This is a genomic window from Parasediminibacterium schistidii (assembly GCF_046546515.1).
Taxonomy (GTDB): Bacteria; Bacteroidota; Bacteroidia; order Chitinophagales; family Chitinophagaceae; genus Parasediminibacterium.
The window spans coordinates 288,357-346,027 of the sequence record NZ_JBKHKJ010000001.1; the positions used below are offsets into that span (position 1 = coordinate 288,357).

At 39.5% G+C, this 57,671-nt stretch carries 44 protein-coding genes (2 of these 44 cut by a window edge); 25 read left to right on the forward strand and 19 right to left on the reverse strand.

Annotation, left to right across the window (positions count from 1 at the left end):
• Positions 1 to 1,811: the 3' portion of a T9SS type A sorting domain-containing protein gene (locus ACHFIY_RS01035; protein ID WP_410844176.1), read on the forward strand. The gene continues 484 nt to the left of window position 1, outside the view; the window shows 1,811 of its 2,295 coding nt (coding positions 485-2,295); the start codon falls outside the window, past its left edge; it ends in the stop codon at positions 1,809 to 1,811.
• A gap of 636 nt (positions 1,812 to 2,447) precedes the next feature.
• Here the strand turns inward: ACHFIY_RS01035 and ACHFIY_RS01040 are convergent.
• Positions 2,448 to 2,798, reverse strand: coding sequence for a cysteine-rich CWC family protein (locus tag ACHFIY_RS01040; protein ID WP_410844177.1), 351 nt, complete (start codon positions 2,796 to 2,798; stop codon positions 2,448 to 2,450).
• Positions 2,799 to 3,040: 242 nt separating this feature from the next.
• Here ACHFIY_RS01040 and ACHFIY_RS01045 point away from each other — a divergent pair, with 242 nt between their 5' ends.
• Positions 3,041 to 4,090 (forward strand): glycosyltransferase family 9 protein, encoded by a 1,050-nt coding sequence (locus ACHFIY_RS01045; RefSeq protein WP_410844178.1) that lies wholly within the window; start codon positions 3,041 to 3,043, stop codon positions 4,088 to 4,090.
• Here ACHFIY_RS01045 and ACHFIY_RS01050 read toward each other — a convergent pair.
• Positions 4,087 to 4,950, reverse strand: coding sequence for an aminotransferase class IV (locus ACHFIY_RS01050; RefSeq protein WP_410844179.1), 864 nt, complete (start codon positions 4,948 to 4,950; stop codon positions 4,087 to 4,089). The two genes, ACHFIY_RS01045 and ACHFIY_RS01050, sit on opposite strands and share 4 nt — an antisense overlap.
• Before the next feature lie 891 nt (positions 4,951 to 5,841).
• On the opposite strand from ACHFIY_RS01050, the gene ACHFIY_RS01055 reads away from it, so the two are divergent.
• The 3 genes from ACHFIY_RS01055 to ACHFIY_RS01065 all read left to right on the forward strand — a co-directional run bounded on the left by ACHFIY_RS01055 (position 5,842) and on the right by ACHFIY_RS01065 (position 7,722).
• On the forward strand, positions 5,842 to 6,747 hold the full coding sequence (locus tag ACHFIY_RS01055; protein WP_410844180.1) for a DUF72 domain-containing protein: 906 nt from the start codon (positions 5,842 to 5,844) through the stop codon (positions 6,745 to 6,747).
• 495 nt (positions 6,748 to 7,242) lie between these two features.
• On the forward strand, positions 7,243 to 7,452 hold the full coding sequence (locus ACHFIY_RS01060; RefSeq protein ID WP_410844181.1) for a hypothetical protein: 210 nt from the start codon (positions 7,243 to 7,245) through the stop codon (positions 7,450 to 7,452).
• 69 nt (positions 7,453 to 7,521) lie between these two features.
• A complete protein-coding gene (locus tag ACHFIY_RS01065) occupies positions 7,522 to 7,722 on the forward strand; it encodes a hypothetical protein (RefSeq protein ID WP_410844182.1) in 201 nt (66 codons plus the stop codon).
• A 179-nt stretch (positions 7,723 to 7,901) separates the two neighbouring features.
• Here ACHFIY_RS01065 and ACHFIY_RS01070 read toward each other — a convergent pair whose 3' ends face one another.
• Positions 7,902 to 8,312 carry a DUF805 domain-containing protein gene (locus ACHFIY_RS01070; RefSeq protein ID WP_410844183.1) on the reverse strand — a complete coding sequence of 137 codons (411 nt, stop codon included), beginning with the start codon at positions 8,310 to 8,312 and terminating at the stop codon, positions 7,902 to 7,904.
• 288 nt (positions 8,313 to 8,600) lie between these two features.
• On the reverse strand, positions 8,601 to 9,890 hold the full coding sequence (gene purD / locus ACHFIY_RS01075; RefSeq protein ID WP_410844184.1) for a phosphoribosylamine--glycine ligase: 1,290 nt from the start codon (positions 9,888 to 9,890) through the stop codon (positions 8,601 to 8,603).
• A 617-nt stretch (positions 9,891 to 10,507) separates the two neighbouring features.
• Here purD and fmt point away from each other — a divergent pair.
• Positions 10,508 to 11,497 carry a methionyl-tRNA formyltransferase gene (fmt, locus tag ACHFIY_RS01080; RefSeq protein ID WP_410844185.1) on the forward strand — a complete coding sequence of 330 codons (990 nt, stop codon included), beginning with the start codon at positions 10,508 to 10,510 and terminating at the stop codon, positions 11,495 to 11,497.
• A gap of 324 nt (positions 11,498 to 11,821) precedes the next feature.
• Here fmt and ACHFIY_RS01085 read toward each other — a convergent pair whose 3' ends face one another.
• A complete protein-coding gene (locus ACHFIY_RS01085; protein ID WP_410844186.1) occupies positions 11,822 to 12,859 on the reverse strand; it encodes an endonuclease/exonuclease/phosphatase family protein in 1,038 nt (345 codons plus the stop codon).
• Positions 12,860 to 12,998: 139 nt separating this feature from the next.
• Here ACHFIY_RS01085 and ACHFIY_RS01090 point away from each other — a divergent pair, with 139 nt between their 5' ends.
• The 3 genes from ACHFIY_RS01090 (at position 12,999) to gloA2 (ending at position 18,531) form a co-directional block, all read left to right on the forward strand.
• Positions 12,999 to 15,575 carry a TonB-dependent receptor gene (locus ACHFIY_RS01090; RefSeq protein WP_410844187.1) on the forward strand — a complete coding sequence of 859 codons (2,577 nt, stop codon included), beginning with the start codon at positions 12,999 to 13,001 and terminating at the stop codon, positions 15,573 to 15,575.
• A gap of 64 nt (positions 15,576 to 15,639) precedes the next feature.
• Positions 15,640 to 17,184, forward strand: a complete 1,545-nt coding sequence (locus ACHFIY_RS01095) for a DUF5689 domain-containing protein (RefSeq protein ID WP_410844188.1) — start codon at positions 15,640 to 15,642, stop codon at positions 17,182 to 17,184.
• A gap of 957 nt (positions 17,185 to 18,141) precedes the next feature.
• The gene (gene gloA2, locus ACHFIY_RS01100) at positions 18,142 to 18,531 is read left to right on the forward strand and encodes an SMU1112c/YaeR family gloxylase I-like metalloprotein (protein ID WP_410844189.1); all 390 of its coding nucleotides are present in this window, start codon (positions 18,142 to 18,144) and stop codon (positions 18,529 to 18,531) included.
• Between the two features lie 107 nt (positions 18,532 to 18,638).
• Here the strand turns inward: gloA2 and ACHFIY_RS01105 are convergent, their stop codons facing one another.
• The 6 genes from ACHFIY_RS01105 to gldA form a co-directional block, all read right to left on the reverse strand.
• Positions 18,639 to 18,872: a hypothetical protein gene (locus tag ACHFIY_RS01105; RefSeq protein WP_410844190.1), complete on the reverse strand. Its 234-nt coding sequence runs from the start codon at positions 18,870 to 18,872 to the stop codon at positions 18,639 to 18,641.
• Positions 18,873 to 18,967: 95 nt separating this feature from the next.
• Entirely contained in the window at positions 18,968 to 19,270 is a 303-nt protein-coding gene (locus ACHFIY_RS01110) for an FtsB family cell division protein (protein ID WP_410844191.1), read from the reverse strand.
• 141 nt (positions 19,271 to 19,411) lie between these two features.
• A complete protein-coding gene (gene eno / locus ACHFIY_RS01115) occupies positions 19,412 to 20,701 on the reverse strand; it encodes a phosphopyruvate hydratase (protein ID WP_410844192.1) in 1,290 nt (429 codons plus the stop codon).
• A 36-nt stretch (positions 20,702 to 20,737) separates the two neighbouring features.
• Positions 20,738 to 21,151 carry a PIN domain-containing protein gene (locus ACHFIY_RS01120; protein WP_410844193.1) on the reverse strand — a complete coding sequence of 138 codons (414 nt, stop codon included), beginning with the start codon at positions 21,149 to 21,151 and terminating at the stop codon, positions 20,738 to 20,740.
• Positions 21,152 to 21,153: 2 nt separating this feature from the next.
• A complete protein-coding gene (locus tag ACHFIY_RS01125; protein ID WP_410844194.1) occupies positions 21,154 to 21,378 on the reverse strand; it encodes a hypothetical protein in 225 nt (74 codons plus the stop codon).
• A gap of 32 nt (positions 21,379 to 21,410) precedes the next feature.
• Entirely contained in the window at positions 21,411 to 22,310 is a 900-nt protein-coding gene (gldA, locus tag ACHFIY_RS01130) for a gliding motility-associated ABC transporter ATP-binding subunit GldA (protein WP_410844195.1), read from the reverse strand.
• 489 nt (positions 22,311 to 22,799) lie between these two features.
• On the opposite strand from gldA, the gene ACHFIY_RS01135 reads away from it, so the two are divergent.
• On the forward strand, positions 22,800 to 24,077 hold the full coding sequence (locus ACHFIY_RS01135) for a M24 family metallopeptidase (RefSeq protein WP_410844196.1): 1,278 nt from the start codon (positions 22,800 to 22,802) through the stop codon (positions 24,075 to 24,077).
• An 86-nt stretch (positions 24,078 to 24,163) separates the two neighbouring features.
• On the opposite strand, the gene pyrG is transcribed toward ACHFIY_RS01135, so the two are convergent.
• Positions 24,164 to 25,813, reverse strand: coding sequence for a CTP synthase (gene pyrG / locus ACHFIY_RS01140; RefSeq protein ID WP_410844197.1), 1,650 nt, complete (start codon positions 25,811 to 25,813; stop codon positions 24,164 to 24,166).
• A 1,168-nt stretch (positions 25,814 to 26,981) separates the two neighbouring features.
• On the opposite strand from pyrG, the gene ACHFIY_RS01145 reads away from it, so the two are divergent.
• The 6 genes from ACHFIY_RS01145 to ACHFIY_RS01170 all read left to right on the forward strand — a co-directional run bounded on the left by ACHFIY_RS01145 (position 26,982) and on the right by ACHFIY_RS01170 (position 32,689).
• Positions 26,982 to 27,863: a dienelactone hydrolase family protein gene (locus ACHFIY_RS01145; protein ID WP_410844198.1), complete on the forward strand. Its 882-nt coding sequence runs from the start codon at positions 26,982 to 26,984 to the stop codon at positions 27,861 to 27,863.
• 289 nt (positions 27,864 to 28,152) lie between these two features.
• Entirely contained in the window at positions 28,153 to 29,043 is an 891-nt protein-coding gene (locus ACHFIY_RS01150; protein ID WP_410844199.1) for a ParA family protein, read from the forward strand.
• Positions 29,044 to 29,326: 283 nt separating this feature from the next.
• Entirely contained in the window at positions 29,327 to 30,247 is a 921-nt protein-coding gene (locus ACHFIY_RS01155) for a ParB/RepB/Spo0J family partition protein (RefSeq protein WP_410844200.1), read from the forward strand.
• A gap of 9 nt (positions 30,248 to 30,256) precedes the next feature.
• A complete protein-coding gene (locus tag ACHFIY_RS01160) occupies positions 30,257 to 30,931 on the forward strand; it encodes a DUF5683 domain-containing protein (protein ID WP_410844201.1) in 675 nt (224 codons plus the stop codon).
• Positions 30,932 to 31,122: 191 nt separating this feature from the next.
• The gene (gene dapB / locus ACHFIY_RS01165; RefSeq protein WP_410844202.1) at positions 31,123 to 31,839 is read left to right on the forward strand and encodes a 4-hydroxy-tetrahydrodipicolinate reductase; all 717 of its coding nucleotides are present in this window, start codon (positions 31,123 to 31,125) and stop codon (positions 31,837 to 31,839) included.
• Between the two features lie 589 nt (positions 31,840 to 32,428).
• Positions 32,429 to 32,689, forward strand: coding sequence for a hypothetical protein (locus ACHFIY_RS01170; protein ID WP_410844203.1), 261 nt, complete (start codon positions 32,429 to 32,431; stop codon positions 32,687 to 32,689).
• 159 nt (positions 32,690 to 32,848) lie between these two features.
• On the opposite strand, the gene ACHFIY_RS01175 is transcribed toward ACHFIY_RS01170, so the two are convergent.
• Entirely contained in the window at positions 32,849 to 33,952 is a 1,104-nt protein-coding gene (locus ACHFIY_RS01175) for a choice-of-anchor V domain-containing protein (protein WP_410844204.1), read from the reverse strand.
• Between the two features lie 1,280 nt (positions 33,953 to 35,232).
• On the opposite strand from ACHFIY_RS01175, the gene ACHFIY_RS01180 reads away from it, so the two are divergent.
• The 7 genes from ACHFIY_RS01180 to ACHFIY_RS01210 all read left to right on the forward strand — a co-directional run bounded on the left by ACHFIY_RS01180 (position 35,233) and on the right by ACHFIY_RS01210 (position 48,900).
• On the forward strand, positions 35,233 to 37,170 hold the full coding sequence (locus tag ACHFIY_RS01180) for a leucine-rich repeat domain-containing protein (protein ID WP_410844205.1): 1,938 nt from the start codon (positions 35,233 to 35,235) through the stop codon (positions 37,168 to 37,170).
• Positions 37,171 to 37,600: 430 nt separating this feature from the next.
• Complete coding sequence (locus ACHFIY_RS01185) at positions 37,601 to 39,814, forward strand: TonB-dependent receptor (RefSeq protein WP_410844206.1); 2,214 nt, start codon at positions 37,601 to 37,603, stop codon at positions 39,812 to 39,814.
• A 324-nt stretch (positions 39,815 to 40,138) separates the two neighbouring features.
• Positions 40,139 to 40,762 carry a hypothetical protein gene (locus ACHFIY_RS01190; protein WP_410844207.1) on the forward strand — a complete coding sequence of 208 codons (624 nt, stop codon included), beginning with the start codon at positions 40,139 to 40,141 and terminating at the stop codon, positions 40,760 to 40,762.
• 831 nt (positions 40,763 to 41,593) lie between these two features.
• Entirely contained in the window at positions 41,594 to 42,844 is a 1,251-nt protein-coding gene (locus tag ACHFIY_RS01195; RefSeq protein ID WP_410844208.1) for an IS1380 family transposase, read from the forward strand.
• A 186-nt stretch (positions 42,845 to 43,030) separates the two neighbouring features.
• Positions 43,031 to 45,046: an FG-GAP-like repeat-containing protein gene (locus tag ACHFIY_RS01200; RefSeq protein WP_410844209.1), complete on the forward strand. Its 2,016-nt coding sequence runs from the start codon at positions 43,031 to 43,033 to the stop codon at positions 45,044 to 45,046.
• Positions 45,047 to 45,160: 114 nt separating this feature from the next.
• A complete protein-coding gene (locus tag ACHFIY_RS01205; protein WP_410844210.1) occupies positions 45,161 to 45,319 on the forward strand; it encodes a hypothetical protein in 159 nt (52 codons plus the stop codon).
• Between the two features lie 722 nt (positions 45,320 to 46,041).
• Positions 46,042 to 48,900: a hypothetical protein gene (locus ACHFIY_RS01210; protein WP_410844211.1), complete on the forward strand. Its 2,859-nt coding sequence runs from the start codon at positions 46,042 to 46,044 to the stop codon at positions 48,898 to 48,900.
• Positions 48,901 to 49,104: 204 nt separating this feature from the next.
• On the opposite strand, the gene ACHFIY_RS01215 is transcribed toward ACHFIY_RS01210, so the two are convergent.
• The 6 genes from ACHFIY_RS01215 to ACHFIY_RS01240 all read right to left on the reverse strand — a co-directional run bounded on the left by ACHFIY_RS01215 (position 49,105) and on the right by ACHFIY_RS01240 (position 54,603).
• A complete protein-coding gene (locus ACHFIY_RS01215; protein WP_410844212.1) occupies positions 49,105 to 49,311 on the reverse strand; it encodes a hypothetical protein in 207 nt (68 codons plus the stop codon).
• Between the two features lie 232 nt (positions 49,312 to 49,543).
• Positions 49,544 to 51,532: a DNA topoisomerase (ATP-hydrolyzing) subunit B gene (gene gyrB / locus ACHFIY_RS01220; protein WP_410844213.1), complete on the reverse strand. Its 1,989-nt coding sequence runs from the start codon at positions 51,530 to 51,532 to the stop codon at positions 49,544 to 49,546.
• Between the two features lie 243 nt (positions 51,533 to 51,775).
• On the reverse strand, positions 51,776 to 52,183 hold the full coding sequence (locus tag ACHFIY_RS01225) for a hypothetical protein (RefSeq protein ID WP_410844214.1): 408 nt from the start codon (positions 52,181 to 52,183) through the stop codon (positions 51,776 to 51,778).
• A 245-nt stretch (positions 52,184 to 52,428) separates the two neighbouring features.
• The gene (locus ACHFIY_RS01230) at positions 52,429 to 52,896 is read right to left on the reverse strand and encodes a hypothetical protein (RefSeq protein WP_410844215.1); all 468 of its coding nucleotides are present in this window, start codon (positions 52,894 to 52,896) and stop codon (positions 52,429 to 52,431) included.
• A 2-nt stretch (positions 52,897 to 52,898) separates the two neighbouring features.
• A complete protein-coding gene (locus ACHFIY_RS01235) occupies positions 52,899 to 53,378 on the reverse strand; it encodes a hypothetical protein (RefSeq protein ID WP_410844216.1) in 480 nt (159 codons plus the stop codon).
• Between the two features lie 349 nt (positions 53,379 to 53,727).
• A complete protein-coding gene (locus ACHFIY_RS01240) occupies positions 53,728 to 54,603 on the reverse strand; it encodes a LysR substrate-binding domain-containing protein (protein WP_489685632.1) in 876 nt (291 codons plus the stop codon).
• Between the two features lie 98 nt (positions 54,604 to 54,701).
• Here ACHFIY_RS01240 and ACHFIY_RS01245 point away from each other — a divergent pair, with 98 nt between their 5' ends.
• Entirely contained in the window at positions 54,702 to 55,547 is an 846-nt protein-coding gene (locus tag ACHFIY_RS01245) for a Rid family hydrolase (protein WP_410844218.1), read from the forward strand.
• 1,306 nt (positions 55,548 to 56,853) lie between these two features.
• Positions 56,854 to 57,671, forward strand: partial view of a DNA polymerase IV gene (gene dinB / locus ACHFIY_RS01250; protein WP_410844219.1) — the 5' portion only. It continues 346 nt past the right edge of the window; the window shows 818 of its 1,164 coding nt (coding positions 1-818); its start codon is at positions 56,854 to 56,856; its stop codon lies beyond the right edge, outside the window.

Here is a 57,671-nt window from a genome sequence, read left to right on the forward strand (position 1 = left end):
GATGCTATGCAGGTGGAAGTGGCACAGTGTTGCCCAAGTTCAATGGCTCGGGCATAGCTATTACCGGAAAGATTTTGAACACACCTATTCCACACCACATAACCGTTCAATACTGCGATGTGTCTCAGTGTGCCTGTGCGGGCATTGGGTCTGTAATGGCTGATTATTTAACCTATCAGTTCAACACAGTGTATAACAATTGTTGGTATTCAATCTATGGCGGTAGTGGCATTTCTAACCTCAATGCCCAAAATGTATCGGGCTATCCAAGGGGGGCAAATGATTATACCATGGTTATCGCCAACAATATTGTGTATGGCAACCAATTAATTGTTCCTTGGTATAATAAAGGGGCTTGTGTGAACTATGATGGCAATGGGATTATTGTGGATACCGATAGCAATACGAATATTGTAGATACACCATTCAATGTTGCGCCTTATACAAACCCTTATACGGGTAAAACATTAATCACCAACAATGTGGTGCACAACAATGGTGGCCAAGGCATTCATATACTCCATAGTAACCGGGTGGACGTGATTAACAATACGGTTTTCTATAATAATAGGGCAAGTTATAGCAGCACGGGCGCAGAACTTTCTAACCAAGGATCTGGTTATGTGAATATGTATAGCAATATTGCTCAAGCAAGAACGGGTATCCTTCCAACAAGGAAAATTGAATCGCCTTCAAATTTTAATTACGATTTCAATTTAATTCCAAACAGTGGCAATTCAGATTTGACTAAGGGGTATTTTACAAACTATTTGCACGACATCACTGGCAACAACAGCCCGAACTTTGTGAGTGCGGTTGATTACCCCGCACCTGCTTTTGGCACTGCCCCGAACGATTACCCCACGGCAGCCTCTTTAACGCCTTATACTGGGAACCTGCAATTGCAAAACACCAGCCCTGCAATAGATGCAGGCAGTTATGTGAGCGGGCAGTTTGCACCAAAGGATTTACTAAACACTTATAATAGAGATGTAGATCCAGATATGGGGGCTTATGAATACCAAGGGAATGATGTTGCTGCTGTTGTAGGAACGGGAACTGGCGTGAATCGAAAATATTTTGACCTCACTTATCCCAACCAATTCACAGGTACAAGTACTTCAGGGATAGATAATTCTATTAACTTTTATTGGCCTACTGGCACATCGCCTATCGGTACCGATAATGCCTATTCAGCCCTGTGGTATGGCAGCATCCAAGCAAAATATTCTGGTACTTTTACGTTTACAACCTATTCCGATGATGGCATCAAACTATTTATAAAAAATACCACCACGCCAGTCATAGATAATTTCACGCCACCAACTGTACAAACGACTACTGGATCCGTTTATTTGCAAAAAGGGATAAAATATGCCTTGCAAGTACAGTATTATAACCAGTATAATGGGGGTAATGCCAAACTTTCTTGGACACACCACCGCTCTGCTGTAGAAGTAGTACCCACGCAATATTTATACACAACAGGTGGAAGTGCCACGCCTTATAGTACGGTATTGGTCAATAATTTAGTAGCCGAAAATTCATCGAAAGTTAATCCTATTGCAGTATATCCCAATCCTGTTAGGGATATAGTGAATATAAGTTTTACGGCAGATACGGAAGGCGATGCAACCATTGAGTTGTTAAATACCGCATCACAATTGGTAAAGCAAAAAAACTATAAAGCAATACAAGGGAATAATAAGGCGTTGGTGAATGTAAAAGGCTTAGTGCCAGGTATATATATCTTGAAAGTAAAAATTGCTCAAAACCCAGAATCAATAACTAGAGTAATAATTAGGGAGTAATAAGTACGATGTCGGGCTTAGGTTTAGCTAAAAACTAAAATCAGCTACTATATAATCTAGCTTCATGTCAGACAGGCCTGCAAAGCCCCCAAGGAGTGGTATATACTAGCGATGGGTATAGCCCATCGCCTAAGTTTTTTATACGCTTACTTTTATTTACCCATTAAACCCGGATTTTGCAGTTGAAATCTATTGCAAGACCCAACTACTTCAAACACAAACACTTGCTTGATTTTTTGGCCTCAACGTAGTGTACTATGTTTTCAGCCAAAAAATCGACTCAAGTGCTTGTGTTTATTGCATTTGAGCCTTTCATAACGAAGTCAACTGTAAAATCCGGGTTAAAAACAAATGCCCCATCCTAAACCAGATGGGGCATTAATACCTTAGTTATATGGTTGTTTGCTTAGGCTTGCACGTTACTTTTAGTCACCCTGCACATTCCCTAAAAGCAAATAGCCCTGTACTTGTTGATACGGGCATCACTTTATATGGCATTGATTAAAACTGGAGTTATAAGTATAGCAATTGGTGGAGAAATGCTAATTGATTCAATTTATACAGTAGCCTATGGCTATAAAATATAAAAAGGTGCAGGTTCTCCTTTGTGTAGCGAAAAAACACCTGGGTAACAAGCTATTTTTTAAACCCATAAACGCAATGCCTGCAACCATTGTTGCAGCAATAGCCCCTTAGGGTATGGTACAATGCCGTGAATACACAATTGTTTCCTTCTTTATAATAATGCAGGTCTTCTATCAGCATTTCTTTTTGGGTAGGGAATTGGTATGCCTTTGCTACTTGCATATCGTGGTTTATTTTGACAAGGCACTCGCTGCAAAGGCACTCGAAATAGGTATTAGATAAAAAATTGATTGCTTCTTGGTTTAGCTGCACCGTATTGCACTGGCAATTGGCTATATCACCCATTTTGCAGGTAAAAGCAGCACTACACTTGGGGCAATATTTTTCTTCGTGTTTATCCATCAGTAAAACTAAACAGCTAACTGCACAATACGGTTGGCTGTTTAGTAAAATATTCTTTGTTCAGTTAGGATTGCCATTTTTTTCATTATGCTTTTAGGTTGGGGTGAAATAGCTTCCGCTATATGGCTTAAGGCATGATATTGAATGGTAATAATAGAAAAGTTATTTGCAGGGATGTACTGAATTGAAAAATTAAGTAGTTGCTTCGTATTTATTTATATTGTTGCACTAAATCTCGTTCAATGCTTAAACGCAAATTAAAGTCATTTAGGCTTTCCCTTGGAAAATGGCTTATCGATTCCACTGGCAAAACAATAAAACTTGACACAAAAACATCCAAAAAAATCCTTTTTGTTCATTATGACGGGAAAATTGGAGATTATATTGTAAGCTCATTTGCCTATAACGAACTAAAAAATCAAGCGGAGTTATTTAAAATAGATATTGCCGGGGCAAAAGGAAACAAGGAAATAATTGAAGCCGATAGCAATATAAGCAAATTGTATATCCTTCAAAAAAACAGCTATTATCATATTGTAAAAACAGGCCTGTTACTAAAAAAAGAAAAATACGATGTTTTAATAAATCCAGCACCACAGCTTAGAAACAGGGATTTGCTATTTATAAGGCTAGTAAATTCACGCTTAAACATTGGGTATAAAAAAGAAAGTTATAAAATATTTGGGCTAAATTATTTATTGCCTGCTAGCCATGCAAGCAATATATATGCACAAATTTTAACACTTATAGGCATAGTGCCTACTAATACCCATTATATACTTCCCCAAAACCCTGCGAAAGAAAATGAAGCGTATGGGTTTGTAGAAAACATTTGCGGCAAAAAAATAATAGCCATCAATTTATTTGGTGCTTCCAGGAGCAGGAAGTTTACAAAAGAAACTGCACTTTTATTGCTTGATACAATCAAAACCGCATTTCCTGGGTATACGTATGTATTGCTTACCTATCCCGCCATAAACAGCATTGTTTCTGAAATAATCAATGAGGCAAACGACCCAGAGTTCTGCTCGTTCCAGCAAACTACTTCCATTTTTCATACCATTGCCATTATTCGCAAAGCAGCTTTGGTGGTTACGCCCGATACAGCAATTGTGCATATTTCAGATGCACTAGACAAGCCATTGCTTGCATTTTACTCTGATGAGGAAGACAATTTTGTCCGCTGGCACCCAGTTGGCGAAAAGGCAGTAGTAGTAAGGTATATAAGCAACATCAACAATGTTTCATTTAGCAAAGTGGAAAATGCACTAAAAAAAATAGCTGATGCCTAGGTGGTAAGAAGTAGCAACCTTTCTTTTATTAGTTTTTTGTGGATGTATGCGGCAATTTTGTTTTGATAGTTTTTGCTACCCAATTGTTTTACCCACCTAATGCCCGAAATGCTATTGGTTAAAAACAATTCATCAGCTTCCATCAAATCTGCTACGGTCAAGGGCACTTCAGCAGCCTCCACCCCAATAGAAGCAAGGTTTTCTAACAAATATCGCCGCATCACTCCATTGATGCCTCCTTCGTCTAGGCTAGGTGTTTTTGCTATACCATCCTTTACAATAAATACATTGGCAATGGTGGCATCGGCTACCCTATTGCATGGGTTTAGCAAAATGGCATCATTTAGCTGCTCTCGTTTTACCCATAATGCCGCCATAGCATAGCCTAAAAAATTATTGCTTTTGATGGCAGAGAAACGATCGCATACTTTTTTTGCATCTTCAAAAACACCTATAATTAACCCATTTTCGTTCAGGTTATTGATAGATGGGTTCAATGACCAAGTTTGTATGATATAATTGGGGGTGTGGTTTTGCGGATCGTACAAGCCCCCGTCGCCACGATAAATGGTTAGCCTTACCCTTGCTAGTGGATGGTGGTTGTTTTTGGTGGCCAGTGCCAAAACCTGCGCTTGCAAGTATGCGGGGGTAAAATGGGCAGGCACATCAAATTGCAACAAAGCTAGGGACGAAAACAACCGATCAAAATGGTAATTGCCCAGCAAAAGTTTGCCATTGCTTACTTTCATCGTTTCAAAACACCCATCGCCATACCTGAACGAACGGTTGCTGGGCGAAATAGCAGCATTGCTTTCCCTAAGTGTTTTCCCATTTTGAATAAGGTATGTGGTGGCTGGCATTTTGCAAAATTAGGGTTAAGGGGAGTGGGATAGGAAAAGAATTGGGTGCATTTCAAATCTTAGCTTTTTATTTATCGGAAACACACGTAATTGATGGAAATAGCCGAACAAACCCTTTAACCTCGCCCCACCCCTACCTCACCCCAACCCTTTCCAAAGGGAGGGGCAAGAACAAGGGAGAGAGAAGGAAAGAGGGGAAATTGAAGAACTACTCGCAGATTTGAAATGGGTTATTTTATTCTTTTTCCGTCATTTATTTTTTTTAGAGTCTATCTTTTTGCTTGTAACTCATTGTTATTCAACTATTTTTTGTTTTTTTAGCCTCGTTTTTCATGATAATTTAAGTGAATTTTATGATGATTTATTGATAATGGAGTAATAGTTTTATTGTAAGAAAATGATAATTTATTAATAAGAAACTGATAAGATTTTGATGGTGGATTATCATTTTGCAAAGTCATTGACCAGTTTGTCATGAGCTAAAGCTAAGATGGCCAGTTCCTGTTTTAATGTAAAGTTAGTATGGATATGTATAAAGCCCAACATGAAAATTCTATATGGGGGAAATATGCCCCCATTGGCGTCCAAAATTTCCCCCATATAGGATACTTGTTTCACTTCAAACACTAAGATGGTTACTAATGCAACATGTTCTAAGAAGTTTATTATTCAGCCTTTTGTAATGCCATCTAGCCTTTAAAAAAATAATGCCATTTTTTAATTCAAATCCCCTATAATTTCATAATATGTTTTTTCTCAAAACAAGAGATAATAAATCATGCTGCTGTTCATCGATTTTTTTTAATTCGCACTTTTCCTTAAAAATGGCTTAAATTTTGAGGATATAACGGTTTTTTGATTGCTTGTATAACATATTAAACGATTGCAATAATGGAATTTGGAAGGGTGCCAGCATATAGGCTGTATGATATTGATTTTACGTTGCCACCAGATCCTGCTTTTAATAACTTGGTGCTAACAGGCAATAAGGAAGATGCCCCTAAGGTATATCTCGGCTGCTCTAAGTGGGGTAGAAACGAATGGGTGGGCAAAATTTATCCGCCTCACACCAGTGAGAAAGAATTTCTGAGCTGTTATGGGCATCATTACAACAGTATTGAGCTGAATGCAACGCATTACAAAATTTATGGCGAGAAGTATATTCGTAAATGGGCAGAAAAAACAGCAGGAAAGGGTTTTATATATTGCCCAAAAATGTACCAAGGCGTTACACATGAGGGTAAATTAGCTGGCAAAAGCCGTTTGACAAATGAATTTCTCGATGCAGTTGCCGAGTTTAAAGAACAGCTTGGCCCTATTTTTATACAAGTAAGCGATTCGTTTGGCCCAAGCCGGAAAACCGAATTGTTCGATTATTTGGCAGCATTGCCTAGAGGCTTGCAATTTTTTTTAGAAGTGCGCCACCACGGTTGGTTTGACGATGCTGCAACAAGAAATGAGTTGTTTTCTTTTTTAAAACAGCAAAAGATTGGGGCTGTAATAACTGACACTAGCAGCCGCAGGGATTGTGCGCACATGCAACTTTCCATACCCAAAGCATTTATTCGCTATGTAGGCAATAGCCTGCACCCGACTGACTATAAACGGATAGATGAGTGGGTGGCTAGGATAAAACAATGGATAGCGCAAGGCATAGAAGAAATCTATTTTTTCATGCACATGCACGACGAAGCATTTTCGCCCGAGCTTACTGTATATATGGTTGACAAACTAAACGCAGCTTGTGGCTTAAAACTAAAAAAACCAGAATTTGTAAACCAAAATTTGCTTTTTTAGGTTTTAGGCAAACCCCTTTTGCAAAATGGCAGAAGAATAGCACTAGGTATTATTGCAATGGATAGTTGTATTTGCTAAAAAAGTTTTATGCAGACGTTTTATATGTCAATTTGTGCATGTCAAAATAGCACCAAGGGTACTTTTCTAAAATATTATTTAATTAACCTTAAAAAAAAAAAAGCCAATTTGCCGTATAAAATTAATTTATCATTAAAGATAATGACAAGATGTCTTTTATTATAGATAATATATATATTATGCCAAGTTGAGAATTCTTTAACAAAGTACGGTACAAAAAAAATTAACAAAATAAAAACTGCCGTTATGATAAAAAAGGAAATGCCTCGCCTCATTAGCATTTAAACGGCAGGCAATGGCACTTAAATAGAATGTATTAAATATTTTGTTATTTGAAACAATCCAAAAATCCTTTTTTAGGGTTGGCTTAGAAATTGATTTATTGAAACCATCTATAAACAATAAAAAAAATTAGAAATGAAATCTTTAGTAAAAACAGCTGGTTTTAAAACTTTATCAACTTTAGCTGTAATCGTGGCATCTCAAGTAGGCGTATTCGCTGCAAACACTAGCACAAACGCATCAAACGATTCTTTAAGTACAGGAAGCGCATTGGGTCTTACCGCTCTTTTGGTTGCAGCCATATTAATACCTGCCTCTAAAAGCACAAAAAGCGCTAGGGCTTAGTAAAAAGCCACATGGCAAATAATAAATTCTATCATCAATAATATCATTTAACAATATAAACAATAAAAAATGAAATCTTTAGGTTTTAAATCATTAGCAACATTGGCTTTAGTAGTAGCATCCCAAGCAGGAGCATTTGCAGCAAGTACTGGCACTGGCACAGAAAATGGATCTTTAAGCACAGGAAGCGCATTGGGGCTTACAGCTCTTTTGGTTGCAGCCATACTTATTCCTGCTTCAAAAGCAGCTAGGAGCGTAAGCATAAAATAATTGCTCGCAGCAATATGCCGCTTTTAGGCTAACAATTAAAAATTGTATCAAAGAGACCATGGGCATGGCCTCTTTTTTTATGCCCATTCTTTTCGCCACAACTTATTACCTGCTTTGGCTTTGGCTTTCTTTTTCTTACCCTTTGCACCGCAATGGCAAAGCCAAAACATCACCGGGTATCATTCTATATTGCTGCCTATCTGGTTTATCTCCTCGTACAGCTCGGGTTGTTTTGGGTCTTCCCCATATTTATTGGGGCCAGGCGTGCCTTCTGTAAAAAGCAGCACCAACAGCCAAATTGGGCCTATTAGAGGGATAAGCCAAATAAACGCATTCCCGCCGCTTTTGTTTACGTCGTGAAGCCGCCTGCACAATACTGCAAGCCAAGGGATGAATGAACCCAATATGCAAATTAAATTAGCAACCCCATAAGGATACTCTTTTTTAAAAACTGAACTTATGGTAACGTCTATAAATGAGGATGCAATAAGGGCTAGTACAGTAAACAAAATAAAATACCAATACTCGCTTCTTCGTGCCCGGCCATGGAACACGGCATATTTTTTTAAAGCTATTAAATACCATTTCATGGGCGGTTGCTTTGATGTTGTTTAAAAAGCCAATGTTTTTCGATAGCCGTACAAAGAAAAATACAATTACCTCAAGATTCATACCCCCACTCCTCTACAACCAAATCTCAAGACAAAGAGGCCTGTAAAGCCCCGACAGGGTGTAAGGTACTATCGATGGGTATAGCCCATAGAATAAAGCAAATTTGCTGCTAATACACAAATGGCATTAATAACTTAGATCGAAAGTTTTTTGTGAGATAAACATTAGTCGTTTATCTGGAAACTTTCTGTATGCCTCATAATTCACTACGAAAATTCGAATCCAATATCCCTCCTATAATACATCCCTTCAAAGTTGATTGTTCCTAACACATCAAGTGATTGCTGTACTGCTTTGCCAATGCTTTCGCCTTTTGAAGTAACAGCCAAAACCCTTCCACCATTGGTTACAATAGCTTTGCCTTCTTGTCTTGTACCAGCGTGAAAAAGCAAGCTACCAGGCACTTGCAATGGCTTATCTGCCCCGGTGATTGGTATATTCTTTTTATAATTGCCTGGATAGCCACCGCTTACGGCCATTACAGTAGCAAAATAGCCATCGGCAAAATTGATGTTAGTATCCTCCAGCGTGCCATTGTCCATTGCTGCAAACAGGCTTAGCAAATCTGTATCTAACCTAGGCAGCACTACTTCTGTTTCTGGGTCGCCCATGCGGCAGTTATATTCTATCACTTTGGCATTGCCGCCTTCGTTCATTAACCCAAAAAAGATAAAACCGTTGTACACCAATCCTTCTGCTAACAAGCCTTTTACTGTAGGTGCAATAATTTTTTCCTCTACCTGCTGCATAAAAGCTTCGGTAATAAAAGGTACTGGGGTTACACAGCCCATGCCACCTGTATTGAGGCCTGTGTCGCCCTCTCCAATGCGTTTGTAGTCTTTGGCGTGGCCAATTATTTTATAGTCAACCCCATTGGTCAGCACAAATACACTTACTTCTATGCCCGTAAGAAATTCTTCTATCACCACCTTAGTACTTGCTTCGCCAAACTGGCGGTTGATAAGCATTTGTTCAAACACTTGCAAAGCATCTTCATGCGTTTCGCTAATCACCACTCCCTTCCCTGCTGCCAGCCCATCTGCCTTTAATACAATGGGCAGCGTATGCTGTTGTATATATTGCTTGCCTGCTTCAAAACTATCTTTTGTAAACTCGGCATAAGCAGCAGTAGGTATGTCATGCCGCTGCATGAATTTTTTGGAGAATGCCTTGCTGCCTTCCAATTGTGCCGCTGCTTTTGATGGCCCCACTACAAAGCCCCGCCAGCCATCGATGGTTTTGGCTTTTTCCATAAAATCGTAAATGCCGTTTACCAATGGTTCCTCCGGCCCCACTACCAGCACATCTATTTTGTTTAGCAGGCAAAAAGACTTGATGCCCTCAAAATCGTGCGTACCCATATCTACTATAATAGCAACTTGTGCTATACCAGGATTGCCTGGGGCAACAAACAGTTTATTGCAATGGTGGCTTTGGGCTATTTTCCATGCCAAGGCATGTTCACGGCCGCCGCCGCCTAGTATCAGTACATTCATGGATGTTTTTTTCTTGGTGCGAATGTAAGTAGTTGGTATAAAATAATGGGCACTTCTATTATCCTGTGCTAATTCTTTTTTTAGGTGCTGCTAGTTGTAAAACTATTATTGTTTCAAACCCCGCTAGGGGTTGAACAATAGTAGCTACGGGTGCAACCCGTGGTGAACAATAGCAATTCTTGCTTAAACTTGAAAGGGGCTTAACCGTTTGCAGCATCATTCTTTAACCCGGATTTTGCAGTTGAAATCTATTGCAAGCCCCAACTACTTCAAACACAAGCATTTGCTTGAGTTTTTGGCCTTGACATAGTACACTATGTTTTCGACCAAAAATTCGGCTCAAATACTTGTCTTTATTGCTTTTAAGCCTTTCATAACGAAGTCAACTGCAAGATCCGGGTTTAAGCAATGAATGGTGCCGCCCCTATTGTTGGTATAGGCAAGTTCAACCCAATCGGGGTTGGTTGCGGTCTTGTATGCCTACCACGGGTTGCACCCATGGCTACTGTTGTTTAACCCTTTCAGGGTTTTAATAAAACCATCAGCACCTAAAAAAAAGAATAAGCCTGTGTTTGGTGAAAGTTATTTTAACAACATCACTAACCTAAATTTGCCCAATGGAATTATCAGCTTTGCGCATTGTTTTTTTAGGCACGCCCGATTTTGCAGTGGCATCTTTAGATGCTTTGGTACAGGCAGGCTGCAATATAGTAGGCGTGATAACTGCCCCCGACAAGCCCGCAGGGCGGGGCATGAAGCTAACCGAAAGCCCCGTTAAAAAATATGCTGTTAGCAAAGCCTTGTACATCATGCAGCCAGAAAAGCTAAAGAACCCTGTTTTTCTGGAGGAACTAAAAAGCCTTAAAGCAGATGTGCAGGTGGTTGTAGCCTTCCGTATGCTGCCAGTAGCCGTATGGGATATGCCGCCAATGGGTACTATAAACGTGCATGGTTCCTTGCTGCCACAATACAGGGGGGCAGCCCCCATTAACTGGGCGATTATCAATGGCGAAAAAGAAACAGGGGTTACCACATTCAAGCTGCAACACGCCATAGACACAGGCGATATACTGCTTCAAACAACCATACCAATAGGTGAAAACGAAACCGCAGGGCAACTGCACGACCGCATGATGCTGGTGGGGGCAGAAACACTGGCAAGCACGATGAAGGGCTTATTGGATGGTACTGCTGTGCCAGTAGGGCAGCAAAAGGTGAACGGTGAAGAGTCAACAGCTAACGTTCAACAGTTAACGGTTAACGGTTCTCATTCAGCAGTCAACGGAGAACTAAAACACGCCCCTAAAATATTTACGGAGACATGCCAAGTAAATTGGGCTGCTTCAACAGAAACCATCCATAATTTAATAAGGGGATTGAGCCCCTACCCTACTGCTTTTACTTTTATCAATGAAAAAAAGTTGAAGATATTTGCTGCCGCAAAAGAACTAGTACTTCACAACCATGAAAATGGAGAAGTATTTACCGACCATAAAACTTACCTGAAATATAGCTGTGCAGATGGGTATATACACATCACCGACTTGCAGCTTGAGGGGAAGAAAAGGATGCTGGTGGAAGAATTTTTGAGGGGGTTTAGGCTTTGATAATGTACTTAATTATAAATAACTAAAGAAAAAAATACAATGACAATGGCAAATTTTTGAGGCAGCATTAGCGACGAAACAGCTGCAAAGCTGCATAAAGAAACAACCAAAAGCCGTAATAGCTGGGAAAAACGCCTAAACAAACAATTAGAAGTTATGCCTCAGGTAAAGTTTGGTAGAATTCACCACAAAAGCAAGAAAACACAAAGCGACCCAAAGTTTTAAGGGAAATAAACAGGAATACAACGCTTATAATCCTCTTCTTTTCTCTTCGTGCTACTTTGAGCCTTCGTGCCTTTGTGGCAAAAAATACCTGCGTATCAATTATTTTGTTTTTTTTAGCAATACGATGTATGCCGGGAAATGGTCGCTGTAGCCTCCTCGGTACGTTAGCCCATTCCATGTACGCATGGGGTAACCCTTGTATGCCCCTGTTGTTTCTACCATAAACTCCTGGTTAAAAACATAAGGCTTCTGGAAGAAAAAACCGTCTTGCTGCTTGTTTAGCCATGGGTAAGTAACCATTATTTGGTCAAACAAAGCCCATGTGTCTTGATAGGCAATAGTGCCTATGCCCCTTTCGTACAAATCTACCCAAGGATTGAATATTTCACCAGGCTTTACATCTTCTGCTTTCCCCTTTGCTTTTAGCACTTTGGTAACGCTTGGGCTAATGGGGTCGTCGTTCAGGTCGCCCATCACAATAATTTTGGCATTGGAGTCTGTCTTGGCTATTTCCTGCACCTGCACTTTGCACACAGCCGCTGCGGCTATCCGACCCGGCTCGCTTTTTTCCACGCTGCCCAGCCTGCTGGGCCAGTGGTTTACCAATACATGCACGGTTTCGCCATCTAGTTTTCCTTTTACCCATAAAATATCCCTTGTGTGCCGCTCGTATTTAGAACGGCTAGGTAGTGTTACTACCAAGGGCTTGCTTTGCTCTGGGGTAAAATATTTTGGGTTATAAATCAAGCCCACGTCTATACCACGCTCGTCTTTGCTGTCGTAGTGTATGATGCTGTATTTCCTTTTCTCCAGCAGTGGATGGTGTATCAAGTCGCTCAACACGGTATCATTTTCTACTTCTGCTACGCCTAGCAGGGCGAGGCCATCCCTGCTGATGTCTGTGCCTACCTGCGAAATAACCGTTGCCAGCTTGCTTACCTTGTCCAGGTAAATGTCGCTAGTATATTTACGCTCGCCTTTGGGCGTAAATTCGTCGTCTTTTACCATTGGGTTGTGGACCGTGTCGTAAAAATTCTCGCAATTGTAAAAGCCTACAATGGCTACTTTGTAATTTTGCTTCTTTTGGGCAGGTGCTAAAATTGGCAAAATGAAAAAAAACAAAAAAAGTCTGCTCATTTTTATAGTTTTTGAAAAATAAATAGGATATTTTAACTAATTTATAGTTTCTAATATTAATAAATTGGTGCTTTCGGTATAAAAAGCAAAAATAATGCTAAACCTTATATACATTCGCAGCAAGAAACAAAGTTTATTTATGAAGAAATTGATGAGTTTGCTATTGTTGGTGGGGGCAACAACTATTGCCACGGCACAAACAATAAAAAAAATGCCCAAAGATTCTGCTGTTATTGGCAACAAGGACAGCGTGCTACAAGAAGAGTTAAAAGAAAACCTTTCTGATAACATCCCTGTTATTTCCTTGGACGACAACGATGTTGCAACAGGCAACTCGCAAAGTGTTTCTTCTGCCTTAACAGCTGGCAGGGACCCTTTTACTTCTGCAGCTTCTTTCAATTTTGGCGCAGCTAGGTTCAAGTTGCGCGGATACGATGCAGATAATTTTACTACGCGTATAAACGGCGCACCACTAGAAAATTTGGACAATGGGTTTTCTCCCTTTGGCCTTTGGGGTGGCTTGAACGACGTGATGCGGAACAAAGATGTTTCTAACGGCTTGAGGCCAAACACTTTTGCATTTGGCGGTTTAGGCAGCAGCACAAGCATAGATGCCCGTGCCAGCAAACAACGGCCACAAACAGAGTTTGGCTATACCTACGCAAACAGGAGCTATAGGCAACGCTGGTCGTTCACGCATAGCACAGGTGTAAGCAAAAAAGGCTGGGCTTTTACCATTAGTGGCAGCCGCCGCTATGCCGATGAAGGCTATGTTGAAGGCACTTACTACAATGGGTGGAGTTATTTTGTGGGCATTGATAAAAAGATTGGCCAAAACAGGACATTGTCCTTAACTATTTTTGGTAGCCCTACCGAGGCAGGTGGGCAAAGGGCTTCTACCAGTGAAATGGACTCTTTGGCAGGAAGCCATTATTACAACCCAACATGGGGCTATCAGGCTGGCAAAAAAAGGAATACCAACGTAACCAAAACAAACCAGCCATACTTTATTTTTACAGATGAAAAAAAGTTTAATAACAAAAGTACCCTTGTAAATGCAGCATCGTTTTCTTTTGGCGAAAGGGCAGCATCTTCTTTAGATTGGTATCAAGGCAATAGCCCAACACCCGATTATTATCGTAACCTGCCAAGCTATTATGATGAGCCATATATTGTAGCTGCAATGGGCCAAGCCATACAAGCCGATATAAACAAACGCCAGATAAACTGGCAAGCTATATATGACGGCAACCGTGGGCGGCTTGATACCATTACAAATGCTTATGCAAATGGTATGCTTGGGCAAACGGTGAAAGGCAGCCGATCGAACACTATTTTAGCCGAGAATGTAACTAATGTAAAAAAAGTAAACTTTAGTTCTACCTTTAATACCAAATTTGGCAACCACGTTGCTTTTACAGCAGGCGTAGTATTCCAAGCACAAAACGACCGCAACTACAAAAGGGTAAAAGACTTGCTGGGTGGCGATTTTTATGTTGACATCAATAAATTTGCTGTAGACCTTTATGACCCAACAGTAAGATTTCCTGACTTAAGCAAGCCAAACAATGTAGTGAAGGTAGGCGACCAGTATAGCTACGACTACAACGTACACATCAATAAAGCAGAAGCTTTTTCGCAAGGCGTATTCAAGTTTAAACAATTGGATTTCTTTGTTGCAGGGCAGGTTTCCAATACGCAGTTCTGGAGGGAAGGGAATACATTGTCTAGTATATACCCCAATAGTTCTTTTGGCAAATCGTATGTAAATAATTTCGATAACTTTGGTCTAAAAGGTGGTATTACTTACAAATTGAATGGTCGCAATTATTTCTATGTAAACGGGGAATATGCAACCAAAGCCCCAGACTTTAGGAGTGTATATATTTCACCTAGGACACGGGATCAAGAGCAAGACAATGTAAGAAGCGAAACAATTACTAGCGTAGAAGGCGGATACTTAATGAATGCTCCTTTCTTAAAGCTAAGGGTATCTGGCTACTATACCGAGTTTAAACACCAAATGGATGTAATGAGTTTCTTTAATGATGATGTATTTGCATTTACCAATTATGCATTGAGGAACATTGACAAGGTTAATTTTGGTGGCGAACTTGGTTTCGAAGCAAGGGTATTGCCGCACTTTACCGTAACTGGCGCAGCCGCAGTAGGCAGGTACTATTACAATAGCCGCCAAAATGCAACAGTAACCAACGACAATAGCGGGGCAGTAGTTGCACAGGACACCATTTACACGCAAAACTTCCGTATCAGCGGCACGCCACAAGAAGCCTATTCTTTAGGGCTAAACTACCGCTCGCCAAAATATTGGTATATTAGTTTAACAGGTAATTATTTTGACCAAATGTGGGCTAGCATCAACCCCATACGACGCACAAAAGACGCTGTATCAGATGCGGTACCTTATTCGGCAGCATGGTACGACATTGTAGGGCAGAAACGCTTGCCAGGCCAGTTTACGCTCGATTTATTTGCAGGTTATTCGTGGAAATTGCCACGGCATTGGCTACATAAGAATTCTTTCCTTAACTTTAACTTTAGTATAGACAACATACTTGACAATAAAAACCTCATTACAGGCGGTGGCGAGCAATTGAGGTTTGATTTTGCTAAGCTGAATGTCGATAAATTCCCACCTAAATATTATTACGCTTACGGTTTAAATTTTGCTGCCAGCGTAGCTCTCCGCTTTTAATAAAAGCAACCTTTTTAGTATTTATTCGTATCAACAATTATATAAACTATTTAAATAAATAACAATGACAAATAAAAGTTTAATTTGGTTTGGCTCTTTGCTAGTAATGCTTGTTTCAAGTATTGCCATTATCTCTTGTAACAAGAAGTTTGACGATCCCCCGGCTTCTTTATCAAATGCAGCTGTTATTAAAGACCCTACCCTCGAAACAAAAATAATTAGCATACAAGCATTAAGGGCAAGGCATAAGTTTAGTGGTTTAGAATATATTTCAGACAGCGTTGTTATTAAAGGGATTGTAACCGGAGACGATAGGACTGGGAATATATATAAAACCATATATATTCAAGACTCTAGCAAAGGAGCTATGGGCTGGGGCATTTCACTAAAATTAGATGGTGGCAGTTTATCTGTAGATTACCCGGTTGGCAGGTTAATCTACGTTAAGTGCAAGGGCTTGTACATTAGTGATTATAGCGGCAGCATTCAATTGGGTCTTCTTGATAATACTGTACCTGCCAATCCAAGTCTTGCGGGCATACCTAGTACTTTGTTTGATACTTATATTGTAAAAGGTAGCCTGAACAATCCTGTTCCTGTAAAAATAGTTACGATGAAACAAATCAATGACTTTGGAAAAGCAGCAGGCCTTAATCTTACAGTTGATTCTTTTCAAAGCTGTGTGATGCAAATACAAAATGCTCAATTTGGCAGTTTCGACTGGGGCTTGGTTTATGCTGACACCTCAGCAGCAAAAAAGGCTGTTAGCCGCAGCTTAAGTGATTGTAGCGGTGTTACAGGCACGGTGGTTTATACAAGCGGTTACGCTACTTTTGCTGGTGTGCCTACGCCAAGTGGCAATGGTACAATTGCAGGTATATATGTTCCATTCATTAGTAATGGCTTTAGTGTAAAGTACACACCAGAACTGGTAATTAGGGATACTGCTGATGTAAAATTCACTGGTATAAGATGCGACCCTACCCCTTCTAAAATAACTTCTATTGCTGATATAAAAGCGATGTACAATGGCAGCGATGTTACTTTGCCAAGCACTGCAATTACAGGGGTAGTAATTTCAGATGCAAGCAATAAAAATATCTCCACTGGAAATGTAATCATTCAGGATGCAACTGCAGGTATAGATTTATATTTTGGTACAGCCATTCCTTTAAATGTAGGTGATTCTGTAAAGGTAGATGTTTCAGGAGGCAAGCTTACCAGTTACAAAGGATTGATAGAAATTAGTTTGAGTTCTGGGGCGGGCGTTAATAAAATAACTGTTGGCAAAAAGGTTACACCTAAAATCATTACTTCGGCAGACTTTAATGCTCAAATGGCTAACCCTGTACCGCTTATTGAATGTACCCTAGTTACCATTTTAAATGCTACATCCCCATCTCCAGCAGATAACTATAATAATTCTGCTACAAATAGGGGCAATGTTACTTTAACGGATGCATTTGGCAAAGTAACCTTATTTACAAGCGCAGGAGCACTATTTTCATCCTATTTAATGTCAACTGCCCCAAAATCATACACAGGCTATGGCACTAACTTTAATGGTACTGCAGAATTAATTCTTCGCAATTTAAATGATGTGAAATAAAATAGCCATTTAATCACGAATATTTTAATACAATAAATAAAAAGGGCTGCCTCAAAAGGGCAGCCTTTTTTATTTTGTATATGCCACCTATTGCATTCCCAACATAGGCACAATATCTATTTATAACTGACCTTAAACAAACTTATACACAAAGTCAATTTTTTACAATGGTTGCAGAAACATTAATGTGATTTTCATCATCACCTAAAACCCTTGAAAAACATCCCATTTTTTTTAAAGATGCGTAACATTAGTAATTCAGGTTTTCCCCCACCATGGGGGCATTTTTGGGTACTCATGGTGGCATATTTCCCCCATATAGGATTGTTCTTTTGCACAAGTCCAAAATCAATCCCACCTTTGTAATATATGGCTCTTGTTGTCGTTGGTTCAATGCCTGCGGCTGCCATAGCCTTGATTCGCTGTCGGGGAGGCTCATTATTAACAGACAAAAAACATTTTTATGAACTACATCCATACTCAAAAAACACCCAAAAATCACTCACTTTTCCACGGAAATCACTCACAAATCACTCACATTTCACTCACAAAACACTCACATTTCACTCACAAATCACTCATCTTAAAAAACATAAAAGCACTGTATTTCAATGAGTTACGATGCAGGAATACCTGAAAATTAAATTCAGGCCGCAAAAAGCCAATAAAACCAAGCGGGCAATACCCCTGAAAATAGGTCCTTAAAAGGTTTCACAATGTCCCATCAATGTTGCAGATAATGCTACTAGGGGTCATCACCAGCACCTCAAAAAAAGAAGTAACCAAATTGGGATAATTAAAAGTTAAGCACAATAAAAATAATTTTTGTACTAAAAGCTATAATATTCAGGAACGCTACAATTGTTAATTGACAAACTTTGGATGAATTGAATAAAAAGTTAAAACAAATTGTTAGTAAAGTTGCGTAAGGTCAGTTTATAATATAAAACACAAACGATGATATCACTAAAAAGCCTGCACCATATAGCCATTATTTGCAGCAATTACGAACGCAGTAAACGGTTTTATACCGAGGTACTAGGCTTTGAGATAAAGCAAGAAGTATATAGGGCAGAAAGAGAAAGCTATAAGCTAGACTTGATGCTAAATGGCGTGTATGTAATAGAATTGTTTTCATTCCCATCGCCAGCAGCAAGGCCAACAAGGCCAGAAGCCACTGGGCTTAGGCATATTGCTTTTGGTGTACATAATATAGTGATAGCAGTGCAGCAGTTGCAAGAACTAGGCATTGGCCACGATCCAGTAAGGACAGACGAGTTTACAGGCAAGCAATTTACTTTTTTCCGAGACCCAGACGATTTGCCAATAGAGTTATATGAAATGTAAACCTTTTATTAAATGAGTTGCATGATTGAATACCTATATAGTACAAGTCTAAAATAGCAATTCCAGTCTTATTCCCTTTGTGCCACTTAGTGTCTTTGTGCAAAAAGCTATGTATCCTTTTTTTGCGTTTTACTGGCATATTGAAGGATGCTGTCAATGGTGCTTTGGCTTGGCGATTGCAGTTTTAAATTATTGATTTGCTTCATCGCCCTTTTAAGGGTTTTGATTTCTTGCTGCAGTTCAATGTCTTCTTTCTTTGCCGTGTCAATGGCCAATTTTAATATAGGCGAACACTCCCCATACAGGTACTGAATCAATTGTTCCTGTGAAAAATTTTGCATAATACTTGCTACGATATAATAAATGAAACAATAATTGTTTCAAAGAGTGCGGATACTATTAAAAACGAAAAAAGAAGGCGATTATTGTGCAAAAGCTATTTTTTATTATTAATTGTGTCTTCAATTATATAAATATCCTCTCCATCTTTTTTCATCAGGTATTTTTCACGTGCAAATTTTTCCAAGGCAGCAGCGTTGTTTTGCAGGTCGGTAAGTTCTTGCTGGGCAGTAGCAATTTCTTGTTGGTAATAATGCTTCTTTGCAAGCAAATCGTCTAGTTTGCCTTTTTGGTCCAACGTATTAAAAATATCCCTTTGGTCAAAAAAACACATCCATACAACAAAGCACAAGGTTGCCAGTAAATATTTGTTTGTGAGGATTTTTGCAAATTTTTTCATGCCTGTACTTTATTATTATTGCTAAATTAAGAGATAAAAATTAAGCAATAAAAGATAAAACCGCAAAGGGCATGAACTTAAATAAAAAGACTTTTGGGGCTCTTTGATTAAATACGTTGTACCCTTCGCGGTTAAACTATCCTATTTGCCAAACTTAATTTTTCCAGCAGGGAAAATGCCTGTACTGCCTAATTCTTCCTCAATACGGATCAATTGGTTGTATTTAGCAATACGGTCGGTACGGCTGGCAGAACCAGTCTTAATCTGTCCGCAATTTAATGCGACGGCTAAATCAGCGATGGTTACGTCTTCTGTTTCACCACTCCTATGGCTCATGATGGTGTTGTAGCCATTGTGCTGTGCTAGGGTTACTGCATTTATGGTTTCTGTAACGGTACCTATTTGGTTTACTTTTACCAGCAAACCATTGGCAATGCCTTTGTCTATGCCTTCTTGCAAACGCAATACATTGGTAACAAACAAATCGTCACCCACTAGTTGGCATTTGCTGCCCACTGCTTGTGTCAATGCTTTCCAGCCATCCCAATCGTCTTCCGCCATGCCATCTTCAATAGAAATGATAGGGTATTGGTTTACCCAGCTTTCCCAAAATTTAACTAGCTCGTCGCTGCTTACTTCCTTACCAGTACTCTTGTGGAATACATATTTGCCTTTAGAACTGTTCCACAGCTCGCTGTTGGCCGCATCCATGGCAATAGCCACTTGGCTACCCGTTTTAAAACCGGCTGCCGTAATAGCCTCCAAAACGGTTTCTATGGCCTCTTCATTGCTTTGTATGTTGGGTGCAAAACCACCTTCGTCACCTACGTTTGTGCTAAAGCCTTTCTTTTTCAATACGCCTTTCAGTGTATGGAAAATTTCTACACCCCAGCGTAAGCCTTCGCTAAAGCTGCTGGCACCTACTGGCATTACCATAAACTCCTGGAAGTCAATTTTATTGTCGGCATGTGCTCCACCATTCAAGATGTTCATCATGGGTATAGGCAATGTCCTTGCATTTGTACCACCAATATAGCGGTACAAAGGCACACCCGCTTCTTCAGCGGCAGCTTTGGCAACAGCCATGCTCACAGCCAAAATAGCGTTAGCACCTAATTTCCCTTTGTTTGGCGTGCCATCCAAGGCAATCATCGCTTCGTCTATAGCTGCTTGCTGGCTAATATCGAAACCTGTGATGGCTTCTGCTATTATTTCATTTACGTTATTTACGGCACCTAAAACGCCTTTGCCCACATACACGCTTTTGTCATTGTCCCTTAGTTCCACCGCTTCGTGGATACCAGTACTGGCACCGCTTGGCACTGCTGCACGGCCCAATGCACCGTCGTCGGTGGTAACATCAACTTCTACTGTAGGGTTGCCACGGCTGTCTAATATCTGGCGGGCATGAACTTCGATAATGTAACTCATAATTGTTTACTTGTGTTTTAAAATGTATTTTAATTTTTATCTGAACCATTCAAACTTGCTTTCGCCAGCTTGTTCTATCTTGTCAAATTCATGATGATCCGATGTGATAATTTTTGCATTATAAATATTTCCTAGAGCCAGAACAAAACTATCTGCAAAAGAAATTCGGTAGTTGGCTTTAAAATAGGCGGCTTTCCTTATATAATCATCATCAATAGTTTTTACTTTGACAATAGGCATTTTATTCAGCCTTGCTAAAATATTTTCAACGTTTACAGAGCCGCCTCTTTTTAGACAATCATAAAAAAGCTCAAGTAATGTTACTTTGTGTATGTATATCTCAATTGTTTTGCTTGATGCAAGTTCAAGTTTTTCCTTTACCAAAATACCGCCTTCCTCGGCATTGAAATAAGCAATTAAAGCACAAGCATCAAAAACAAATTTCTCCATTCTTAATCTTCTAACAATTTTTCTTCTTGCTTGCTTTTCATGAACTCATCGGTACTGCTCAAGCTGCCAGCAAACATTCCATAGGACTCATGTATTAGCTTTAAATATTCTTGTCGTTTTTCTTCTTCTAAGTCTTTAGCTATAGGCACCACCTTAGTTAACTTTCTAGCATTATGAGAATCTGCCGACTCACTTATTGGTTCATGAAATATCTTTTTTGCTCCCATACTAAAAGCTTTGCGGTAAAAGTAACAATTTCTTACGAAGTAAGGCTATGGAAAACATCTTCCAAATTTGTATGGCTTTCGTTTACCAGCGATACAATGTTCAGGTTGTGCCTTAGCACTATTTCCATCAGTTGCTTGCGTACCAAATCTGGGCTTGCAGTAGTAAATGCCCACTTGGTATCAGATAATCTTTGGGGGGTATCTATACCTGAAAAAACATCTAATGATACCCTTTCTTGCAGTTCTATTACTATCTTATTAGATAGCTTTGTGCCCGAGGTTAATTTGCTCAATACATCATCCGCAACTATTTTTCCTTTGTTAATAATAATAATGCGGTTGCAAATAGCTTCTACTTCCTGCAAAATATGGGAGGAAAACAATACGGTCTTGTCTTTGCCTTGCTCCTTGATAACATTGCGTATTTCTATAATCTGGTTAGGATCTAGGCCACTCGTAGGTTCGTCCAATACCAATACTTCTGGGCTATGTATCAAAGCGGCGGCCAAACCCACCCGCTGCTTGTAACCTTTGGATAGCTGGCCTATTTTCTTTTTGCTTTCAATGGTTAAACCCGTCAATTTTATTGCTGTTTCTACCGCCGCTGTTATATTGCTTATGCCATGCACCCCCGCTATGAAAACCAAGTATTCCCGCACATACATATCATAGTACAATGGGTTGGCTTCTGGCAAATAACCAATTTTTTTCTTGGTGGCGATAGGGTTGGTTGCTACATCTATGCCGCAAACTTGCACATTGCCAGCATCGGCAGACAGGTAGCCAGTAATCATTTTCATGGTAGTGCTTTTGCCCGCACCGTTCGGCCCCAAAAAACCAACAATTTCCCCTTTGTTAATGTTAAAAGAAATATCGTTCACGGCTTTTTGCGTACCGTATATTTTAGACAATCCCTGTATCTTAATTGACATGAGGACAAAAGTAATTGATAATTAACAATTGATAATTGACATTCGGCAACCCGAAATCATAAAATTATTGTTACTATTTACCCAACGATTATGTTTTTTTAGCCACAAAGGCACAAAAACACGAAGAAACACAAAGAAATAACAAGGTTAAAAGGCATTTATAACATAACTATTCTTAGTTATTTTCTTTTGCTCTTCTTGCCTTAAAACTTTGTGCGGCTTTGTGTCTTCGAGCCTTCGTGGCAGATTAATCAAACTTGCACTTTAGTAGTAACAAGAAAACCAATTTATACATTTTGTTGGCTATCTGTCTTTTGTCGCTGTTTGGCGTTATATATTTGGTTTTATTGCGGTTCTATAGATTATTAACCGTTTAACTGTTTACCTATGTTACAACTATTTGCTGCTTTGCACTTTACTACATGTAATGTTTCGGTATAAAATGTATTATCACGCAATAAGCAACTACTTCATTTTCAATTTGTTTGCATGAGCATAAAAAGAAGAGATTTTATAGGCCTCGCCTCTTTGGCAGCTGCAACGGGAATAACAACTGGCTTTAGTTCATTTGCCTCTGGCAACAAAAAAAAGGCGGGTGGCATTGCCAATAGCCTTAACCTAATAACCGATGATGCAGTGCCTATTTCAGTAAATGAAAGAAAGAACAGGATAGCAAAAGCCCAACGCTTGCTTTTGGAGCAAAAAATGGAAGCGTTGGTACTAGACAGTGGCACTTCCATGGTGTATTTTACTGGTATCCATTGGGGGGAAAGCGAACGAGCCATGGTGGCCATTATACCTGCAAGGGGCGATATACAATATGTTTGCCCAGCTTTTGAAGAAGCCCGCTTTCGCCAACAAATAAGCATTGGCAAAGACGTATATACATGGCAGGAAGACGAAAGCCCCTACCGTGTTGTAGCCAAGATTTTTAAAACTTTAGCCATAGTTGTTGGCACTATTGGCATAGAAGAAAAAGTACGTTTCTTTGTCATGGATGGCATACGGAAGGAAGCACCGCAGCTCACCTATACAAGTGGCGACCCAGTAACCATCCCTTGCCGCATGATAAAATCGGCAGCAGAAATTAAGCTGATGCAAAAAGCAAACGATATTACACTTGCTGCCATTAAAAGAAGCGCAGAAAATTTGAAAGAAGGCATGTCGCAAAGCGACCTTTCAATCATGATTATGGATGCGCAGAACGAATTGGGGGGCAAAGCCGATTTTGCTTTATGCTTATTTGGCAAGGCATCTGCTTTTCCACATGGGTTAAAACAGCCGCAGACACTGAAAAAAGGGGATATTGTACTGATGGATTGCGGGTGCTTGGTCGAAGGTTACAATTCAGACATTACCCGCACGATTGTTTTTGGTGCGCCGCCAACAAAAAGTCAGCAAGAAATATGGAACCTCGAAAAAAAAGCACAGGCCGCAGGCTTTGCTGCCGCAAAAATTGGTTTACCCTGCGAAGCTGTTGATGCCGCTGCCCGTGCAGTAATTACCAATGCAGGTTTTGGGCCCGGTTACGCATTGCCAGGCCTTCCGCACCGCACTGGGCACGGTATTGGCATGGACGGACATGAGTGGGGCAACATGGTGAAAGGCAACAAACAGCTAATAGAACTGGGTATGTGCTTTAGCATAGAACCAACGATTGCCATTGTAGGTGAATTTGGCGTTCGATTCGAGGATTGTGCTTACATGACCGAGGATGGCCCAAGATGGTTTTCACAGCCTAGTAAATCTATGCAAGAACCTTTTTAGGAACGCTGTATAAAAAACTTCAACAATTGCTTGGCTTACATTCAGTCTACCTAGAAAGTTTTTGAAACCTTCTAGGTAGGCATCTATTAAATCAAAGCATCCCGCAATGCCCCTGCTTTTATGCTATGGCTTTTTTCATTAAATTCTTTAGCTGCCCCTACAAAACCAACAAACAAAGGTGCTGGTTTTTCCACGGTGCTTTTTAATTCTGGGTGGTATTGCACGCCAATAAAAAATGGATGCCCTGGCAGCTCTATTATTTCTACAAGCCCAGTTTCTGGGTTTACGCCAGTGGCTTTCATGCCGTTTGCTTCAAACTGATCTAGGTAGCTGCTGTTAAATTCATATCGGTGCCTATGCCTTTCACTAATGTTGGTCTCGCCATAAATGGCATGGGCAAGCGAGCCTTCGGTTATTTCGCAAGGATATGCACCCAAGCGCATCGTGCCGCCCATCATTTTAATTTTCTTTTGCTCCTCCATCATGTTTATCACAGGGTCGGGAGTATGTGCATCCATCTCAGTAGAGTGTGCTTTTGGCATACCTAATACATTTCTTGCAAACTCAATCACCGCCATTTGCATCCCTAGGCAAATACCAAAGAATGGCATCCCGCTTTCACGGGCATACTGCACGGCTACTATCTTTCCTTCAATGCCACGCACGCCAAAGCCGGGTGCAACCAACAGGCCGTCTAATCCATCTAGCTTTTCCGAAACATTCTCACTTGTTATAAATTCGCTATGCACATTTACAATCTGCACTTTTACTTCGTTTACAGAGCCTGCGTGTATAAAACTTTCTAAGATAGATTTATAAGCATCTTGCAGCTCTATGTATTTGCCAATCAAGCCTATGGTAACTTTGCTTTTTGGGTATTTTAATTTGTCTAGATAAACTTTCCATTTATCTAGGTTAGGTTCACCGTATTGTGTAATTTTTAGTTTTTTCAAGCAAATTAAATCCAGTTTTTCACGCAGCATCAGCAAGGGTACTTCGTATATGGTGCTTGCATCCATTGCTTCTATTACCGCTTCTTGTTTTACATTACAGAACAGGGCTATTTTTCGCTTAATATCGTTGCCCAATGGCTCTTCTGTCCTGCAAACCAATACGTCAGGGTGTACGCCTGTTTCGCTAAGCATTTTCACGCTGTGTTGGGTAGGTTTTGTTTTTAGTTCCTTAGCTGCTTTCAGATAAGGAACAAGCGTTAAGTGTATTACCATCACGCTTTCTTCTGGCAGTTCCCACTGCAACTGGCGTACCGCTTCTATAAAAGGGAGGCTTTCAATATCGCCTACCGTACCGCCTATTTCTGTGATTACAATGTCAAATTTGCCTGTTTTGCCAAGCAGCAGCATCCTACGTTTTATTTCATCGGTTATATGTGGCACTACCTGCACTGTTTTGCCCAAAAAATCTCCATTTCTTTCCTTGTTTATTACGGTTTGGTAAATACGCCCTGTTGTTACATTGTTTGCCTGCGAAGTATAGGTGTTTAAAAAACGTTCGTAGTGGCCAAGGTCCAAGTCTGTTTCTGCCCCGTCTTCCGTTACAAAACATTCGCCATGCTCATAAGGGTTCAGCGTGCCTGGGTCTACGTTTATGTAGGGGTCTAGCTTTTGTATGGTTACAGAAAGCCCTCTTGCTTGCAGCAGTTTTGCCAAACTTGCTGCAATAATACCTTTACCTAAACTACTGGTTACGCCGCCAGTTACAAAAATGTACTTTGCCATAATTTATATGTATTAAAGTTTAATATCTCTTTTTGGGGTGCACCCCAGTATTTCAAAGCCTGTCAAAATACCATTGCGAAATAATGCACAACAGGAAGCCTTTTCGTTGATGAGAAACGATTGAAATAAGGCACGACTAAAATATATTGTTGGAAATACAGCTATTGAAGTCATGCAAAACTAATGGAAAAAGTCGGTGTAAAGAAATTGATGTGTGCATAAAACTTTTTCGCTTTGTCCCAGGGTAAATGCATCAAAATTCTTTTTGCTCGAATCTTCGAGTTTGACACCAGTCTTGGCACAAGCCACCTTATTTTATCAGGTCAGCCGCAGGCTGATTGAAAAAAATGCGCAGCAAATTTTTTTCAAAGGATAAAATAGAGTGGCGTTGCCAAGACGAAGCCCGCCGGCTATGAGGCAAAAGGACTAAAAGAAGCATTTAACGATAAAAAAGGTAATTAGGCATGGAATAAATTTTTGATGCGTTTGCCCTGCGCTTTGTCCTGATACACCTCAATCTGTAAAAAACCTTATCTTTGTTTAGAAATGTACTTGACAAAAACTACTTACCAAACTAGTGTCTTGGCAACCCAATCATAGTTTTTTTTTTACTAATATTAAGATAGTTGTAGTCCCAAAATTTGGTCTTGTGTTTATGGCTTCAAAATATGCACAAATCAGGCACAAAATGAGCATAAAATAAGCACAAAATAAGCATGAAATAAGCACAAAATAAGCATCAAAATTTGATATTATTATTGATAATCAATGGCTTACAAGGTTGGTAACGATTTTTGAAAAAAAGCGAAAGAATAAAAACCCCAAAAAAATGGCAAAACTGAAACTATTTTAATATAACACTAGGAAATATCGATATTATTAAAAATATGCAAATATTGTCCCCTTGCCCAGTTCCTGTTATTTTTTCCTTTGGGTAACTTGTCCCGGTCTTTCGGGAGGGGTGAGGTTGAGCTATGTTGATTTTTTAATAAAAAGCGAAAAACGTCTATGAACTCAAATTGTAAATAGGGCTTGCTGTATTTTTAAACTGATTTATATATAAAAGAAGTAGTATAATTATTCTCTTTATTCAATTTAGAGGCATCTTTAAACATGTTTTAGGAATTGGTGTTGTTTATCCCAACGTTTAACCATCAAAAAAATAAAAATGAAAAAACTGTTGCTCCTTTTTGTTGCTGCCTTGTGCTCCGCAGCCTTGCTTAGTTACACTTTCAAGCCCAAAGAACATGCTTTTTTATCCCCTGATGGGTACATAGCCTGCTATAATCATGCTGTAAAAGACCAGATACAGCTAGATGCAGCCAGCCCCGATTTTGTGAAACTGCACGCCAACCCCTTGTATTATACATTAGAAAACCCCACTGGCAGCATGGTGTCTTTTGCTTCGGCCGATGGCAAAGCGGCACAAGGCTATTATATCAAACCAAAAAAGAAAAGCAACAAATGGCTATTCGTGATACAAGAATGGTGGGGGCTAAACGACAACATTAAAAGGGAAGCAGAAACATTTGCCAAGGAATTTGCTGATGCCAATATACTGGCCCTAGATATGTATGATGGCAAAGTAGCCACCACCCCCGACAGTGCAGGCCTGTACATGAAGAGTGCCAAATCGGAACGTTTGGAAAGCATTGTGAAAGCTGGCATTGCTTATGCAGGCCCTAAAGCCAAAATTTATACGTTAGGCTGGTGCTTTGGTGGTGGCTGGAGCTTGCAGTCAACACTATTGGCGGGCAAGCAAGCAGCAGGGTGCGTAATGTATTATGGCCGCCCAGAAACCGATGTGGAAAGGCTAAAAACATTGAACTGCGACGTGATTGGCTTTTTTGGTAATAAAGACAAAGGCATAGCACCCGCAATGGTAGATGCTTTTGAAAAAAACATGAAAGAAGCAAGCAAGCAACTTACGATTTACCGCTACGATGCCGCCCATGGTTTTGCCAACCCTAGCAACCCCGTTTACGACAAAGCCGCCACTGAAGATGCACACACAAAAGCGGTTGCTTTTTTAAAAGCTCATAAGTTGTAGCCCATAACTCATTCTTATTTTAATGCCCAAAACCATTACAGGGTTCAAAACCCTATAATGTTTTTGGGTTTTTATCCACCTAACATAACCCTATACATTTATCCTTATACAAATACATTAACTTGCATTTGTGTAAGGATATTTTATTTATTGCATTGGTCTTAATTAAGGCATAGTCTCACCATTATAAGGCCATGCTACAATAGTAAAAAATATTTATACATGGTAATAGCGGGCTAATCTTTTACATTTGCGATGTTGCGACACTTTTCTAAACTAAAGGAAAGGAATGTTAGCACTAAGCATTACACAACAATGCAATGCCTTTAAAATAAAAATAAACGAAGCTGCGAAAGCAGCCTACTTGGGAGCAATAAACATGGCAAGAATAATTGGGGTCGCAAATCAAAAAGGTGGCGTGGGCAAAACCACCACTGCTATTAATGTGGCAGCAAGCTTTGCCGTGCTGGAATACAGGACACTACTGGTAGATGCAGACCCGCAAGCCAACAGTACCACTGGCACAGGGTTCGACTTGCACAATATTACCAGCAGCCTGTACGACTGCATGGTGAATAATGCAAAAGCCGAGGATGTAATATTGAAAAGCGAAATACCGCATTTAGAGGTAATACCCAGCCATATAGACCTGGTGGGCGCCGAGATAGAAATGATCAACTACCCCAATCGTGAAAATGTAATGAAAAACATTTTGGATGCGGTAAAGGACAAGTATGATTTTATTGTGATTGACTGCTCGCCTTCCTTGGGCTTGATAACCGTAAACGCATTGGTAGCTGCCGACAGCGTGATAGTACCCGTGCAGTGTGAGTTTTTTGCATTGGAAGGGCTTGGCAAATTGCTAAACACCGTGAAAATAGTGCAAAGTCGCCTGAACCCACAATTACAAATAGAAGGCATACTAATGACCATGTACGATGGTCGCTTGCGCTTGTGCAACCAAGTAGTAAGCGAGCTTAGAAGGCATTTTGACGACATTGTTTTTGCAACCATCATCCACAGGAACAGCAAGCTAAGCGAAGCCCCAAGCGTAGGCAAGCCTGTTATATTGTACGATTCCGACAGTAAGGGGGCAAACAACTACTTGAACCTAGCAAAAGAAATACTACAAAAAAACGAAATGACTAAAATGACCAACGAAGAAAGGATTTTAGATTAATTTCTAGCCACTAGGCACAAAAACACAAAGAAGCACAAAGGAACGAAATAGATTGGTTTGTATTTTTCACAAAGGCTTATCCATTCACTTCAATTTTTTTAATCTTTCTTTGCACGAATGCACGAGTAGGCACTAGTTTTTGATTCGTGTTTATTCGTGCATTCGTGGCAAATTTTATTTTTAAACATTGCCCTGGTTTGTGGCAAATAAGTCCTTTATTTCATTTCAAAAACTTTGTGCCGTTTTAAGTCTTCTTGGCTTCATGGCAAAATATTAATATAAAATGGCATCTTCCAAGTTAAAACAAGATTTATTGGGCAAAGGCATCCGCTCTTTGCTGCAAAATATTGACACCGATTTACAAACCACCGAGGGCAAGCTAAGGAACGAGGTAGTGGAAAAAGCCACGGCTTCTACCCGAGTGCCGCTTAGTAGCATTGTAATAAATCCCAAGCAACCACGCCGGGACTTTGACGAGACGGCATTGAACGAACTAGCGGCCTCTATTAAACTACACGACATTATACAGCCGCTTACCGTAAGCAGGATGGCGGATGGCAAATACCAGCTAATAGCGGGTGAAAGGCGGTACAGGGCTAGTAAAATTGCTGGGTTAATAGACATTCCTGTATATGTAAGGGAAGCAAACGACAGCCAATTGCTAGAGCTGGCATTGCTGGAAAACTTGCAGCGCGAAAACCTGAATGCCGTGGAAATAGGCCTTAGCTATAAGCGGATGATGGAGGAGCTAAACTATACGCAGGAGCAGGTTGCAGAACGCATGGGAAAGGAGCGCAGCACGGTTACCAATTATATCCGTTTACTAAAATTGCCGCCAGATGTATTGTTCGCCGTGCGAAACGGCAGCCTTAGCATGGGCCACGCAAGGGCATTGATTAATATTGACACTGTTGATAGGCAGTTGTATGTTTTTAATGAAATAAAAGCCAAGAGCCTTAGTGTAAGGCAAACCGAGGAACTAGTACGCAACCTGTATAAAACAGAAAAGCCTGCGGCTAAGTTGCCAGCAGCCAATAGCTTGCCGCCAGCTTACAAAAAGATAGAAGACAACCTTGCCTCCCACTTTAGCACTAAGGTTAAAATGGCTGTTAATAAAAACGGCACAGGCAGCATCACGCTGGAATATTTCTCTTTAGAAGAACTGAACAAAATTTTAGATCAGATGAACATTGTTGTAAGCTAGTACTTAGCCATGATATTGCGCCGCATTATATTATTGCTTTTTTTAGTTGCAAGTACGGGGTCTTTATGGGCACAAGCCGATAAAACAACCCAGTCTGCTACGCTATTGTCTTCAACCAAAGACTCGCTAAAGGGGCTGGAAGTAAAGGATGCAAAGGAAGTAATAGATACAGCCACAAAAAAAAGGCATATACCTAAAATTGCCACCCGCCGCTCCGCTATTATACCGGGCTGGGGGCAGGCCTACAACCATGAATATTGGAAGATACCCATTGTATATGCGGCGTTGGCTATACCCACTTATACCTATTTCTACAACAATAGTTTTTATAAAAAAACCAGGTTTGCCTATCAGGCAAGGTACAAAGCCGCTATTAATACAAACGACACCACAGACATTGCTAAAATAGATCCTCAGCTAAAAAACTTAGATATATACTCCCTGCAAACCTACAGGAACCAATTTCGGCGCGACAGGGATTATTCCATGCTATGGTTCTTTATTTTGTGGGGCGTGAACATAGTAGATGCCACGGTATTTGCACACCTTAAAGACTTTGATGTAAGCAACGATTTGAGTATGCACATTGCCCCCACTATCAATTCAATAGATAAGTTGCCCGGCGTGAACATGGTGCTAAGTCTAAAAACACCCAAGCATGGGGTAAGCAGCTTGGCAAGATGAGGGGAGTTATTTTAAGTTTTTTTTGGCTTCTCCAATTTACACAACTCCCATTGTTGTTTTTGGATACTAAGTGGCTTACTAAAAACCCTAAAAGGGTTGAACAATAGTAGCCATGGGTGCAACCCGTGGTAGGTAAATAAAAGTAATTAGTCATTAATCTTTAGTTAGTAATTTATCAATTATCAATTCAAATGAAAATAGCATTAATCGGGTACGGCAAAATGGGCAAGGCGATAGAAGAAATTGCTATTGCAAAAGGGCATGAAGTTGTTTTAAAACTAGACATATCTAACCCAGAAGATTTTACTATCCCAAACTTGAAGCAATGCGATGTGGCTATTGAGTTTACTAGCCCCCATAGTGCCGTTGGCAACCTGAAAAAATGCTTTGCGGCAGGCTTGCCTGTTGTTTGTGGCAGCACGGGATGGCTGGCAGAATGGGCCGAAGTAAAGCAAGCATGCGAAGCCAGCAACGGGGCATTGGTATATGCAAGCAACTATAGCATTGGGGTAAATTTGTTTTTTGAACTGAATACTTACCTCGCAAAACTGATGCACAACCATGCAGACTATGAAGTGCTGCTGGAAGAAATACACCATACCGAGAAAAAAGATGCCCCAAGCGGCACGGCCATTACTTTAGCAGAGCAAGTGCTAAAGCATATTGCAGGAAAGAAACAATGGGTAAACCATATTAGCGACAACACCGAAGACCTTGAAATTATTAGCGAAAGGATAGACCCCGCACCCGGCACACACAAGATAAAATACTACTCTCCTATCGATGATATTGAAATTATCCATACCGCCCACAACCGCAAAGGCTTTGCTGGCGGAGCCGTGCTCGCAGCCGAATTTGTTGTTGGCAAAAAAGGCATTTTCAATATGAAACAGGTGCTTGGTTTGTAAAACCAATAACAGTAATCAATATATGTACTGTGAACCTTGAATACGCAACCTCTCATTAGAGTAAATGTGTATTCAGGGATTTTTTATTTTATAAAGATAATAAAAATGACAATTAAATAATAGTGATACAGGCACAAGGCAACAAGGCAAACGCATAAAAATATTGTTTTGATTTAATCTTCGAGTTTCACACCAGGACTTGCATAAGCCACATCATTTTATCTGGTCAGCCGTAGGATGATTGAAAAAAATCGGTACGATATTTTTTTCAAAAGATAAAATGGAGTGGTGATGCAAGTCCGAAGCCCGCCGGCTATGAGGCAATAAGACTGAAAAGATATATTTTAAGATAAAATGTCAATTAAGCATAGAATAATTTTTGATGCGTTTACATAATAGAAAACCAAGTCTTCTCTATTTCCTTCGTGCCTTCGTGGTAAATAATACACCCTTTCCATACCCCTAAGTCTAGGGGTATTTTGTTTTGTAGATATAGTTCACCTTTGTATCACCAAGGGCAATTAAAGGCTCACGACAACAATTGCTTAGGGAGGTTTTTTATTTACACAAACAATTAAATATTCCGGCTATGTTTACTTCTTTTAAAATGAATGTTGCTGCAATTGCAACTGCAGGTGCTATCCTCACGGCTACCATCACTGCACCGTTTACACAAATTTTTGGCAAGCACTATGATGGCAAAAAAGATTTTTCTTGCTGCAAGGCAGACGAGTTGGTTATCCACCACTACTACACTGTAAGTGTTTTTTGGATAGAAGTAGCAGATGGGTACACAGAAGAAAAAACTGGGAAATCAGCACCGGGTGGTTGCGTTATACAATGTTTGTAGGATAGGGTGAGTTTGCTAAAACCCTGAAAGGTTGAACAATAGTAGCCATGAGTGAAACCCGTGGTAGGAGTATTGCACAAAAAAACCATTCCAGTCCATAAATAACCAAGGGTATTTACAAACTGAAATGGCTTAGGCAAATGGTATGGCAAACTAAAATTAATTTACAAAGAAAGGTATTGTTTGCGTGGCAGTGCTGCTTATAAACTTGGCATATACCATGCCTTTAGTGGTAGTGTTCACGTTAAAGCTAACTGTGTTTGTGCCAGCAATAATGGGTTTAGTAATACGGCCAATCACCTTGCCACCCGCATCAACCAATAAAATCTGTATGTTTTCGCTTTTGTTGCTGGTTATTTGTGCTGTTAATAAGCCGCCCGCTTTTAAAATAGTTGGGTATATCTTATTAACACTAAAGCTGGTTGCTTTCATTATTACCGATACTACTTTAGAATATTTAAAACTACCATCTTTATCCACTTGTTTCAGGCGGTAAAAAATAGCCCTTCCAAAAAAAGATGGCTTGTCATCCGTATAGCTATACTGTTCCAAAGTGCTGCTATTTCCTTTTGCAAATACTTTATCTATGCTATAAAAAATTTGCCCATCATCGCTTTTTTCAACGCTAAAAAAGTTGCTGTTTACTTCTTCCGTTGTTTGCCATGCTAGCTGCACGCTGCTACCTGCTGCGCTGGCCGTGAAGTCTTTCAATGAAATAGGCAGTGCTATTGTTGCCGACCCACTGTAAATATAATCTCCTTGGTTACCATTTGCACTATTGGCAGCATTGCCCACAAAAAAGAAATTAACTGGTGCGCTCCCAGTTGCTGGTGCTGTCCAATGTAGGTTGCTATAAGTGAACGTTTTTGAAGCCGTAGTTTTCACTGCGCTAAAATGGCTAAGTTCTGCCCCATTGGGTTGTGCATTAGCATTGGTTGATGTGAATGTACCAAGGGCAGCACCTTGTTGGTCAACTGCTGTAATAGAAAAGCCCCAACGTTTCCTGTCTGCTGTGCCATGGGTAATGGTAAGTGCAAGGTCGTATGTTTTGCCAGGCACATAACCACTTGCAGGCAGCCCTGCTACTGTAACATCGCCGCCACCAGAATTTAAGGGGAACGAACTATGGCAATCAACACAATAGTTGCCACTGGCACCGGTGTAGCCCTGCGGCGGCTGCGAGCTGAAATAAACACGTTTTACAGAAGACTGCAAAAAGACAACCAATGTTGCCAGCACAAGAATAGTAGAAAGTTTTTTCATTTTTTTAAGAAGCGTTTGGTGAATAATGATTGTTAATAAAAGCTAGTTCGTGATGTTTGTGCAAAAGGTTGCTTTAGGGGAGCATATTTTTTTGGTTAAGTAATAAGTCATAAGTAATAAGCCATAATTACCTTAATATAATTCTGAGAGGGTTTGGTTCTTGCCCCTCTCCTTCGGAGAGGGGTTGGGGTGAGGTCTCTAAAATAATTAGTATTAACTTAATTAAGTCTGCATAATTAATTACCTTAATATAATTCTAAGAGGGTTTAGTTCTTGCCACTATCCTTCGGAGAGGGGTTGGGGTGAGGTCTTTAAAATAAATAGTACTAACTTAATTATGTCTGCATACTTATCCTAAATTATTTGTGCCTTTATATCCGTATTGGCTTCTGTAATTGTGTTGCCTATTCCTTGCTTACATAGTAGCAAAAAAACAAAAAATATTTTGCTCCTTTTATAAAGGGTGCATAAAGTCTCCCTACAAGTAACTGGTGTTTAGCTAAAAACAACCAATTAATATAAAAAATTAGTGCTATTCGTGCATTCGTGGCAAATTGGTTGTATAGGAGTTTTTCAGTTATCTGCCTTTTTTGATTTGTCCTGAAACGTGACCTAATTTATAAAAACCTTATTTTTGTTGTATAATTACACTTAGCAAAAAGCATTTACAAAGCTAGTGTTCCGGCAGTCTTATCGTAGTTCTTTTTTTATTAATATTAAAATAGTAGTTTTTGAAAATTTGGGTATTATAATTCCCTATCAATAAATTATCACTTTACTATCATAAAATGATTGGTTTATTATCAGCTTCCTATCAATAAATTATCAGTAACTGATAGTAAAATTATCATGAATTATACTTTTTTTCTACTAAAAATTCGACAATGTTATTGATAATCAATGGTTTACAAAGAAGGTGAGAATTTAAAAAAAATTTCAGAAACGGCAAAAAAGACCCAAAATTGGCAAAACTGAAACTATTTTAATAAAAAAACTGTGAGTGTAATAATATAAAAAATTGTACAAGGGTTCTCAGTTTGCCCTCTACCTTCTTGCCCCACTCTACCATGGGAAAGCTTGTCGCAGCCTTTCGGGATAAGTCAGGTTGGCTGGAGCAGGGTTGTGCTACTATGACTTTTTTACTAAAAAGCGAGAAAACTTTTATGCACCCTTTAGGAATTGTATATATTTTTGAAAAAGCAGGAATCTAAATGCTATTTCTTACTATAGTTTAAAACAAACAGGCTTATTGCTAATACTACTAATGCTTAAATAAAACAATGAAAAACCACATACTCGCCCTGCTTGCAGTAGTAATGCTATTTGCAACAACCACCAAAGCAAAAGCACAAGTAAACATACAAGACAGCCTAGCCCTTGTGGATTTATACGACAGCACTGGCGGCCCCAACTGGACAAACCACACCAATTGGCTTACCAATGCGCCTGTTAGCACTTGGTATGGGGTAACGGTAAGTGGGGGAAGGGTGATTAAAATTATTTTCGTTGAAATAATGTACCTGGGCAATAACCTAATAGGTAGGATCCCTGTTTCAATTGGCAATTTAGGTGCCTTGCAAGTATTAGAATTGGACAATAACAAGTTAACGGGGAGTATTCCCTCTTCGTTAGGAAATTTAACTAGTTTAACGCAGATTGACTTTACAACTAATAAGTTAACAGGCAATATACCTTCTTCATTGGGTAAGCTGACAAATTTGACATCTTTAAGTCTAGGTGCTAATGCGTTAAATGATACCATCCCACCCTCATTGGCTAATTTGGTAAATCTAACAACACTTGACTTGGGATACAATAAACTAAGTGGGTCGATACCTGTTTGGTTAGACAGGTTAGTCAATTTGAGTTATCTTAATTTAGGGTACAATCAATTTACCGATACTATTCCTGTTTCATTGAGCAAGCTGGTTAATTTGCAAGGGATTGATTTGTCCGACAATAAAATAACTGGTTCTATACCTTCCTCATTTGGTAATTTAACCAAATTGATACAGCTTAATTTTAGTAATAATCAATTATCCGGTTCCATTCCTGCTTCCTTTGTCAACTTAACCAAACTTACTTCTTTATATCTGGCCGGAAATCAACTAAATGGTTTCATCCCTGCTTTCATTGGTAGCTTCACCAACCTCACTATTTTATATCTGGCCGGAAATGAACTAAATGGTTCCATTCCCACATCCTTTGGTAATTTAAAAAAGTTACAATGGCTTGGCTTGAGCTACAATCAGCTTAGTGGGCCTATACCAGATACTTTAGGAAGCTTAACCAACCTTACAAATATTTATTTAAGCAATAATCAACTTAGTGGGGCTATCCCATCTAGACTAAGCAATTTGGCCAGCCTCAAGGCACTTTATATAAGTAATAACAAATTCACTTTCGATGGGCTGGAAACCCTTGTTAAGAAGGATACATTCGCATTTTATGCCCCACAGGCAAATATCCCCATCAATCAAAATGGCAGCATCCTTTTTGTTGCCGTAGGCGGCACGCCAGCCAATAATAACTTTAAGTGGTACAGGAATAGCGTACTTGTACAATCCCAAAACGGGGATAGTACCTACACCCCAACCAGCAATGGCAATTACTGGGTTGTAGCTACCAATGCCGTGGCTACAAAGCTTTCGCTGCACAGCGATACAATAACCATTACCAATTTGCCTATTAAAGCCATCAACCTGCAAGCAAATTCTGCTAATGGGCAGGTGCTGCTGCAATGGCAAACAATAGATGAGCTCAACACGGCTTTGTTCACCATCCAGCAAAGCATAGATGGCAAAACCTTTACCGATATTAGCACTACAACTGCCGTAGGCAAGGGAAACAATGCGTATAGCTTTATGGATAATTTGCCAGCAGAGCGGCTTAACTATTACAGGATAAAAGCAATTGATAAAGATGGCAGTGTCAGTTACAGCAAAGTGGTTAGTTGCCAATTGTCAACTATCAATTATCAATTATCAATTAATCCCAACCCTGCAAAAGACTTTGCAAACATACATTTCAGCACAGCCGTTGACAAAGCAACCATTACAGTTTACGACCTTACTGGCAAGGCAGTCATTGCACAATCGCTAAATGGAAGCACAAACACTTATAAACTAAACACCCAAGCCTTGGCAAATGGTGTTTATACTATAAAAGTAAATACACCCACAGGCAGCTATAATGAAAAGCTGTTGATAAATAGATAGGGATGGATGGGTAGTGAGAAAAATATGTGTCCAACTCAATTGTCTCTGCACTGCGGAGACAATGCCAATTATTTTCATTAAGTTTTTTGTAAAACTGCTAGGATTTTTACCACAAGGTTCACAAGGAAAAAGCAACACAAAGTATACAAGGAAGAGGCAAATAGAGGGCACAAATAATTTTCGTATAGTCCTAATTATATAGCAGATTTCCCACATGTCCTTGTGATTCTTTGCCCCTAGTTTTTGCCCCTTTAGGGGTTGGGGCGGGGTTGGGGGCAAGTGAAAAGTTTTACCTAAATATTGTGTATTTCACTTAGTGTTCTTTGCGTAAATCCTTTGTGTGCTTTGTGGTTAAACCTCCTCTACTTTATGCAATTGCCAAATATTCAGCGAATGGTTATAGTTTTGTACCGAACAATCCATACACTGCATGAAGCAATTTTTACCCGCACTTTTTACCCTGCTGTCTATAACTACCCTTTTTGCCCAGACAAAAATTAATGGCATCGTGAAAGACAACCACGGCAAACCCGTAGCAGGGGCAAGCATCACTATAAAAGATAGCTACGATGGTGGCGTGTCAGATTCTATTGGCAGGTTTGTTTTTAAATGCTACGACAAAGGCACGCAAACCATCATTGTAAAAAACATTGGCTACAAAACAGTGCAACAGCCCGTTGCACTTACTGGCGAGGCATTAACCCTAAACTTTACCCTGAAAGAAGAAATAAACGAGCTAAAAGCCGTAACCGTAACCGCAGGTAGTTTTGAAGCAGGCGACAAAAAAAGGGCGGCCACTGTTCTTAGCTCGCTAGATGTGGTAACGACAGGCGGTGCTAATGCCGATATTACCAATGCCATCAAAACCCTGCCAGGCGCACAGCAAGTGGGCGAGCAGGAAGGGTTGTTTGTGCGTGGCGGCACCGGCTACGAAACCAAGCAGTTCATAGATGGCACATTGGTAAACAACCCCTACAATGCCAGCGTGCCAGACATTGCCAGCAGGGGCAGGTTTTCACCATTCTTGTTTAAAGGCACGGTGTTTAGCACGGGTGGCTACTCGGCACTGTATGGGCAGGCATTGAGCAGTGCCGTGATACTGGAAACCATAGACTTGCCCGACCAGTCGCAGGCTTCGGCCTCTATATCCACCGTGTTTGTTGGTGCAGGGCTTCAGGAGCTGGCAAAAAACAAAAAATCGTCATGGGGCATCAATTATGGATATACAAACCTAGCATTGTATTTTGCCATTGTTCCACAAACGCCGGATTATTTCCACATGCCAGAGTTCCATACCGCCGATGCCAATTTCAGAATTAAGACTAAAGGCGGCATGATAAAGTATTACACCACCTATGCTGCTAGCAACATAGGCATACGCCGCCCAGACATAGAATCAGACACTTTGAAAGATGCTTATGGCATTATCAATTACAATTGGTACAATAACCTTAGCTGGCGCGAGTTCCTGGGTCATGGCTGGAAAATGAATTTGGGTAGCAGCTTTAGTACCAATAAAGATTTGATAACCCAACAAATACAAAACCACCAAAACCAGCATACTAATACAGGTTTTGTTTATATAGATAGTAACAACAGGGCTATCAACAACCGCCAAGACCTGGCACAGATAAGAGCAGTATTTGACAAAAAATTGAGTGGCATCAGCGTTATCCGGTTTGGTGGCGAGTATTGGTATGCCAATAGCCCCAGAATTATAAATAGTGCCCAGTACCAGTTGAAAGACAATTTTGCAGCTTTGTTCAGCGAAGCAGACTTGTACCTTACCAACGACATTGCAGCCAAGCTAGGCGTGCGTGCCGAGCATTCATCTCAAGTAGGTAAGTTCAATTTCGCCCCCCGCTTGTCCGTAGCTTACAAAACAGGTGAGCATTCGCAAATGAGTGCCGTTTATGGGCAGTTTTACCAAAAGCCCGAAAATACTTATTACTATTATGGCAATATAAATCTAGGCTATGTAAAAGCAAGCCATTACTTGTTAAATTATATACGGAACACGGCTACGCAAACATTTCGGGTAGAGGCTTTTTACAAGAAATACCAAAGCCTTGTGGAAACCCCGCCAACGTATCTCTACAACAACAATGGTAGCGGCTATGCCCAAGGGGCAGAGCTGTTTTGGCGGGACAAAAAAACTATTAAAGGGGTAGATTATTGGTTCAGCTATTCTTACCTGGATACAAAAAGAATGTTTGACAGATACCCAACCCAACTGGCACCCACGTTTGCTGCCACGCACACGGCATCACTGGTGTTGAAAAAGTTTTTTCCGAAGTTTAGCACGGGCATCAATGGCACTTATAGCTTTGCCACGGGCAGGCCTTATTATTATTTTCAGCAAATTGGCAATAAATACACCATTGGCGACGAGGGCAAAACAAAAGATTACAATACTTTTGGCATAAGCGTAAATTACCTTACCAAAATAAAAAGTTCCTTTGCAGTGTTTGTGGCCAGTGTAACCAATGTGTTTGACAGCAAGAATATTTATGGCTATAATTACAACCACGATGGCAGCGTTAAGGCCGCCATTATGCCACCCGCACCAAGGTTCTTTTTTATAGGCGTATTTTTGAGCTGGGGCGTAGACAGAAGGGATGATGCGATTAATAATAATCTATAAGTAGTAAGTAGGGGCGTATTGCATACGCCCTAAACGGCAGCAGGATATTTAAACCGCAAAGTTCACAAGGAATAAGAATCACAAGGTACAAGATGAAATAGACAGGCTATGAAGTGAACAAAGAATTTGAACAATATTGAAAATATAGCATGGTTTTCGCATACCCATGTTTTTCTTTGCCCTTTTTTGCCCCTTTAGGGGTTGGGGGCAAGTGTAACGTATTACCTAAATATTGTTTATTTCACCTAGTGTTCTTTGTGTACTCAGCGGTTACGTTTTCCCTTCATAAACGTAAATTAAAAAAAACAAATACAAAAAAACACCATGAAAAAAGTACTCTTAATCGCAAGCCTGCTAGTGGCTACCGTAATGAATGCACAAACGAAATTTGAAAGTGCCATGACAAAGGGGCTTGAGCAAATGAAAGCTGCCAAAACACAGACAGAAATAGCCGATGCTGCCTCTTTTTTTGAAAGGGTGGGCGATGCTGAAAAAACACAATGGCTGCCTTATTATTATGCTGCCCTTACGCTATACAAAGGCGGCTGGGATCCCAAGGCAGACAAAGACAAAGTAGCCGAAAAATGCAAGGACTTGATTGGCAAAGCACAAGCTATAGATAAAAATGCCGATTTGTACTGCCTGGTACAGCAAGTAGCTGTTTTGCAGATGATGGTTGACCCAATGACCCGCTGGCAAGTATATGGCCCTGTGGCAAAAGTTGCATTGGCCGATGCCAAAAAAGCAGATGCCACCAACCCACGTATTTATTACCTGGAAGGCATGAGCGTATTTAACACGCCCGCATCTTTCGGCGGAGGAAAAGACAAAGCCAAGCCTTTGTTTGCCCAATCGGTAGAATTGTTTAAAACCTACACACCTGCCACGCCATTCCACCCAAACTGGGGCAAGGAAGATGCGGAGAAAATGCTGGCGCAATGTAATTAGAAGTTTACCGTTGACCGTTCACATATGATGCCTTTAATGATAAAGGTGGGCTGTGATTGGTTGACGGTATTTTTTTTGGAGGATAATTGGTTTTGCCATTGGGGTGGGGTGATGTCTTGTTGCTGTAAGCAATAAGGTATGACACTATGAGGCAATAAGTATAGAAGTGTTAGTTTACATGAAAATCAGGACACACTACAGGGGTGTACTAGCAAAAATTCTTTTTTTGGACCTCTTTGATTAGCAGGGTATATAAAATAAAAGGGTGCATAAAACTTTTTCACTTTGTCCTGATACGCCCCAATCTATAAAAACCTTATTTTTGTGCTAGGAATGCACTTGATTCAAACTACTTACCAAACTAGTGCCTCGGCATCCTAATCATAGTTATTTTTTTTACTAATATTAAGATAGTTGTAGTCCCAAATTTGGTCTTGTATTTATGGCTGTAAAATGCGCACAAATCAGGCACAAAATGAGCATAAATTACGTACAAAGCAAGCATAAAATGCGCATAAAATACGCACTAAAATTTGATATTGTTGTTGATAATCAATGGTTTACAAAAGTGGTAAGGATTTTCAAAAAAAGAAACAGCGTAAAAATCCCACAAAAATGGCAAAACTGAAACTATTTTAATAAAATCAAGAAAAAAAATATATTATTAAAAATATGCAAATATTGTCCCCTTGTCATGTGCCTATTACCTTTTCATTTGGGTAACTTGTTCTGGCCTTTCGGGAGGGGTGCGGTTGGACTGGCTTGATTTTTCAACCCAGATATTGCAGTAGAGATTATTCTGCAAAATTGACAGATTCGTAAATTTGTTAGATGGAACAGGAATACACAGATATGCAAGTAACTGCGTGGGGCGGGATGCAAGAAATGAAGCGCATTATTGATAAAACAGGTATCAATAAGAAACTTCAATCATTAGGTTTGCCCGAAGGCAAGAGCAACAATAAAATTTCGGCTAGTGATACCATTGAAAGTTTCTGGGTAAGTATTTGGATAGGTTGTTTTCGGTTTAGCCATACAGCTGTAGTAAGGCTAGATGAAGTTTTGCGCCAGATATTTGGGTGGGAACGTGTACCCTCAGCAACCACTTATGGGAGGTTTTTCAAGAAGTTCACTCCGTCAATGAACCATGATATATTTATTGAACTGTATAGTTGGTTTTTCGAACAATTGCAATTCGACAATTATACATTGGATGTGGACAGCAGCGTAATAACCCGCCATGGGGAACAAGAAGGGGCTAAAAAAGGCTACAACCCCACCAAGCGTGGGCGCAACAGCCACCATCCCTTGTTTGCCTTTGTCAACGACATAAAAATGGTAGCCAATTGCTGGAACAGGAGTGGCAATACCAATAGCAGCAATAATTGCATCCATTTTTTAGAAGAGACATTTTCCATCTTAAAAAACAAGAAAATAGGGTTGTTCAGGGCCGACAGTGGTTTTTGCAGCGAATCTATTTTAAAGTTTATAGAAGATAAAACAACGGCCTATGTCATGAGCTGTAAGCTATATGCCAATTTACAAAGCACCATTTATGGCATCACTAATTGGCAACCGATAGGCATGGGGATATGGATAACTGAAATTACTTTTAAGCAAGGGGGCTGGAGCAAAGCCAGGAGGATAATCGTAATAAAACAATTGGAAGAGGTGCGCCACAAAACAACAGGCAAAAAGCTGACAAGCCTTTTTAAGCAAGCCGACCTAGACAAAGAAAAAGTATATAAAACAAGGTATCACGCTTTTGTAACCAACCAAACTTTGCCAGCCATAGAAATTTGGGAACAATACAAGCGGCGTGGCGATGCGGAAAACAGAATCAAGGAACTAAAAGAAGACTTTGGTGTACAAGGCTTTTGCATGGATAGTTTTTGTGCCACCGAAACAGCTATGCGCTTTGTAATGATAGCCTATAATTTGATGAGTTTATTTAGGCTATTAACCCTTCAAAAGCAACCCAGCCCTACATTAGCCACATTAAGGTTCAACTGCTTTGCAGTAGGGAGTTGGATAGAAAACAAAGTGCTTAAAATGAGTGTACCACTCAAAAGGAGGCAGTGATATGACAGCCTTTTTTTCCTCATCGAAAACGCTAAACTGCCATTAAGTCTTACTGGATAATTCTACTGCAAAATCTGGGTTCAATAACTAAGCGAAAAACTTTTATGCACCCTGAAATTTATAAATAACATTTATGCACTACATTTGATGCAACAACCCAATTATTACCAAATAACAATTAACCAAATGAAGCATATTACCCTTTTTGCTATTATATTTTTCTTTTTTTCAGTTTGGGGTATTTCCCAGCCAGTTATTAGTTCATTTACGCCGGCATCGGCACCTATTGGTTCTATTCTAACCATTGCAGGCAAGAATTTTGACACTGTGCCAGCTAAGAATATTGTTTTGTTTGGCAGTATAAAAGCTGCCGTGGTGTCTGCTATTACTACTTCCCTTACTGTAAAAGTACCTATGGGTGCAGCTTACCAGCTAATTACCGTATCTGTCAATAATCTGACGGCTTATTCTGCCAATTATTTTTCAGTTTCTTTTAAAAACTGTGGTAGCGGCACTTTTAGTTTTAGCACTTCAGTAGATTCGGTATTTAGCATTCGGAATCAATTTTTTGCAAAAGATTTTGATGGGGATGGTAAACTGGATCTTGCCAATATACTTGGTTCACCTAGTTTCTTACATTTAAAACGTAATACCAGCACGCCCGGCCTTTTTTCTGGTGCAATGGTATTGCAGTACAATGGCGTAGGGAGCAATGCCAGTTATTTAGCTGATGGCGACCTGAATGGGGATGGAAAAACAGATATATTATCCGTTGAAAATGACACCATTTCTATTTTAAAAAATGAAAGCAGCGCAGGCAATATCGCTTTTACAAAAAGCAGTTTTGTAACCGCTACAACTGCTGAAATGGCTGCAATAGGCGATTTAGATGGTGATGGCAAACCCGATTTGGTTATAGCCAAGGGTTATGACACTGGTTTTATCATTTATAAAAACAGTGGCAGTGCAGGCAGTATAAGCTTTGCGTCGGGGAAACAATTTGGCATAGGGGGAATGATTACAGCTATTACGATTGCTGACATAGATGGGGATGGAAAGCCAGATATAATCCTAAGTAAACTAAGCATTTCAACTTCGCAGTCAACACAATTGTCTGAAATTGTAATTTATAAGAACACTAGTGTTGGTAATAGTATATCTTTTTCAACACCTGTTTCTTTTTCATCAAGCTTGGGCTTGGGTGGTTCGGGAACATTTTATCCTACCACTACGGTAAAAATCCTTGTTGGCGACATGGATGGCGATGGTAAAAAAGATATAGTAATTCATGGGGGGGGTGTTTTTTTTGAAACGGGGTTTAATGGGGTATATATATTAAAAAATATAAGTACTACCAAAAATATTCTTTTCAATTCCCCAACCTCTAACTATAACAACACTTCTTTAAATGCTAACGGAGCAAATGATTTTTCTATTGATGATGTGGACGGTGACGGCAAGCTTGATATAGTATTTTCCTATTCTATTACAGATACTGTTTTGCCAACAAGTTATTATTTTGGTGCGTATTTAAGTAGTGCTGGTTATTATTCGGCAGCTACTTCTGGTGGCACACGCGTTCAAATTGCTGACATGGATAGCGATGGTAAGCCCGATATTATTGTTGGCTCCCAAATATTTTTCAATAACTGTGTATTGCCATTAACCTTGTTGAACTTTAGTGCCAAACCAGTGGGTAAACAGGTAAATGTTTCATGGCAAACCACACAGGAAGTAAATACAGCATCTTTTATTGTTGAGAAAAGCGGTGCCAACAATCAGTTTAAAACTATTGATACTGTAGCAGCAAAGGTGAATAATACAGGAACCAATCGTTATTCATTTACAGATGCTAACCCAGAAAGTGGTGTAAGCTATTATCGCTTAAAAATGATGGATAAAGACGGTAAGTTTACTTATAGCAATAGTGTTTCGGTGCAATTGGAGAATGTAGTAGAAGAATTCGGTGTTTACCCCAACCCCACAGGCGGCTTACTACATATACACCAAGTAAGCCCAGCAGTAGAAAAACAATTAGTTCAAATAACAGACATGCAAGGCAAGATAGTGCGCCAACAAACAATAATTACTCAACAAAGCAACAATACTTTTGCAATTGATGTTTCAGCCCTTGCTAAAGGTTCTTACCTGATTAAAATGCTAGGAAGCAAACAAAAGAAAGCCATTTTTATTAAGGATTAATATTGTAGTTATTTACTCCCCAGGTAGTCCAAACCTAGATTTCGTTAAGCAGGCACAATGTGATTAGTAGTTGACCGTTCAAAGACGATGCCTTAGGGATAAAGGTGAGCTGTGATGGACTCTGTAACCACTAGCACCTCAAAACTATTCAGCGAGTTTGAAGATATGTTCCTGATGAGCATGTTGTTTATATTGACAGGGAAAATTAGTTTCAAAAATGAATGTCCGCTATTATCGGCAAAAGATATCAGGGAAATCATTTCAATAACATAAGCCCAAAACAAGATATATATGAAATTAAGTACCAGTACGAAATTATCTTACTACTATTATTTGTCCGAAATTCATTAAATACAATAGCAAATTATGAGTTTGCGAGGAAGAAATAGCAATAAGTTAATTAAGGCTTCATACTTATGATAGAAAGGCATCGAAAAAGACAAGCGGATATTGACAAATGCTATCGAAAAACTTAGCTTACTGGGGAACACTAAAGTTTGTTAAACCCGGATTTTGCAGTTGACTTCGTTATGAGAGTTAAAGTAGAATTAGTATGGTAATATATTTAAGTTGCCTCAATTGAATAATTTAATCTTTACAAAGAGCTAGTTGAGGTTATTTATTAACCACAAAACGGGTATAAAATTCCCCATAAAACAAAAAATAACAATACGTCTGCTTGTAACTTTAAATGTATATTCCAACGCAATCCATAAAAAGGCTAACAAAAACCTTATACCAATGCTTGAATTAATGTGCAAGCCACAAAATAACATTTATCCCACTTTTCCCAAAAATTAAATAGGGCATTTGGCATTATAAATGCAACATCATGTAGTAGATACTTTAAGCCATGCACTTGCAATGCTTTAAAAAATTAGGCACGATAAGAAATAACTGTGGATTGAAATAAGTATGGCTACCAAAGGTTTTTACCAACCTTAATATTTTATACTATGGCGCAACGGAACAAAATTATCTTACTATTTATTTGCATGGCAAGCATTTTTTCAACTGGCAGCAGTGCTGGCATAACCCCGCCTCCAGATACGGCTACTACACAAAAAATGCTACATTATATACTAGCCCCTTTAAATAAAACGCAAGTGCCACGAGGTTTCCTGCAGGAATATGGCTGCCCCATTTTTCCCTTGGGTACTTTTAATGGCAAGCTAAGTGATAGCAACAAAATAGACATTAACCTTTGGCGTACATTGTATTTCCAACTGCAAACAAGCTATTGTGGCACATCGCACAACCCTTTGCCAGATATTAAGGATGTAAATAAAGCCTTTGCTAGGGTTACAAATGAGTCATTACCCATCCCCCTGCCTATTTTAATTGGCAATTACAGCAAAATAAAAGCAGATGCTTTCCGTAAAAAACTGCTGGTATATGACAGCGTAAAAATGCAGGTGCATGATGCTGAAGCATCAAAAGAAAGCCCATACGAAATACGTGATTTATTTATAGGCTGCCCCAGCAAAGCGTACAGCAAAACAAGCTGGGTATCCTTCGTGTGCGATTCCAGCACATTTTGGAACACATCGGGCAAGAATGTATATGTAATGGCCATCGATTTTGGCGATGGCAGGGGTTTTAGGACAATAACGCTGGGTGTGCCCATGGTTGTAAACTACAACAAAGCCGGTAGGGCAAAATGGACTATCAAAGCCATCATGACCGATAGCACCATACTACAATGTTATAGTTCGTTTTATGTTTCTACAGCCGCAGCCGTGCTGAATGGCCAGCGTGGGCTTGATTTGCAAATGGAGGGTATAAAACCAGCTTGGGGCAATGTTAGCTACACAAACCCCACTACGCATCAGCCATACAATGCGCAAGTATATATAAAGTACAGCCGTAAAAATACCGATAGCACGTTGAGGAAGCCATTGATTATAGCGGAGGGTTTTGATGCAAGCAGTATTGCCCCGCTTCTACAACCCAATTATGCTTTTAAAGATTTCATTAAGTTGTTAAAAGAACCAACCGGGTTCGATTTATTTGGCAGGATAAATGATGCAGCCGCTTATGACATGGTTTATGTGGATTTTGAAGATGGCACTGCCGATATTTCCATGAATGCAAAATTGATTGAAGAAGTGATAAGGCGTGTAAACCAGAACAAAGTAGCCGACAAAAAAGCAACAACCAAGCAGGAAAACATTGTGATGGGCATGGGTATGGGCGGCCTGTGTGCTAGGTACGGTTTGGCCGAAATGACCAAGAACAAGGAAAACACAGAAACCCGTTTGCTGATAACCCACGATAGCCCACATCATGGGCTGAACTTGCCGCTTGGGCTACAGTTTTTGGTACAAATGATGGATAATATTAATTTTTTTGGCTATTACCTGCACGATATTTACCCAGAGTACAACGAAGCAATCAATATATTAAAAACGCCTGCCATGGTGCAAATGCTGGTTTACCGTGCTAGTGGCGCACAGAAGTACAACAAGAACAGCTTTTTAGATGGCGCATACAAAAGCATGGTAACATTTAGCCCTACCGATTCGCAGCCCACCTACCGTTTCATTGCCACCAGCCTAGGCAATGAATGTGGCAATGCTGTGTTTACACCTGGTACAGCTTTTATTAACCAGCAAGTGGATGGAAAGGGAAAAGAAGGTAACAAGACATTGTTCTTCTCCACACCCATCGCCAATAGTTATTTGCTAACCGACATTGAAGCATTTTCTATACCTAAAAAAGATACAATAGCCAAAATTGCGCATATACACGCCCGCAACCAGTATAAATTATTTGGATTTATTAATATTAATAAGGATTTATATGACGTGTCAGTAGTAATAGCAGCAAAAAACTTCATGGCTATTGATGGCGTAGCTGGCTCTACTATTAATTTGCATGCTTTTCCAGACGAGTATATATCTACGCCTCAACCTAATTTCAATTTAAACCCTGAGTTCCCTTTGTTTCAGGTATTGAGCAGTTATGCGTACCCCAACAGAAAAGGCACGTCTGCATCTTTCACCTACATACCCACTGCCAGTGCATTGGATGTTAGCCCCATGTCGGCAGCAACATTCTCAGAGAAATATGTAAATGGCATCAACCAGCATTTCCCTTCCTCCAGCGAAACATTTATAGCACAGGAAACCAATAATTCACGCGGCACAACCAATAACGTACATGCTACATTCACGGCAAGGAATGCCGAATGGCTGTACAATGAAATGGAAAACAAGCCTAATTTGTTAAATTGCCCGTACAATGGAGACTGTGCCAACAATTATTATATACTAGGCGATACGTTGTTTTGCAAAGAAGCTAATTTTATCATTCCAGGTTTGCCCCGTGGGTCAACCGTTAAATGGTCAGTAACAGGTTTTGAAGATGGTGCAGCAACCATAATACCCCAAGGAGTAAATAAAGTAAAAATAACCAAGAAAAAAGACGGGTATGTAGCGTTGCACGCTGTTATCAGCAAAGCATGTAAAGTGGGGAATGGAAGTACTTCTGCCGTTTCGAAATCTGTTTATTGCGGCCTCCCTAAAATTATACCTATCAACAGCATTGCTTTTAAAAGCTCTGGCCCCATGAACCCACCTATCATGGACAAAAAAAGAAATATCCCAGTCTATAGCCCAAGAACATCCGATACTGTTTATAGCAATATGCGTTTTGTAGGTTCGGCTGCAATATTATGGGCAGACCCTTATGTGTTAAATGGCCCCCCAGCACGGGTAATAACCAAAGATGCACAAACCAATTGTTACCAGTTTTTCGGTGCCAACCAGCTGGTAGAGCTAAACCTAATGGCACAAAACCAATGTGGCTATGCCCAAACTTATTTTCAATTTGTGCCTAAGGGTAGGTGGTAGTACATTGGGTTTAAAATGTATGCCCTCACGCACACTTATTATAAAGCGAAGATTTGAAATACACCCTAAAATATTTCACTTGCAATTAGAACTCCTGCACTAGTTATTAAGCTTAACAAAAAGTTATAAAGCACTTCTTACCCCACAAAAAAAGCTACCGTTTGTAACGGTAGCTTTTTTTATTCAAAAACAAAAAAGATAGTATTAAAACCCTTTGGTAGCCACGCCATCGGCTATTGCTTGCAATGCTTTGGCTTCGCCCAAGATTGCGGCCATTTTATTGCCTTTTCCATCATGACCACCGGCCATATAACCACCTTTTGCAGTTTTTGTAATCACTGCATCTTGCATTGGCACATTCTTCTCTTTTGTCTTTAAGCAATATGCTTTAATCATTTTACTTGTGTCCATTGTATTTGATTTAATGCCTTAGTATTAATAAATATTCAATAAGGCAAGGTTTAAAAAAAAGTTTATAAAGCACAAACTACTATAATATTTTTAAAACTAATAAAAGTGTGGAAAAAAATTAATTCACATCATTTTATGATATAAAAACAACTTTCAAAATGTGTGCCTCAATTGTGGTTTCGAGCGATAGATTTTTCCATTCAAAACTTAAAATTCAAAATTTAAAATTCCCCTAAACATCTATCCGTGCGTATTTTGCATGGGTTTCTATAAAGTCCCTGCGGGGTGCAACATCGTCGCCCATCAGCATACTGAATACACGATCTGCCTCTGCTGCGCTTTCAATGGTTACCCTTTTCAATGTCCTGCGGGCAGGATCCATGGTGGTTTCCCACAATTGCTCTGCGTTCATTTCACCCAAGCCTTTGTAACGCTGTATGCCCACGCTATCGTCTTTGCCGCCGCCTATTTTCTCAACCAACGCCTTGCGTTGCTCTTCATTATAAGCATAAGCTTGTTCTTTTCCTTTTTTTACTAGGTACAAAGGTGGTTGCGCTATATATACATAACCTTGCTCTACCAATTCTTTCATATACCTAAATATAAAAGTAAGTATAAGCGTGGCAATGTGGCTGCCATCCACGTCGGCATCGGTCATTATTACCAGCTTGTGGTAGCGGAGTTTGGTAATGTTTAATGCTTTGGCATCGTCCACTATTCCCACGGTTACCCCAAGGGCAGTGTACATGTTCCTGATTTCCTCGTTCTCATAAATCTTATGCTCCATGGCTTTTTCCACGTTCAGGATTTTACCCCTCAATGGCAAAATAGCTTGGTAGCTCCTGTCCCTGCCTTGCTTGGCAGTACCACCAGCCGAGTCCCCTTCCACCAAGTACAGCTCGCACCTTTTAGGGTCTCTCTCGCTGCAATCGGCCAGCTTGCCTGGCAGGCCGCCGCCACTCAACACCGTTTTGCGCTGTACCAACTCACGCGCTTTTTTAGCAGCCATACGTGCCTGGGCTGCCAATATTACTTTGTTAATTACGTTCTTTGCTTCTTTCGGATTTTCTTCCAAATAGGCTTGCAGCACTTTGGCCACGGTGGTTTCTACCACGCCGCTTACATCGCTATTGCCGAGCTTGGTTTTGGTTTGGCCTTCAAACTGCGGTTCTGGCACTTTTACGGAAATGATGGCGCTTAGGCCTTCCCTGAAATCATCCCCTTCTACTTCTACCTTGGCACGTTCAAACATCCCTTCCTTGTCGCCATAGCTTTTGAAAACCCTTGTCAATGCCCTCCTAAAGCCAGTAACGTGCGTGCCGCCTTCTATGGTATTGATATTGTTTACATAACTAAATATATGCTCCTTAAAGTCGTTGTTGTAAGTAAGGGCTACTTCTACTGCTACATTGCTTGCTTCGTCATGCCCATCAACGCTTAATGTTTTAGCTATCAACGAAGTGCGGTTGGCGTTCCTGTCCAGCATTTCCACAAATTCTACTATGCCGCCTTCGCTGTAAAAGAAAATGGAGTAGTTGCTACCATCTTCGTTTTTCTCCCTTTCGTCTGTAAGGGTAATGCTGATTCGCCTGTTGAGGTAAGACAATTCACGCAAACGCCCTTCCAGTATTTCTTTTTTATAAATTGTTTCCTGAAAAATGCTAGCATCGGGCCAGAAACGGACTGTTGTACCCGTCCTTTCACTAACGCCTATTTCACGAACCGGGTAAGCTGGAACACCGCAATGGTATTCTTGCTCAAATATTTTGCCTTCCCTTTCTACCTTGGCGTGCAAAGTGGTACTTAGTGCATTCACGCAACTTACGCCCACACCATGCAAACCACCAGAAACCTTGTAGGTGTTTTTATCGAACTTTCCACCTGCGTGCAACACTGTCATTACAATTTCCAATGCACTTTTTTGCTCCTTGGTGTTGATGCCCGTGGGTATGCCACGGCCATCGTCCATCACGGTTATGCTGTTGTCTTCATGTATGGTAACGTAAATATTTTTGCAATAGCCCGCCAATGCCTCATCTATAGAGTTATCTACCACCTCATAAACCAAGTGGTGCAAGCCTTTTACGCCAATATCGCCAATATACATGGCCGGCCTTTTACGCACAGCTTCCAACCCTTCTAAAACCTGGATACTGTCTGCTCCATAATTTTTTTCCTGGGCAGCATTGCTGGCTTCTTGTGCCTTCAAATCTTCACTCATATTTTTTGTTGGTTACTTCTTTTATAAAAGCGGTCAAAGATACTGTATTTACAGGTTTTTCAGCGTATTTTAACCACATGATTTCCACAATGAGATAGGGAGGTGATAGGCAAGTAGAGGAAGAGGGTAAAGAAAGATTTCCATGGTTAAAATCGTTGTACATGAAGGTGGTTATATTAACATATCACCCAATTGAACTTCTAGAGATCATAGACACGAGTAAAGCTTTGAAACAATTGGATTCTATCTAACCCAAATAGTATCCTTTGTTATATCAGGCCATAAATTAGTTGTACCTACAAATAAGTAATACTCTTTAGTACCTTCAAGTATGGTTGTTGTACACACTAAGGTTTCTTTTAATCGTTTGGAAATAGAATCTGGCACATTTGGCATATCATCCAAAAGCCTAGTCTCGTAAGTACAGCTATCAATCCATTTAATATAAAACCTAGTAGCTATTTTAGTAGTCATATCAAACTCGGTTTCTATAGAGTCATTTCTATTAGATAAATAGCTGCCTGTATTATATATAGAATGACTATGGTAATAGAAATTACCTGTTCTGTATCTACTGCAATTATTAAATTTAACAGAAAAAGAATAGGATGCAGTAATTATAAAGACAAATAGAACCAAATTCTTTTTCATTGATGTTTTTTTATACAAATCTATCTATTCTATTTATCATCTAGGTAGCTCTACCAGCACTATCAGCAACTGGCAAATGGTCTTTGACCTGAACCTATACTTCATTTAACTAGCAACATTAAACGAGTATGTACCAAGTTTATCTTTTTGAAAGCAGGGAAAGGCTAAGAACAGGACAGGAGGCCTGCTCAAGTTAGTAGTAGATTTTATGTGATGCAGCCGGGTTTTAGCAAGTAATTTTGGCATTAGCTTTCTATCTGATCAGTTCGTTTTTTTGGTAAAGCATACCCTATCATTGCAAATATTCCAAAAACGATATGAGCGAAAAATAAAAGAATAAAGAAATCCTTTATATTAGTATTTAATGGGTTATGATAGATTTTAAGCGTAATATACCATCCGATTATACCAAATATTCCAGTTATTGCCCCAAGGAACATTCCCGACTGCAAGTTTGGTTTTAATTTATTATTATCCCATAATTTCATATAGATTATAACAAAACTAAATCCAATAATATAATGCAGACACCATGCGAAGTATGGTGCACATTGTTTAGCAGTTGGTAAAAGGTCTTTAATAAAGATAGCCATAATTTCAGGTTCCCGAAAATTCTCGCTCATTAATTCCGAAACTAAATAACTAAAGATAGTCATTGCCGATGTGGCAAGAATGCCCATAGATAAAACTTTTTTAAATTCCTGAGTATTCATTTCTATTCAATAATTACTTCACTTTTCATTGGGTTACTAAAATATTTCCAAGTAAAAATTATTGGAAGAGCTTTTATAGTTATGGAAAAAGCATTGATTAGATATATCTGAGGGTATACGCCAAAATACACGCATATAGAAGAATCAATAATCACCCAAACGCTGAATGCAACCACAATAGCATTTCTTGACCATCGTTGCTTCTCCTTGAAAGGGTAACGGGCAATAAAGGCCAATAAAATATAACAGCAGGTGATTGTTCCGCCCAAAGGGCCATAAATAAAAGCACGAAAGCGTTCAGCCCCAGAGGGAAATTGAGGGCTGTTCCAAAAAATCATGGCAAGCATTTTATTGTATGGAATGAATAATAAATTATTTCCATACAAGGCAAAAACAATACCGTAGAAGGCAAAAAGTACACTACTATAGAAAAGCCACTTTTGCCAAAATAAAAAATGATTATTGTTAAAATTATTTTCCATGGGAGTGTAAATTTAAGTTGCTAATAACCTGCAATTGTTACAGGATTTTTTAAAAACGTTACATCATTCACACATTTTAAAAATATCATAGTGTTGATTTGGAACCCCACTCTGCAAGGCTTGTAGCATTGCAGTCATATTTTATTTCTTCTAGCAACAAAAACACAATATCAAGTAATCAATCCCAATAAGCCCAACTCGCGAAAATGTTCTGCAAAGCAGGTCACTTGTTCAGATCTCAGCTGAACCACTAGTATTTTCAGCCAAATAGCAAATACCTGCTCACATAAGGCAAGCCTAGCTATTAAGCCGATACTGTGCATGACTTCAAATATTAACAACACCTACTCTACTTTTGAATCAGATGATTTTGTAAACGCACCAAAGAAGGGTTAGCGTTTTCTTTTCTTGACAGCATTATTAGCGGTACTGTTTCCTTAACATTATCTATAGGAATGAATTTCAATTTCAAATTGTAACCCGATTGTGTATTTTGGGGCAGTAAAGAAATACCAAATCCGCTTTCTACTAACCGTAAAACAGAATTTAATTGAGAAGCATGGTGCAAAATATGCGGTGTAAACCCAGCATTAGAGCATAAAACTAAAAAACTGTCAAAAATAGTGGGGCCGCACTCCCTTGTAAAAGTGATAAAGTTTTCATTGATCAATTCCTTCATCGCTATTTTCTTTTTTTCTGCTAGATGATGTTTTAAAGGCACCACCGCTACAAAAGCCTCATTCAATATTAGTTCTTCTTGTAAGTTTTCGGGGTGCAGCCATGTTCTAACAAAAGCAACATCCAATGTCCCGTTGTTTAGCCCATGAAGCAATGTGTTATTAGGTTGTTCCTCAAACTGTAAATGAATGTGTGGGAAGTTTTTAGTGAATGTTGATAACAACATGGGAAGTTCAGTGTGCATTACAGCACCAACATAGCCAATCTTTATGGTTCCAGTTTCACCTTTTCCATGAATCAATAAACGCTTCTTTACCGCTTCCATTTGCAAAATCATTTGCTTAGCATCTTGCAATAATAATAACCCAGCAGAAGTAAGTATCACACTTCGTTTTGTACGCTCAAAAAGCAATACACCCAAATCGCTTTCAATTTGCTGTATCATTCTGCTCAAAGGCGGTTGCGAAATATGCAATCTTTCAGCAGCTCTGCCAAAATGCAATTCTTCTGCCAAAACCAAAAAATAATTCAAGTGCCGCAAGTCCATAATTATACCTTTTAAGTATTACTAATTGACAAAAATAGCATTTGTGGTATTACAATTTACTTTCTTACTTTGTATTTCATTAAACTCAATATTAAAATATGAAAACAATTTTATTCACTTATCTATTAATCAATTCAATTAGTACTATGGCACAGCATAAAAATTTTGACACAGAACTTCCTTTTAGCAAATCGGTTTTGGCAAATGATTTCCTATTTATATCGGGGCAAGTTGGCATTGATAATACTACGGGCAAATTGGTAAATAACAGTTTTGAAGCCGAAACAAATCAAGTAATGAAGAATATTAGTTTATTGCTTAGCAACGAAGGGGCAACATTTGCAGATTTAGTTAATGTAACAATTTATCTAAAAAATATGGATAATTATCCACTCACCAATAAGATATATACAACTTATTTCACTGGCATTTTACCTGCCAGGGTTTGTATAGCCGTTGCTGACTTGCCAGCAAAAGCCAATATTGAAATTTCAGCTACTGCAAAAATTGTAAAAAAACAATCAGAGATAAATAAAGAAACGATTAAAAAGTTTTTAGAAACTGTACGCACAGGTAAAGCACCCGCAGAGGCAAAATTATTTATGGCAGACACAGTGCTTGCACACCAAGTTAACGTTGAGGAACAGACAACAGTAAAACGCACACCAGAAAATTATACCTACCATGTAAAAGAGTTTCTTAAAATGTATGGTAATTTTAGTTTTGAGATTACCGAACTACTTGCAGAAGGCGACAAAGTATATGCAAGGTGGATACAAAAAGGCAAACATTTAGCCGATATAGACGGTTATGCCCCAACAGGTAAACCAATAAATGAAATAGCCAGTGCAATTTACCGCCTTGAAAATAATAAAATAGTAGAGTATTGGATTCAGATTGACAGATATGGCTTTGAAAAGCAATTGCAGGAAAATAAAAAATAGCTGGAAACATCCTTTGATTGACAGATCTTCCCCGCTCTGCAAGTCTTGTAAACTTGCAGTCCTACTTTGTAGCTTGTAGCAACAAAAACGATACAATAAGCAATCAATACCAATAAGCCCCACTCGCACAAATGTTCTGCAAATCAGGTCACTTGGTCTACTCGGCACAGTCTCTCCACTATGTTGTTGTGTTGGCAGACATTCTGCTTCATCCCAGTAGCTAAGGGGTAGCCGAAGGCTGGGTAGTTTTTAATATTTACCCCTCTCCTATTTTTCGTGCCCATGTGGACAATCAAACAATAAAACCAAAAAATCATTCAAAACACCCCAAAAAACCACCCCACTAAACAGCTAAAATCACCCAAAAAAAGCTCCCAAACATAGTTTTTCATGACTATTAATGGCGCTATTAGCTACTTTAAAAGTACTCCTTACCCCTAATTTCTTTTCAACTTAAGCAGACAATACAATCATCCAGCAAATCCAACCAATCCCATAAATTCAGGTTCAGACTTAGAATCAACTATTCTGTAGGCATTCAAATTTCCGCTCAACTACTATTTCCATTCGACAACTCGATTTGGTAACTTTCCAAAAGTTGCCAAATCTTACAGATAAAAAGCGAAAAAATTTCATGACCCCAATTTCAGAAATCAACAAAATAGTTATAATTTTGTCTTGAATTAGCAGTTCTACAATTTACCTTCAATAAAGTAGTTAAGTAAGTAGCAATTCCATATTCAGAAAACTACCAACAAGACTTATAATTATTTTGTTCAATATTAAAATAGTATATTTTTCCACAAAACAACATCAACATTTTTCACCCTAAAATCAATCTCAATCAAAGTAAAATCCAAATTGATCCAACATAAATCACCATTCAGTCACCATTAAATCACCATCAATCCCCGTAAGAAGATACATAAAAAAGCCTATTTTTCATCCTAATTCAGCCCTATATAATTGATAATCAATCTATTACAGACAATAAGGCTTAACATTAAAAAGGTCTACTTTTTTTGAAAACCAAAAAATCAATCAAAAGGAAACCCAAAATATGTCAATTCTAAAACTATTTTATTAAAAAACATCACAAAAATATATACACTAATTTCCCATTTTAACGGTTGAAATAACTAACTTACTTCTTATGCCTTATGCCTTACTACTTACTACTTACTACTTACTACTTACCACTTACCACTTACTACTTACTACTTACTACTTACTACTTACTACACTTACCACTTACCACTGAACACTGACAACTTACCACTGACCACTAATCAATTATCTTTACCCCATGCAATCCCCACAACGCTATATTGCCCACATGGACCTTGACAGCTTCTTCGTAAGCGTAGAGGTACTCAACGACCCTAGCCTCAAAGGCAAGGCGGTGATTGTTGGCGGCAGCAGGGAAAGAGGAGTGGTAAGCACATGCAGCTACGAAGCAAGGAAGTTTGGTGTACACAGTGCCATGCCCATGAAAAAGGCGCTGCAACTATGCCCCCATGCCATTTTAGCCAGAGGTACAAGGGGTGAATACAGCCGTTATTCCCGCTGGGTAACAGATATTATTGCCGCCAAAGCACCATTGTTTGAAAAAGCCAGCATCGATGAATTTTATATTGACCTTACGGGGATGGATAAATATTTCGACCCCTACCAATGGGCAATAGCCTTACGGGAAGAAATTATTGAAAAAACCCAATTGCCTATTTCTTTTGGCTTGGCTACCAATAAAATGATTGCCAAAATAGCCACCGATATGGCCAAACCCAATGGCTACCTCTTTGTGCAACCCGGCATGGAACAGACATTTCTGGCACCAATGCCTGTAAATAAATTTTCGGGGGTAGGTGAGCATACCCATAATGCGCTGAAAGAAATGGGCATCTTTTTTATTGGGGACATTTTGAAGTTCAACATCAACGACTTAGAGAAAAAACTAGGCAAATGGGGCGTTGATTTATATGCCAAGGCGCAAGGCATGCACCATGGTACAGTACATAGTTACCACGAAGCAAAATCTATTTCTACCGAGAATACTTTTCAGGAGAATTCGGCAGATATGGAATTCTTGTTGCGTGAACTGGTGCGCATGACAGAAAGAGTTGG

What these genes read in the sequence shown, in the direction of transcription:
- ACHFIY_RS01050 (WP_410844179.1), bottom strand. Translation starts at nt 4,950, where the DNA reads ATGCCAGCCACCACATACCTTATTCAAAATGGGAAAACACTTAGGGAA.
- ACHFIY_RS01200 (WP_410844209.1), top strand. Translation starts at nt 43,031, where the DNA reads ATGAAGCATATTACCCTTTTTGCTATTATATTTTTCTTTTTTTCAGTT.
- purD (WP_410844184.1), bottom strand. Translation starts at nt 9,890, where the DNA reads ATGAATGTACTGATACTAGGCGGCGGCGGCCGTGAACATGCCTTGGCA.
- ACHFIY_RS01065 (WP_410844182.1), top strand. Translation starts at nt 7,522, where the DNA reads ATGAAATCTTTAGGTTTTAAATCATTAGCAACATTGGCTTTAGTAGTA.
- ACHFIY_RS01055 (WP_410844180.1), top strand. Translation starts at nt 5,842, where the DNA reads ATGGAATTTGGAAGGGTGCCAGCATATAGGCTGTATGATATTGATTTT.
- ACHFIY_RS01160 (WP_410844201.1), top strand. Translation starts at nt 30,257, where the DNA reads ATGATATTGCGCCGCATTATATTATTGCTTTTTTTAGTTGCAAGTACG.
- ACHFIY_RS01185 (WP_410844206.1), top strand. Translation starts at nt 37,601, where the DNA reads ATGAAGCAATTTTTACCCGCACTTTTTACCCTGCTGTCTATAACTACC.
- ACHFIY_RS01210 (WP_410844211.1), top strand. Translation starts at nt 46,042, where the DNA reads ATGGCAAGCATTTTTTCAACTGGCAGCAGTGCTGGCATAACCCCGCCT.
- pyrG (WP_410844197.1), bottom strand. Translation starts at nt 25,813, where the DNA reads ATGGCAAAGTACATTTTTGTAACTGGCGGCGTAACCAGTAGTTTAGGT.
- ACHFIY_RS01070 (WP_410844183.1), bottom strand. Translation starts at nt 8,312, where the DNA reads ATGAAATGGTATTTAATAGCTTTAAAAAAATATGCCGTGTTCCATGGC.
- eno (WP_410844192.1), bottom strand. Translation starts at nt 20,701, where the DNA reads ATGAGTTACATTATCGAAGTTCATGCCCGCCAGATATTAGACAGCCGT.
- ACHFIY_RS01195 (WP_410844208.1), top strand. Translation starts at nt 41,594, where the DNA reads ATGGAACAGGAATACACAGATATGCAAGTAACTGCGTGGGGCGGGATG.
- gldA (WP_410844195.1), bottom strand. Translation starts at nt 22,310, where the DNA reads ATGTCAATTAAGATACAGGGATTGTCTAAAATATACGGTACGCAAAAA.
- ACHFIY_RS01105 (WP_410844190.1), bottom strand. Translation starts at nt 18,872, where the DNA reads ATGCAAAATTTTTCACAGGAACAATTGATTCAGTACCTGTATGGGGAG.
- gloA2 (WP_410844189.1), top strand. Translation starts at nt 18,142, where the DNA reads ATGATATCACTAAAAAGCCTGCACCATATAGCCATTATTTGCAGCAAT.
- fmt (WP_410844185.1), top strand. Translation starts at nt 10,508, where the DNA reads ATGGAATTATCAGCTTTGCGCATTGTTTTTTTAGGCACGCCCGATTTT.
- ACHFIY_RS01095 (WP_410844188.1), top strand. Translation starts at nt 15,640, where the DNA reads ATGACAAATAAAAGTTTAATTTGGTTTGGCTCTTTGCTAGTAATGCTT.
- ACHFIY_RS01145 (WP_410844198.1), top strand. Translation starts at nt 26,982, where the DNA reads ATGAAAAAACTGTTGCTCCTTTTTGTTGCTGCCTTGTGCTCCGCAGCC.
- ACHFIY_RS01235 (WP_410844216.1), bottom strand. Translation starts at nt 53,378, where the DNA reads ATGGAAAATAATTTTAACAATAATCATTTTTTATTTTGGCAAAAGTGG.
- ACHFIY_RS01170 (WP_410844203.1), top strand. Translation starts at nt 32,429, where the DNA reads ATGTTTACTTCTTTTAAAATGAATGTTGCTGCAATTGCAACTGCAGGT.
- ACHFIY_RS01175 (WP_410844204.1), bottom strand. Translation starts at nt 33,952, where the DNA reads ATGAAAAAACTTTCTACTATTCTTGTGCTGGCAACATTGGTTGTCTTT.
- ACHFIY_RS01150 (WP_410844199.1), top strand. Translation starts at nt 28,153, where the DNA reads ATGTTAGCACTAAGCATTACACAACAATGCAATGCCTTTAAAATAAAA.
- ACHFIY_RS01245 (WP_410844218.1), top strand. Translation starts at nt 54,702, where the DNA reads ATGAAAACAATTTTATTCACTTATCTATTAATCAATTCAATTAGTACT.
- ACHFIY_RS01190 (WP_410844207.1), top strand. Translation starts at nt 40,139, where the DNA reads ATGAAAAAAGTACTCTTAATCGCAAGCCTGCTAGTGGCTACCGTAATG.
- ACHFIY_RS01155 (WP_410844200.1), top strand. Translation starts at nt 29,327, where the DNA reads ATGGCATCTTCCAAGTTAAAACAAGATTTATTGGGCAAAGGCATCCGC.
- ACHFIY_RS01120 (WP_410844193.1), bottom strand. Translation starts at nt 21,151, where the DNA reads ATGGAGAAATTTGTTTTTGATGCTTGTGCTTTAATTGCTTATTTCAAT.
- dapB (WP_410844202.1), top strand. Translation starts at nt 31,123, where the DNA reads ATGAAAATAGCATTAATCGGGTACGGCAAAATGGGCAAGGCGATAGAA.
- ACHFIY_RS01045 (WP_410844178.1), top strand. Translation starts at nt 3,041, where the DNA reads ATGCTTAAACGCAAATTAAAGTCATTTAGGCTTTCCCTTGGAAAATGG.
- gyrB (WP_410844213.1), bottom strand. Translation starts at nt 51,532, where the DNA reads ATGAGTGAAGATTTGAAGGCACAAGAAGCCAGCAATGCTGCCCAGGAA.
- ACHFIY_RS01085 (WP_410844186.1), bottom strand. Translation starts at nt 12,859, where the DNA reads ATGAGCAGACTTTTTTTGTTTTTTTTCATTTTGCCAATTTTAGCACCT.
- ACHFIY_RS01215 (WP_410844212.1), bottom strand. Translation starts at nt 49,311, where the DNA reads ATGGACACAAGTAAAATGATTAAAGCATATTGCTTAAAGACAAAAGAG.
- ACHFIY_RS01125 (WP_410844194.1), bottom strand. Translation starts at nt 21,378, where the DNA reads ATGGGAGCAAAAAAGATATTTCATGAACCAATAAGTGAGTCGGCAGAT.
- ACHFIY_RS01225 (WP_410844214.1), bottom strand. Translation starts at nt 52,183, where the DNA reads ATGAAAAAGAATTTGGTTCTATTTGTCTTTATAATTACTGCATCCTAT.
- ACHFIY_RS01090 (WP_410844187.1), top strand. Translation starts at nt 12,999, where the DNA reads ATGAAGAAATTGATGAGTTTGCTATTGTTGGTGGGGGCAACAACTATT.
- ACHFIY_RS01110 (WP_410844191.1), bottom strand. Translation starts at nt 19,270, where the DNA reads ATGAAAAAATTTGCAAAAATCCTCACAAACAAATATTTACTGGCAACC.
- ACHFIY_RS01135 (WP_410844196.1), top strand. Translation starts at nt 22,800, where the DNA reads ATGAGCATAAAAAGAAGAGATTTTATAGGCCTCGCCTCTTTGGCAGCT.
- ACHFIY_RS01205 (WP_410844210.1), top strand. Translation starts at nt 45,161, where the DNA reads ATGGACTCTGTAACCACTAGCACCTCAAAACTATTCAGCGAGTTTGAA.
- ACHFIY_RS01230 (WP_410844215.1), bottom strand. Translation starts at nt 52,896, where the DNA reads ATGAATACTCAGGAATTTAAAAAAGTTTTATCTATGGGCATTCTTGCC.
- ACHFIY_RS01180 (WP_410844205.1), top strand. Translation starts at nt 35,233, where the DNA reads ATGAAAAACCACATACTCGCCCTGCTTGCAGTAGTAATGCTATTTGCA.
- ACHFIY_RS01240 (WP_489685632.1), bottom strand. Translation starts at nt 54,603, where the DNA reads ATGGACTTGCGGCACTTGAATTATTTTTTGGTTTTGGCAGAAGAATTG.
- ACHFIY_RS01040 (WP_410844177.1), bottom strand. Translation starts at nt 2,798, where the DNA reads ATGGATAAACACGAAGAAAAATATTGCCCCAAGTGTAGTGCTGCTTTT.
- ACHFIY_RS01060 (WP_410844181.1), top strand. Translation starts at nt 7,243, where the DNA reads ATGAAATCTTTAGTAAAAACAGCTGGTTTTAAAACTTTATCAACTTTA.